Source organism: Paenibacillus sp. VTT E-133291, assembly GCF_002264395.1.
Lineage (GTDB): Bacteria > Bacillota > Bacilli > Paenibacillales > Paenibacillaceae > Paenibacillus_AQ > Paenibacillus_AQ nitricinens.
Genome location: NZ_NFVA01000016.1, coordinates 1 through 57,671 on the forward strand (window position 1 = coordinate 1; position 57,671 = coordinate 57,671).

General features: G+C 43.7%; 56 protein-coding genes, 2 riboswitches and 1 other annotated feature (1 of these 59 running past the window's edge). Of the genes, 46 read left to right on the plus strand and 10 right to left on the minus strand.

Translation table 11 applies throughout. From position 1 onward, the window contains the following. Positions 1–151 precede the first annotated feature (151 nt). The 3 genes from CA598_RS09385 to CA598_RS09395 all read left to right on the plus strand — a co-directional run bounded on the left by CA598_RS09385 (position 152) and on the right by CA598_RS09395 (position 3,843). Positions 152–1,804 carry a spore germination protein gene (locus CA598_RS09385; RefSeq protein ID WP_256989805.1) on the plus strand — a complete coding sequence of 551 codons (1,653 nt, stop codon included), beginning with the start codon at positions 152–154 and terminating at the stop codon, positions 1,802–1,804. A 127-nt stretch (positions 1,805–1,931) separates the two neighbouring features. After that, complete coding sequence (gene lysA / locus CA598_RS09390; protein WP_094870107.1) at positions 1,932–3,266, plus strand: diaminopimelate decarboxylase; 1,335 nt, start codon at positions 1,932–1,934, stop codon at positions 3,264–3,266. Positions 3,267–3,411: 145 nt separating this feature from the next. Continuing rightward, on the plus strand, positions 3,412–3,843 hold the full coding sequence (locus tag CA598_RS09395; RefSeq protein WP_042190291.1) for a peptidylprolyl isomerase: 432 nt from the start codon (positions 3,412–3,414) through the stop codon (positions 3,841–3,843). A 58-nt stretch (positions 3,844–3,901) separates the two neighbouring features. Here the strand turns inward: CA598_RS09395 and CA598_RS09400 are convergent, their stop codons facing one another. Continuing rightward, positions 3,902–4,660, minus strand: coding sequence for a YwaF family protein (locus tag CA598_RS09400; RefSeq protein ID WP_094870106.1), 759 nt, complete (start codon positions 4,658–4,660; stop codon positions 3,902–3,904). Positions 4,661–4,938: 278 nt separating this feature from the next. Here CA598_RS09400 and CA598_RS09405 point away from each other — a divergent pair, with 278 nt between their 5' ends. Continuing rightward, positions 4,939–8,391, plus strand: coding sequence for a collagen binding domain-containing protein (locus tag CA598_RS09405; protein WP_179283630.1), 3,453 nt, complete (start codon positions 4,939–4,941; stop codon positions 8,389–8,391). Between the two features lie 109 nt (positions 8,392–8,500). Here CA598_RS09405 and CA598_RS09410 read toward each other — a convergent pair whose 3' ends face one another. Continuing rightward, entirely contained in the window at positions 8,501–9,604 is a 1,104-nt protein-coding gene (locus CA598_RS09410) for a sensor histidine kinase (protein WP_094876361.1), read from the minus strand. Continuing rightward, positions 9,601–10,311, minus strand: coding sequence for a response regulator transcription factor (locus CA598_RS09415; protein WP_094876362.1), 711 nt, complete (start codon positions 10,309–10,311; stop codon positions 9,601–9,603). The genes CA598_RS09410 and CA598_RS09415 overlap by 4 nt, the downstream gene beginning before the upstream one ends. A 531-nt stretch (positions 10,312–10,842) precedes the next feature. Here CA598_RS09415 and mscL point away from each other — a divergent pair. The 21 genes from mscL to CA598_RS32235 all read left to right on the plus strand — a co-directional run bounded on the left by mscL (position 10,843) and on the right by CA598_RS32235 (position 30,032). After that, a complete protein-coding gene (gene mscL / locus CA598_RS09420) occupies positions 10,843–11,247 on the plus strand; it encodes a large-conductance mechanosensitive channel protein MscL (protein ID WP_076284542.1) in 405 nt (134 codons plus the stop codon). Positions 11,248–11,566: 319 nt separating this feature from the next. Further along, positions 11,567–11,742: riboswitch (FMN riboswitch) on the plus strand. A gap of 216 nt (positions 11,743–11,958) precedes the next feature. Next, positions 11,959–13,059, plus strand: a complete 1,101-nt coding sequence (gene ribD / locus CA598_RS09425) for a bifunctional diaminohydroxyphosphoribosylaminopyrimidine deaminase/5-amino-6-(5-phosphoribosylamino)uracil reductase RibD (protein ID WP_094876363.1) — start codon at positions 11,959–11,961, stop codon at positions 13,057–13,059. 101 nt (positions 13,060–13,160) lie between these two features. Next, complete coding sequence (ribE, locus tag CA598_RS09430) at positions 13,161–13,829, plus strand: riboflavin synthase (RefSeq protein WP_094876364.1); 669 nt, start codon at positions 13,161–13,163, stop codon at positions 13,827–13,829. A gap of 62 nt (positions 13,830–13,891) precedes the next feature. Then, positions 13,892–15,145, plus strand: coding sequence for a bifunctional 3,4-dihydroxy-2-butanone-4-phosphate synthase/GTP cyclohydrolase II (locus tag CA598_RS09435; protein ID WP_094870100.1), 1,254 nt, complete (start codon positions 13,892–13,894; stop codon positions 15,143–15,145). A gap of 36 nt (positions 15,146–15,181) precedes the next feature. Beyond that, on the plus strand, positions 15,182–15,649 hold the full coding sequence (gene ribH / locus CA598_RS09440; RefSeq protein WP_036676377.1) for a 6,7-dimethyl-8-ribityllumazine synthase: 468 nt from the start codon (positions 15,182–15,184) through the stop codon (positions 15,647–15,649). A gap of 136 nt (positions 15,650–15,785) precedes the next feature. Continuing rightward, positions 15,786–16,577 (plus strand): segregation and condensation protein A, encoded by a 792-nt coding sequence (locus CA598_RS09445; RefSeq protein ID WP_094876365.1) that lies wholly within the window; start codon positions 15,786–15,788, stop codon positions 16,575–16,577. Then, a complete protein-coding gene (gene scpB / locus CA598_RS09450; protein ID WP_094870098.1) occupies positions 16,546–17,148 on the plus strand; it encodes an SMC-Scp complex subunit ScpB in 603 nt (200 codons plus the stop codon). Before CA598_RS09445 ends, scpB begins: the two co-directional genes overlap by 32 nt. Before the next feature lie 185 nt (positions 17,149–17,333). Continuing rightward, complete coding sequence (locus tag CA598_RS09455; RefSeq protein WP_094870097.1) at positions 17,334–18,047, plus strand: DUF2953 domain-containing protein; 714 nt, start codon at positions 17,334–17,336, stop codon at positions 18,045–18,047. An 84-nt stretch (positions 18,048–18,131) separates the two neighbouring features. Further along, complete coding sequence (gene ytfJ / locus CA598_RS09460; protein WP_094876366.1) at positions 18,132–18,641, plus strand: GerW family sporulation protein; 510 nt, start codon at positions 18,132–18,134, stop codon at positions 18,639–18,641. Positions 18,642–18,807: 166 nt separating this feature from the next. Continuing rightward, complete coding sequence (locus tag CA598_RS09465; protein ID WP_094876367.1) at positions 18,808–20,007, plus strand: D-alanyl-D-alanine carboxypeptidase family protein; 1,200 nt, start codon at positions 18,808–18,810, stop codon at positions 20,005–20,007. Between the two features lie 35 nt (positions 20,008–20,042). Further along, positions 20,043–20,708 (plus strand): nucleoside recognition domain-containing protein, encoded by a 666-nt coding sequence (locus CA598_RS09470; protein WP_094876368.1) that lies wholly within the window; start codon positions 20,043–20,045, stop codon positions 20,706–20,708. A gap of 52 nt (positions 20,709–20,760) precedes the next feature. Then, positions 20,761–21,249 (plus strand): spore maturation protein, encoded by a 489-nt coding sequence (locus CA598_RS09475; RefSeq protein ID WP_042190265.1) that lies wholly within the window; start codon positions 20,761–20,763, stop codon positions 21,247–21,249. A gap of 66 nt (positions 21,250–21,315) precedes the next feature. Next, entirely contained in the window at positions 21,316–21,660 is a 345-nt protein-coding gene (locus CA598_RS09480; RefSeq protein WP_094876369.1) for a peptidoglycan recognition protein family protein, read from the plus strand. A 20-nt stretch (positions 21,661–21,680) separates the two neighbouring features. Next, on the plus strand, positions 21,681–22,439 hold the full coding sequence (locus CA598_RS09485; protein ID WP_094870091.1) for a pseudouridine synthase: 759 nt from the start codon (positions 21,681–21,683) through the stop codon (positions 22,437–22,439). A gap of 120 nt (positions 22,440–22,559) precedes the next feature. Beyond that, a complete protein-coding gene (locus CA598_RS09490) occupies positions 22,560–23,081 on the plus strand; it encodes a redoxin domain-containing protein (protein ID WP_094870090.1) in 522 nt (173 codons plus the stop codon). Then, positions 23,081–24,766, plus strand: a complete 1,686-nt coding sequence (gene resB, locus CA598_RS09495) for a cytochrome c biogenesis protein ResB (RefSeq protein ID WP_094876370.1) — start codon at positions 23,081–23,083, stop codon at positions 24,764–24,766. Before CA598_RS09490 ends, resB begins: the two co-directional genes overlap by 1 nt. Then, a complete protein-coding gene (gene ccsA, locus CA598_RS09500; protein WP_094870088.1) occupies positions 24,763–26,025 on the plus strand; it encodes a cytochrome c biogenesis protein CcsA in 1,263 nt (420 codons plus the stop codon). Before resB ends, ccsA begins: the two co-directional genes overlap by 4 nt. Positions 26,026–26,102: 77 nt before the next feature. Further along, positions 26,103–26,819, plus strand: coding sequence for a response regulator transcription factor (locus CA598_RS09505; protein ID WP_036676174.1), 717 nt, complete (start codon positions 26,103–26,105; stop codon positions 26,817–26,819). Beyond that, a complete protein-coding gene (locus CA598_RS09510; protein ID WP_094876371.1) occupies positions 26,820–28,256 on the plus strand; it encodes an ATP-binding protein in 1,437 nt (478 codons plus the stop codon). It abuts the gene before it with no gap. A gap of 118 nt (positions 28,257–28,374) precedes the next feature. Next, positions 28,375–29,868 (plus strand): glycerol kinase GlpK, encoded by a 1,494-nt coding sequence (glpK, locus tag CA598_RS09515; RefSeq protein WP_218832591.1) that lies wholly within the window; start codon positions 28,375–28,377, stop codon positions 29,866–29,868. Positions 29,869–29,882: 14 nt separating this feature from the next. After that, on the plus strand, positions 29,883–30,032 hold the full coding sequence (locus tag CA598_RS32235) for a helix-hairpin-helix domain-containing protein (protein WP_179283631.1): 150 nt from the start codon (positions 29,883–29,885) through the stop codon (positions 30,030–30,032). A 222-nt stretch (positions 30,033–30,254) separates the two neighbouring features. Here the strand turns inward: CA598_RS32235 and CA598_RS09520 are convergent, their stop codons facing one another. The 4 genes from CA598_RS09520 to CA598_RS09535 form a co-directional block, all read right to left on the minus strand. Continuing rightward, a complete protein-coding gene (locus tag CA598_RS09520; RefSeq protein WP_094870084.1) occupies positions 30,255–30,623 on the minus strand; it encodes a carboxymuconolactone decarboxylase family protein in 369 nt (122 codons plus the stop codon). A 10-nt stretch (positions 30,624–30,633) separates the two neighbouring features. Continuing rightward, positions 30,634–32,274, minus strand: a complete 1,641-nt coding sequence (locus CA598_RS09525; protein ID WP_094870083.1) for a thiamine pyrophosphate-binding protein — start codon at positions 32,272–32,274, stop codon at positions 30,634–30,636. Positions 32,275–32,431: 157 nt separating this feature from the next. Next, positions 32,432–32,527, minus strand: a riboswitch (cyclic di-GMP riboswitch). A gap of 190 nt (positions 32,528–32,717) precedes the next feature. Next, entirely contained in the window at positions 32,718–33,968 is a 1,251-nt protein-coding gene (locus tag CA598_RS09530) for a methyl-accepting chemotaxis protein (RefSeq protein WP_094870082.1), read from the minus strand. 122 nt (positions 33,969–34,090) lie between these two features. Further along, on the minus strand, positions 34,091–35,047 hold the full coding sequence (locus tag CA598_RS09535) for a helix-turn-helix transcriptional regulator (RefSeq protein ID WP_094876373.1): 957 nt from the start codon (positions 35,045–35,047) through the stop codon (positions 34,091–34,093). Between the two features lie 173 nt (positions 35,048–35,220). Here CA598_RS09535 and CA598_RS09540 point away from each other — a divergent pair, with 173 nt between their 5' ends. Then, a complete protein-coding gene (locus tag CA598_RS09540; RefSeq protein ID WP_094876374.1) occupies positions 35,221–36,054 on the plus strand; it encodes an SDR family NAD(P)-dependent oxidoreductase in 834 nt (277 codons plus the stop codon). Positions 36,055–36,126: 72 nt separating this feature from the next. On the opposite strand, the gene serA is transcribed toward CA598_RS09540, so the two are convergent. Both serA and CA598_RS09550 read right to left on the minus strand, forming a co-directional pair. Next, entirely contained in the window at positions 36,127–37,719 is a 1,593-nt protein-coding gene (serA, locus tag CA598_RS09545) for a phosphoglycerate dehydrogenase (RefSeq protein WP_042190237.1), read from the minus strand. 246 nt (positions 37,720–37,965) lie between these two features. Continuing rightward, positions 37,966–38,196: a binding site (T-box leader), on the minus strand. 110 nt (positions 38,197–38,306) lie between these two features. Further along, a complete protein-coding gene (locus tag CA598_RS09550; RefSeq protein WP_094876375.1) occupies positions 38,307–39,218 on the minus strand; it encodes a hypothetical protein in 912 nt (303 codons plus the stop codon). Between the two features lie 115 nt (positions 39,219–39,333). On the opposite strand from CA598_RS09550, the gene CA598_RS09555 reads away from it, so the two are divergent. The 3 genes from CA598_RS09555 to CA598_RS09565 are packed head-to-tail and all read left to right on the plus strand — an operon-like array spanning position 39,334 to position 41,131. Beyond that, positions 39,334–39,927, plus strand: coding sequence for a CPBP family intramembrane glutamic endopeptidase (locus CA598_RS09555; RefSeq protein ID WP_094876376.1), 594 nt, complete (start codon positions 39,334–39,336; stop codon positions 39,925–39,927). Next, a complete protein-coding gene (locus CA598_RS09560; protein ID WP_094870078.1) occupies positions 39,924–40,292 on the plus strand; it encodes a hypothetical protein in 369 nt (122 codons plus the stop codon). Before CA598_RS09555 ends, CA598_RS09560 begins: the two co-directional genes overlap by 4 nt. Next, entirely contained in the window at positions 40,286–41,131 is an 846-nt protein-coding gene (locus CA598_RS09565; RefSeq protein ID WP_218832592.1) for a metallophosphoesterase, read from the plus strand. Before CA598_RS09560 ends, CA598_RS09565 begins: the two co-directional genes overlap by 7 nt. Positions 41,132–41,227: 96 nt before the next feature. Here CA598_RS09565 and CA598_RS09570 read toward each other — a convergent pair whose 3' ends face one another. Further along, a complete protein-coding gene (locus tag CA598_RS09570) occupies positions 41,228–42,136 on the minus strand; it encodes a polysaccharide deacetylase family protein (protein ID WP_373455816.1) in 909 nt (302 codons plus the stop codon). Positions 42,137–42,221: 85 nt separating this feature from the next. On the opposite strand from CA598_RS09570, the gene CA598_RS09575 reads away from it, so the two are divergent. From CA598_RS09575 to spoIVA, 17 genes are all read left to right on the plus strand, one after another. Continuing rightward, positions 42,222–42,617 carry a hypothetical protein gene (locus CA598_RS09575; RefSeq protein ID WP_094870076.1) on the plus strand — a complete coding sequence of 132 codons (396 nt, stop codon included), beginning with the start codon at positions 42,222–42,224 and terminating at the stop codon, positions 42,615–42,617. A gap of 263 nt (positions 42,618–42,880) precedes the next feature. Next, positions 42,881–43,495, plus strand: a complete 615-nt coding sequence (locus CA598_RS09580) for a genetic competence negative regulator (RefSeq protein WP_042190227.1) — start codon at positions 42,881–42,883, stop codon at positions 43,493–43,495. A gap of 148 nt (positions 43,496–43,643) precedes the next feature. Beyond that, positions 43,644–44,339, plus strand: a complete 696-nt coding sequence (gene prsW / locus CA598_RS09585) for a glutamic-type intramembrane protease PrsW (protein ID WP_094876377.1) — start codon at positions 43,644–43,646, stop codon at positions 44,337–44,339. Between the two features lie 360 nt (positions 44,340–44,699). Further along, the gene (ypeB, locus tag CA598_RS09595; RefSeq protein ID WP_094876378.1) at positions 44,700–46,058 is read left to right on the plus strand and encodes a germination protein YpeB; all 1,359 of its coding nucleotides are present in this window, start codon (positions 44,700–44,702) and stop codon (positions 46,056–46,058) included. Between the two features lie 130 nt (positions 46,059–46,188). Beyond that, positions 46,189–46,842, plus strand: a complete 654-nt coding sequence (locus tag CA598_RS09600) for a flagellar brake protein (RefSeq protein WP_094870074.1) — start codon at positions 46,189–46,191, stop codon at positions 46,840–46,842. Between the two features lie 207 nt (positions 46,843–47,049). Beyond that, on the plus strand, positions 47,050–47,760 hold the full coding sequence (cmk, locus tag CA598_RS09605; RefSeq protein WP_280786601.1) for a (d)CMP kinase: 711 nt from the start codon (positions 47,050–47,052) through the stop codon (positions 47,758–47,760). Continuing rightward, the gene (locus CA598_RS09610) at positions 47,757–48,344 is read left to right on the plus strand and encodes a lysophospholipid acyltransferase family protein (protein ID WP_094870073.1); all 588 of its coding nucleotides are present in this window, start codon (positions 47,757–47,759) and stop codon (positions 48,342–48,344) included. The genes cmk and CA598_RS09610 overlap by 4 nt, the downstream gene beginning before the upstream one ends. 175 nt (positions 48,345–48,519) lie before the next feature. After that, complete coding sequence (gene rpsA, locus CA598_RS09615) at positions 48,520–49,842, plus strand: 30S ribosomal protein S1 (RefSeq protein WP_170880310.1); 1,323 nt, start codon at positions 48,520–48,522, stop codon at positions 49,840–49,842. Between the two features lie 169 nt (positions 49,843–50,011). Beyond that, positions 50,012–51,337, plus strand: a complete 1,326-nt coding sequence (gene der / locus CA598_RS09620; protein WP_042190218.1) for a ribosome biogenesis GTPase Der — start codon at positions 50,012–50,014, stop codon at positions 51,335–51,337. A gap of 12 nt (positions 51,338–51,349) precedes the next feature. Further along, on the plus strand, positions 51,350–51,967 hold the full coding sequence (gene plsY / locus CA598_RS09625) for a glycerol-3-phosphate 1-O-acyltransferase PlsY (protein ID WP_094876379.1): 618 nt from the start codon (positions 51,350–51,352) through the stop codon (positions 51,965–51,967). Next, positions 51,960–53,000: an NAD(P)H-dependent glycerol-3-phosphate dehydrogenase gene (locus tag CA598_RS09630; RefSeq protein ID WP_094876380.1), complete on the plus strand. Its 1,041-nt coding sequence runs from the start codon at positions 51,960–51,962 to the stop codon at positions 52,998–53,000. The genes plsY and CA598_RS09630 overlap by 8 nt, the downstream gene beginning before the upstream one ends. A gap of 66 nt (positions 53,001–53,066) precedes the next feature. Next, positions 53,067–53,342 carry a stage VI sporulation protein F gene (locus tag CA598_RS09635; RefSeq protein ID WP_076284557.1) on the plus strand — a complete coding sequence of 92 codons (276 nt, stop codon included), beginning with the start codon at positions 53,067–53,069 and terminating at the stop codon, positions 53,340–53,342. Positions 53,343–53,537: 195 nt separating this feature from the next. Next, on the plus strand, positions 53,538–53,717 hold the full coding sequence (locus CA598_RS09640) for a DUF2768 family protein (protein WP_094870070.1): 180 nt from the start codon (positions 53,538–53,540) through the stop codon (positions 53,715–53,717). A gap of 34 nt (positions 53,718–53,751) precedes the next feature. Further along, positions 53,752–54,120 carry a 2Fe-2S iron-sulfur cluster-binding protein gene (locus CA598_RS09645; protein WP_094870069.1) on the plus strand — a complete coding sequence of 123 codons (369 nt, stop codon included), beginning with the start codon at positions 53,752–53,754 and terminating at the stop codon, positions 54,118–54,120. Between the two features lie 30 nt (positions 54,121–54,150). Then, positions 54,151–54,897 carry a hypothetical protein gene (locus CA598_RS09650; protein ID WP_256990438.1) on the plus strand — a complete coding sequence of 249 codons (747 nt, stop codon included), beginning with the start codon at positions 54,151–54,153 and terminating at the stop codon, positions 54,895–54,897. A gap of 233 nt (positions 54,898–55,130) precedes the next feature. Next, positions 55,131–57,185 carry a serine hydrolase domain-containing protein gene (locus tag CA598_RS09655; protein ID WP_094876381.1) on the plus strand — a complete coding sequence of 685 codons (2,055 nt, stop codon included), beginning with the start codon at positions 55,131–55,133 and terminating at the stop codon, positions 57,183–57,185. A gap of 410 nt (positions 57,186–57,595) precedes the next feature. Then, on the plus strand, positions 57,596–57,671 hold the 5' portion of the coding sequence (gene spoIVA / locus CA598_RS09660) for a stage IV sporulation protein A (protein ID WP_094870067.1). The gene runs 1,403 nt beyond the window's last position; 76 of the gene's 1,479 nt are visible here — the first part of the coding sequence; it begins with the start codon at positions 57,596–57,598; its stop codon lies beyond the right edge, outside the window.

Here is a 57,671-nt window from a genome sequence, read left to right on the forward strand (position 1 = left end):
CCAGCAGGATGCAGAGGCCTCAGATGAGCTTGGGAATCAGGATCAGAATGAGCCTAGTAAAGGATTTTTTGCCAGATTATTCGGCTTAGATTCAGACTCTGAATCCGAAGATGAGGCGCAAGATCAGAATACCCAACAAGCAGGCGGGTCATTGTCTGCAACAGAGTCAGGGGAAGAATCGCAAGCCAAAGTGACGCCAAAGTCCAAACTATCTAAGAAGCAAGCACAACAAGAATCACAAGACAGTAATCTAAAGGGAAGCGGCGGGCTACAGAAGAAACGAGACCGCGAGCACTCCAACTCGTTAAAAGAATCCGTCATTTACTGGCAAGGTAATGATGAAATCCCTATGTCCCTGCAAGATACGAAACAAACACTTACTGAGGTAATGGGACTTGGCACAAGCTTTGATGTGACGTTTAGACAGATGTCCTTTGGCGGACATAAGACAGCTCTACTCTGTTTAAGTGGATTTACTAATACAGATGTGACCGATGATATTCTGAAACGTCTGACCTATCTCACATCTGAGAATCTGTCAACGGGTGTGCTGTCTAGCTTTATGAATGAATATGTCCCTCACATTCAGGTGGAAGAGGGAAATTCTTTAAGTGAAAGTATCGAGAAAGTACTAGAAGGCTTGAGCGTGCTATTCGTCGAAGGTGAGAACAAAGTTATCATCATGGATACTCGTTCTTATCCTAGTCGCAGTCCAGCCGAGCCTTCGATTGATCGGGTGGTGCGCGGTGCGCGCGACGGTTTTACAGAGACTTTACTGAGCAATATCTCGCTTGTAAGAAGACGGGTTCGTGATCCAGGGCTGAAATATGAGCTATTTCGGGTTGGACGACGGACACAGACAGATGTCTGCGTGGCTTACATTGATGATATTGTTGATAAAACACAAGTTAAGTCTGTTATCGACAAAATCAAAAGCATTGATATTGATGGTATTCCTCTGGCAGATAAACAATTAGAGGAGGCAATTATCGGCGGTGGATGGAATCCATATCCTATGGTGCGTTATTCTGAACGCCCTGACGTCGTAGCTTCCAATTTATTAGAGGGACGGGTAATACTGTTTGTAGATACCTCACCTATTGTTATTGTTCTTCCAACTACTTTTTTTGATCTTTGTCAGCATGCAGAGGAGAATCGTCAGACTCCTTTTATGGGAACGTACTTGCGGTGGGTCCGTTTCATCGGTATATTTGCGTCCATGTTTCTGCTGCCGCTATGGATGTTGCTTGTCATTCATCCTGAACTAAAGCCGGCTGTGCTGGATTTCATTGGACCTCAAAAGACCGCCAGAATTCCAATACTCGCCCAGTTTCTAATTGTGGAGCTTGGGGTTGATTTACTGCGGATGGCCGCAGTACACACACCAACGCCTTTAGGATCAGCGATGGGTCTGATTGCTGCCATACTGATTGGTGATATAGCGGTACAGAGTGGTTTGTTTGTAAATGAGGTAGTTCTGTATATGGCTGTTGCCTCCATCGGTATGTTTGCAACCCCGAGTTATGAGCTGGGTCTTGCGAATCGAATAGTCAGGCTTGTGTTATTAGTAGCCGTTGCGGCATTCCAGGTGCCAGGATTTATGATTGGCACGACGTTACTGACTATTTTCCTAACTACCCATCGGTCCTATAACTCCTCTTATATGTGGCCGTTTATACCTTTTAATGCAAAGGCAATGAGTGAAATTCTAGTGCGCAAGCCAGTCTTAAGCTCGAAGAATAGGCCGTCTTTCAATAAAACTAGAGACAATACAAGAGTGCCGCCTACTCAAAAGAATGATTAACAATCGTAGGAAAATACAAAACTACTGCAAATTAGTCCATTCAATGGAGTTCCCACTGTCTGTTATACTGAATACACTAAAGACAGGGTGGAACCTTGATATTCCACAGAAATTGGAGGACTAAAGAATGTTTCTACACGGTACTAGCCGAATTAACGATGCTGGGCATTTGGAGATCGGCGGATGTGATGTAACTGAATTGAAGGCGGAATATGGAACCCCGCTATATATATTGGACGAGCAATTGGTGAGACAACGTTGCCGGGAATATATGGATGCTTTTAAATCCTCTGGACTTGGGTTCCAAGTAGCTTACGCAAGTAAGGCGTTCTCAGTAATGGCTATGGTTCGTTTGGCTGATGAAGAAGGCTTGTCGCTTGATGTTGTATCGGATGGCGAACTTTATACTGCTTTGCAAGCTGGCTTTCCTGCAGAACGTATTCATTTTCATGGCAACAATAAGACGTCAGAAGAGATTGAAATGGCGATTGATGCCGGGATCGGCTGCTTTGTAGTCGATAATCTGGTAGAACTTAATCTTTTGCAGTCGATTGCATCACGTAAAGAAGTTAAGGTTAACATCTTATTACGTGTGACACCAGGTGTCGAAGCACATACGCATGAGTATATTACAACAGGCCAGACCGATTCCAAATTCGGATTTGATATCGGTAATGGAGCAGCTTATGAAGCAGTTAAAGCAGCAGTCAGCAAAAAGAATTTAGTGCTGCTTGGCGTACACTCCCATATTGGTTCTCAAATTTTTGAAACGGATGGATTCCAGCTTGCTGTTGAACGTGTAGCGAGTTTTGCTCGTAGTGTTAAAGAAGGTTTGGATGTGGACTTCCGTGTAGTAAACCTAGGTGGAGGTTTCGGTATTCGTTATGTTGAGGGTGATACCCCGTTACATGTTTCTGAATATGTAGGTGCAATTACGGATGCCGTGAAGACTCATTTTGCTGGAATTTATAATGCTTTGCCTGAAATTTGGGTGGAGCCGGGCCGCAGTATTGTTGGAGATGCAGGGACTACACTTTATACAGTAGGTACGAACAAGGATATTCCAGGCGTGCGTAAGTATGTTGCTGTTGACGGTGGGATGACTGATAATCCACGTCCTGCATTGTACCAATCTAAATACGAGGCATTACTTGCTAATCGTGCGAATGAAGAGGCTACAGAAACTGTATCCATCGCTGGTAAATGCTGCGAGAGCGGAGATATGCTGATATGGGATGTTGAACTGCCTGAGGCTGAAAGCGGTGATCTGTTGGCTGTAGCCTGCACAGGCGCTTACAATTACTCGATGGCGAGCAACTATAACCGGATTCGTCGTCCGGCCTTAGTGTTCGTTCAGAACGGACACAGCGATCTTGTAGTGCGCCGCGAAAGCTATAATGATCTTATTGCCAACGATATTGTTCCTGAGCGTATCGCTAAACAAGCTGCTGTAGCTAAGTAACAGCCGTTAATGTTAGGTAGGGAAAACTGGTAAGGCATAGAGAGCAAGCAGGAATTACTCCTGCTTGCTTTGCTTTGTGCGTGGTTTCATAGTAATATAATTGAGGTATTCTAAATTTGTTAATTTTGAAAGGGGTCATTTACATATGGCAAAGCAAGCGAAAATTACTCTTGAAAATGGCGGCGTAGTGCTGATCGACTTGTTCGATCAAGATGCACCAAACACTGTAGCTAACTTTGAAAAGCTAGCAAAAGATGGTTTCTACAATGGATTGACATTCCACCGTGTTATCCCTGGTTTTGTAGCTCAAGGCGGATGTCCTAACGGAACTGGATCTGGTGGTCCAGGATACACAATCAACTGCGAAATCAACCCAAACAAACACGAGCGCGGAACACTTGCTATGGCACATGCGGGTAAGAACACAGGCGGAAGCCAGTTCTACATCTGCTATGCACCGCAACCACACTTAGATGGAGTTCACACAGTATTCGGTAAAGTAGTTGAAGGTATGGATCTTGTTGATACTTTCAAAGGACGCGACAAAATGACTTCGGTAGAAATCATCGAAGCTTAAGAATTCTTAATTTAAAAAGGCTAGTCTCCAGATTATCGGAGGCTGGCCTTTTTCTTATTTAATAAGGAATCCGGCTTATTCTTTTACGTCTCGATTTACGCTGCTCTGGCACCCAGAAGAATACCAAATACATGAGCAGAAACACAAAGAAGGCAAACAACTCTTCAACAAGCAGGTAATAAGGATAAGGTCCGAAATAATCCAATACAGAATAAGTGCTGGGCTTATGAGATAGGAACATGTAGTTAGACCCTAGGATGTAATTGGCGATCCACACACAGGCGGCCACAATGTTTAGTCCAAACAGGGTGAACAGGAGAGATTTCCAAGTGGGCTTATAGCCCTCAATCCAGGTCATATAAAGAGAAGCGAGAACAATACCACCATGTGCTATAAAGAACAGTAGAAATCGGAAATGAGGGAACGGATAGACCAGATTCGGTGTGAGTAAAGCAATGAATGCTCCACCTATCCCAGCAAAATATAGAAAGGAGTAAAGTGTTCGGCTGCGAGTTATCAGCATGATAACAGATAATAGTAAAGTAATTCCGCATAGTTCGAATGGGAGTGAGCTGCTGGATTGCCATACGCCTTGAGAGAGGTACCATATTTGAAGTCCTGTTTCTGAGAATAAAAGTATAATGATCAGCAGCAAACGCACACTTTGCCGAAGTCTCACATCAGTCCGAATCTCGAATCTTAAACTGTAAAACAGTATACAGACCAATGTAATGATAGACAGAGCAATCCAATGTGAAGGGGAGAACATAATGAAATCCTCCGTACGCTGTCGATCAAAATAAGATGAAAGATGCATGAACCAACCTCCTTCGTACCTGAAAAGTACTTCAAAAAACAAATTTATAAACATTGATATTTTCTGTTTCTGAACATCCATAAAATGGTTAAATATGTATGGATTCTGTCAACTGCCCACAAAAGGATGTCTTTTCATTATTTTAACATAAGATGGGGCGATGGGCGCGGTATTACATAAGAAGCAATCGAGCATGCGGAATGGCAGAGATTACGCTTCAAGTGGGGATACAAACACAGAAAAATCAAATTGGAAAAGGAATTGGAGGCTATAGGATAATGTTAAAGAAAAGAATAAGTGTGATGATCGTTATTCTGTTGCTTGTAGCGCAATATGCTTATGGCATCGGGTTCACTCCACAAGTACAAGCAGCGGCAATCGATCAAGAGCGGAATATCATCACCAGTGTCTCAATGGCTGTATATGGTGCAGACGGGCAGACGGTTACGGATAGCGTCTATGAACAAGATGCTAATGTAACATTAGATTATGCGTGGTCTCTTCCTAAAGCTCATCAATACAAGCAGGGAGATACCTTTACCTTTCAGCTTCCAGAGCAGTTTCGGCTTTTTAATGATATTAACGGTGTGTTAGTCTCAGAGGATGGAGATGTAGGAACTTTTACAGTTGAGCAGTTATCACATCAAGTAACTATGATCTTTAATGACTACATAGAAACGCATGATGACGTGCAAGGAACGCTTCGGATCAATACTAAGTTTGATAAACAAAAGATCTCAGGAAGTACTATTCAGCAGATTTTATTTCCGGTAAGCGGTGGTGTTCAGACGGTTACTGTGAATTTTAAACCAAATGTAGGATCGACCATTGAGAAGAGGGGGATTCCTCAGGGTTTTAATGCAGACCATATTCTATGGTCGGTTGACGTAAATAAATCATTAAAAACTGTTGGAAATGCAGTTGTAACGGACCCTATACCATCAGGTTTGTCACTTAGCACTCCGGTTACTGTGAGTGTGTATCAACTGAGTATCCAGTTGGACGGTTCGGTAACGCAAGGAGCACTACTCGATACCAGTAAATATTCTACAGCGTTCACTGGAGGAACGTTAAATGTTCATTTCACTGATCCTGCGATATCGAGTGCATACCGTATTGAATACTCCACAGCTATTACTGATGAGCATCGGCTAAGCTTCACGAATACAGCGACTTTTTCAGGAGAGGGGCAAGTTCCTGTAAGTTCCTCTGCTACTGTTCAAGTAGAACGAGGAGGAAGTTTGAACAAGTATTCTAGCGGATATGACTGGAGCAATCAAATCATTTCCTGGGCAATCGAATATAATTTTAATGAACAAAAGATCTTGCAGGGAGATGCAAAACTAGCGGATTTATTTGATGATTCTCAAGCGTTAGTAGCGGATTCGTTAAAAGTGTATAAGGTGCAGTTGGATTCAACGGGTGCACCAACGTTAGGAAATCTTTTGAAAAAGGATCTTGATTACACTGTAGTTGCAGCTTCAGACGTGAGTAAGACGGGGTTCTCCTTGCAATTTAATCAGGATGTATCCTCCCCCTTTCGAATTGAATATAAGACTAAAGCAGTAAACCGTGTGTTTGCAGATACTACAATCACGAATACAGTTACGGATAGTACCTACACTGAACAGGCTACTCGTTTAATACGTTCAGCCATTCTGTATAAGAATTTATCAGACGTAAATTATCAGAATAAAACGGTTGGATGGAAAGTCACATTAAACAGTGATAACTATCCAATGGACCGGGTTGAAATTACAGAAACGTTCCCGTTTGGTGGATTGAAATTCATCCCAGAATCGCTTGTCATTAGAGATTCTAAAGGGTCCGTATTGAATCCTTCCAAATATAGTTTGGTTTACAATGCTCCTGTTCAGTTCAATAAAGGATTCAAGGTGGTCTTTAATTCGCAGATTACTGGTCTTTATACGGTTAGCTATACAACGGAATTTAATAAGGATTGGATTTGGTCTAATACTGAAAATTTCAATAACAAGGTTAGGATGGAATGGTTAGACACGTCCGAAATTCCTCGCAGAACAGAAGCAGAAGGTTTATTTATCCCAAGAGATGAAGCGAAAAGTAATGGCTTGAAATTTGGTTCCTATAATGCTTCGACTAAAGATTTAGCTTGGACATTAGGGGTCAACTATAATAGCAAAACGGTTGCAGAGCCAGTGGTCGTGGATATTTTGAAATCGGGTCAAACCCTGGTTCCTGGATCGCTGAAAGTGTACACCATGAATGTTGCTAAGAATGGAGATCCAACGAAAGGTGTCGAGGTAAACAGTAGCAAATACACTTATAGTGTCAGTGCTACTAACGAGTTGAAGGTCTCTTTTAAAGACAGCATTTATTCCGCTTATTATATCGACTTTCATACAAGTCTTGAAGGCCAAGTCATTGGCACTTCTATTGAGAATAAGGCCAATCTTTATGATGGAATAAAGAAGGCTTCCAAGGATTTAAATGCTTCTGTAACGATCCCTCATGGGGATGAATATCTCTTAAAGGATGGTGCTCAGAAAGGTGATAAAATAGATTGGAGTATTCAAATCAATAGCGGTCAGTCTACGGTGAAGAATGCTGTAATCAAAGATACGCCTAGTGCTAATCAGATTTTACTGCAGGACTCCTTCCACTTGTATCCAACAAGCGTAGCAGAGAACGGGGACATAACCAAAAGATACCCTGAATTGATTCAGGGTATCGATTACAGCCTAGAAATAAAAACGGATGTAGACGGCAAGCAGTCGTTTGATTTAAGCTTCGCCAAGGAGATTAGTAAACCTTATATTCTCGACTATCAATCCCTGATTATGGCGAATACAGGAGATAAAGTTACTAATACTGTTCGTTTCAGTGGTCATAATGTTAATGAAATTAGTAAAGATTCTTCTAAAGAAATTATCGTCGGTGTGTCGAGTGGATCAGGATCAGGTAGCGGGGTTAGAGGCTCCTTGATGATCAAGAAGCTGGATGCAGAGGACAACTTGAAGACGCTGGGAGATGCAACTTTTGCACTCTATCGTCTAAACGGCTCAGACCGGGTATTTATGAATAGCTTAACCACAGATTCCACAGGTACAGCAACATTCAATAAATTATGGTTGGGTAACTACGTATTGATTGAGACGATAGCTCCTATTGGCTATGTACTTGATCCTACAGAGCATCCAGTGTCCGTTCAGTCTTCATCAACGAATCAACTCGTAATTACAAATCAAAAAGCAATTGAGCCTACGCCTACTGCAACACCAGAGTCAACTATAGCTCCAACAGCAACACCGACACCGACCTCATCAGCTTCGTCGGAACCAATGGTTACTCCGTCAACAGATCCGACTGTAGCACCAACTTCAACACCGATATCAGGAATCCCAGGAGGCCCGGTGACACCAACATCCACGAGTTCGCTGGTGCCGGGAGTAATCATCAATGATCCGGCAGTACCTGCTGGCCCTGGGAATACGACCAATCTGGAATCCACGACATCAGAAGAAGTGGGAACTCCGGATTTAGTTATTACAGATGAAGATGTTCCGTTAAGAGAAGTCGACATTGTTGATGAGGAAGTACCGAAGGGGCTGGTGAACAACAGCACTTCAAGTGCTCCTCAGCTTCCTAAGACGGGAGAAAGTAGCTCTGCACCGCTTTATATGATTGGTATTGGATTAATAGCCATTGGCTTTATTCTAAACCGTGTGTTTAAACGGAGGGGAAACAGGTAGCAAGTCTTTGTTTAGAGTATGAACTGCGATTGAAATAAAAAAGCATTCGGCAAAAAATTGTCGGGTGCTTTTTTACGTTTGCCCAAAACTCAAAACATCCCCACAAACATCAATCGATCGCTGGGAAGGAAGTCTCAAATTCAGTTTGTTTGGGTGTGCTTTTGGCAGAAATAGCCCCACCGTGGAGCTCTGTGATGCTCTTAGCAATCGCGAGTCCTAATCCGCTTCCACCAGTCTCTCGGGAACGTGATTTATCGACGCGATAAAATCGCTTAAATAAGTGGGGGAGATCCGTGGCAGGGATCGGGTTGCCGTAATTCTTGCATGTAGCAATCACTCTATCGTCTGTTCTATAAACTGTAATATCTAGAATCTTACCTTCTTTACCGTATCTAACCGCATTGGTAAATAGATTCTCATATAATCGAACTAACTCATCCGCATCACCAAGGATAATCAAAGGGCCCTTATCCGTATGAATACGATAGGTCATATCCGCTTGCTCAAGTACGGGAGCGAATTCCTCGACAAGCTGTTCAAGCAGCTTTCCGAGATCAACAGGCTCAATATTAAGGGGGAGCCCGCTGCTGCTAACTCGTGTATATTCGAATAAATCGTCGATTAGCTTTTTAAGAGTCAGAGATTTCTCATAGGCAATATTCACATAATAACGAAGTTCGACCTCGGTCTTATAACGATCCTTTTCTACATACTCCAGAAATCCGAGTACAGAAGTTAGAGGGGTTCGGAGATCATGTGATACACCTGTAATTAGGTCGTTTTTGGCTTTCGCAGCTGCTCGTTCTTCCTCTATAGCAGATTTTAGCTTGCCAGCCATGAGGTTCATATTTTCGGCGAGTTTACCAAGTTCATCCGTACCTGATACCGGTACCTGGAAAGATAAATTGCCGTCTGCAATAGCTTGAACCCCGCTCGTAATGTTTTGAAGATTACTGGTTGTATTTCTGGATAGTTTAAGGATGAAAAAAATAAAGAAAGGAATTCCAATAAGAATCACTACAGGAATAGACCCGATGTTATTGATTACCCAGTGGATGAGTCTAACCCCCCAGAAAGAACGAGAAGGGTTTAGCCATAGCAATAGGGATATACCATAATAGCCGACCAATACGATTGCTGCTGTAAGTGCTAGACTCGTTAGGCTGAAGCCAACGATTTTCCAGGATAGGGTATCGAATCGTTTAAAGTTCAACTAGAAGGACCTCCTTTCTCCAATTTGTAGCCAACGCCCCATACCGTCTTCAAATATTGTGGTTTTCTCGGATTAGCTTCAATTTTTTCTCTAATTTTTCGAATGTGAACCATGAGCGTATTATTGCTTTCGAGAAATTGTTCTTTCCATACTTTAGCGTAAATTTGCTCCATGCTTAGTACTTGTCCCCTGTGACGGGCGAGCAGCTCCAGAATTGCAAATTCTCTCGGAGTAAGTTTTACTGGCTGATCATCCACGCTAACTTCATGCGTAACCGAGTTAATAACCAAGCCATCAATGATGATTTCATCCTGTTTGGCACTTAGATCTAACATGTAATTCCGGGTTCTACGCAGCTGAGATTTAATGCGGGCGACAAGCTCCAACGGACTAAAAGGCTTCGTAACAAAATCATCCGCACCTACACTGAGTCCCGTGATTTTGTCTAGTTCCTGACCCTTAGCAGATAACATAATAATTGGAAATTTATGTGTTTCGCGAATTTTAATACAAGCCTCGATACCATCCATGTTGGGCATCATGATATCTAGAACCATTAGGTCTATAGTTTCATTGTTGATAATTTCAAGTGCTTCCAGCCCGTCACGAGCAGTGAACAGACGGTATCCCTCGTTCTCCAGATAGATCTGCATGAGTTTAATAATCTCTGCTTCGTCGTCAACCAAAAGTACTGTTGCGTTGTGCATTACTCAGCGTCCTTTCTTGTAAAGCATCCTAAAATCCTAACTACAAGAAGTATACATTTCCGTAAAACATCCAGGCAAATGGCAGATCACCCGCTGAAAGACTAACAACGATCCAAGAGAAACTTAAAGCTAGAATATAGCCGCCTGCATAACAGAAATGCAGAAGCAAAAAAGTACTGATAGCTTGGGAAAGCTGTCGGTACAGGCCCAATTGCCCAAATTACTCGCAGGACCATTCTAGGTTGTTATTTCCTTTAGCTTGCTCCCATCGAAGAGCCTCAATCCATGTTTTAATCTGTGCAGAAAGAACGAGCTGGGGCTTGGAATGCTTTTTTTTGAAAGTTGAAAAAGTTTCCATGTTAGGAATCTTCCTTTTTGTAGTTCGTAATCCTTATTTAACATGAGATTTCTTAACAACGGTGGCAGGCAAAAGTAAAGGTAAACTTAATAGTTTCTTAACAAGTCTTAAGATTTGGGAAGCGGCTATGCTATAATAATTTCAAATTCAATAGGTTGGAGGAGAATTGAAAGATGTGGAAAGAGTTTAAAGCTTTTGCCCTGAAAGGAAATGTACTAGATTTAGCCATTGCTGTCGTTATCGGAGCAGCTTTTGGTAAGATTGTGACTTCATTAGTATCTGACATCATTACGCCAATTGTTGGCTTGATAACAGGTGGTATAGATCTGAAGGATCGGGCTCTAAGTGTTATGGTTATGCATAATGAACTGATTATTCCTTATGGGCAATTTTTGCAGGCGGTCGTTGATTTCTTTATTATTTCCTTCTCAATCTTTATGGTGATTAAACTGGCTAATAAATTCCAGCGCAAAGAAGCCGTTAAAGTTGAAGTGGTGGAGACGCCAGCACCCGCAGAAGATATCGTGTTGCTAACGGAAATTCGTGATCTATTGAAACAACAAGAACGTGGTTTGTAATTGAAAAGGAAAAGAAGCGCCTGGAGATAAAGTCCTGGCGCTTCTTTGTTTTCTTCTTTTTATGAAATTATGGAATGGATTATAACTGTACCTCCGTTGGCTTTCTATAGCCCAATAAAAATGGATGGATGTGTAAGAGAGAGACGAATTCTTATAAAAGTTTGTTAATATAAAACCATATCGTTTCTTCTTGTAATCACCATACCTCTCAGAATCAAGTTACAAATTTTAAGTAAATATATAAAACGCACTTGCATTTCGAAGGTGTAAGTGATAATTTTGTTAGTAAGGAAAACTTGAACCTCAATTAAATAAAGGATCAATCCTTCAGGGCAGGGTGTAATTCCCTACCGGCGGTGATGTTGTTGTAGAGTGCTTATTTCTTAAGTTTATCTACCACACTTAGTCCGCTACCCGGCTCGCGTTGTTGACGCGAACGGTGGACCCGGTGAAATTCCGGGACCGACAGTATAGTCTGGATGGAAGAAGGAGAGGTTAACCGCTTGTCTGTTTTAGACAGGTGGACTGCAGTGTTTTCATTTATTATGTGCGATATTTCACAATTACCGTCGTTTGACGGTTATTTACGCACACTTTTATTTGGACTGCCGCTAAACTCTCGCATAACCCATCTTTACTCCTCCTGGAGAATGAGATGGGTTTTTCTGTTTTTATGCATCAGATAGACAGTAAGTGGATAGGAGGAACGAGATGGACAACATGAATGACGAGTTTTATATGTCGCTAGCGCTGGATATGGCAGAACGGGCCCAAGGACAGACCGGAATTAACCCAGTTGTTGGCTGCGTGGTTGTAAAAAATGGAGCGATGATTGGGCTTGGAACTCATTTGCAGCGCGGAACGGGTCATGCTGAGGTGCATGCCTTGAACATGGCGGCTGGTCAAGCTCAAGGCAGCACTGCCTATGTAACACTCGAACCGTGTAGCCACTATGGTAAGACCCCGCCCTGCAGCCAAAGGCTGATCGACGAGGGAGTAGCCAGAGTGGTAGTCGCTTGTGAAGACCCTAACCCTCAGGTGGCGGGTCGTGGGGTTCAAATGCTGCGTGAAGCTGGTATTGAAGTAGAGGTAGGGTTGCTGCGTGATCGTGCGTTGCGGCTGAATGAGCGGTTTATCAAATATATTTTGACAAAACAGCCGTTTGTTACACTCAAGAGTGCCAGTACGCTGGATGGTAACCTAGCTACCAAATCTGGTGACAGTAAATGGATTTCGAATGGAGAAGCGCGGGAGATCGTACATACACTGCGGCATCGGCATCAGGGAATTATGGTCGGTGTGAACACAGTCATTGCAGATAATCCTTCACTGACCACAAGAACGGAAGTGCCGGGCATTAGCCCGATACGGATTGTAATTGATTCTGGACTACGTATTCCATTGGATTCAGCAGTTGTAAGTGACGGTCTAGCGCCTACTATCATCGTGACAACTGAAGCTGCAGATGCTGAAAAGAAAGCAGCGCTTCTTCAAGCAGGTGTGCAAATCATTGTTAGCGGAGCAGGACCACGCGTGGATTTGAAGGCTGCTATGGTAACGCTCGGTGAAATGGAAATCGGATCGATTTTACTTGAAGGCGGAGGTACGTTAAATGGAGCGATGCTGGAGAGTGGGCTAGTTGATCGAGTGATTCTCTTTTTCGCTCCAAAGATTGTTGGCGGTGGTGCTGAAGCGAAAGGGACGTTTGTATTTCCAGGTGCAGAGTTAATGAAGGATGCGATTTCTCTGGAGGGATTGGAAGTAAAAGTGCTCGGAGATAATGTATGTATCAGCGGTACTCCGGAACGCTAAAGTGAATGGTTACAAAACTTAATCGTGTGCTTCCAGAGCAATTTTTGTTCGGAGAGATAGCGGAGAAGTGTTACTCACATAAAACTCCTAGGAGGGAAAGCATGTTCACTGGATTAGTCGAAGAAGTTGGCACTCTGAGAAGTGTCTCCGCCGGTGGAGAAATGATGGTGCTGAACATTGCCGCTTCCGTCATCATGGATGATTTGAAGATTGGTGATAGCGTATCGGTTAATGGCGTCTGTCTTACAGCGACAACTTTAGGCGAGAACTATTTTACTGTGGATGTCATGCCTCAGACCTATCGAAACAGTAATCTGAAGGAGCTACGTCCTGGCAGTAGGATGAATCTGGAGCGAGCAATGGCTGCCGGTGGTCGGTTTGGAGGTCATATTGTTCAGGGACATGTAGATGGCACTGCTGTCATCAAAAGCGTAAAGCGTGATCAGAATGCAGTAGTCTATGAGATTGCGCCGGATCGAAAATCGCTGTTTAAATATATCATCCCTAAAGGGTCGATCACGATTGATGGCATTAGCTTAACAGTAGTAAAGACGACAGCTTCATCGTTTACTGTATCCATTATTCCGCATACGCTAGGGGAAACTGTGCTAACTTATAAGCGGGCAGGGGATAGTGTAAATATTGAGTGTGATGTCCTGGGCAAATATGTAGATCATCTTCTGCATTATGGCTCTGCTGCACAGGATGAAGAAAATGATAGCAGCTCCGGGATTAGTCGTGATTTCTTGGCGGCAAACGGATTTGTATAAATAATGAGTAAGCTTACGAAGATGGAAATAACCCTTCGTAAAGCTATTAGGAGGATAGGATCATGAGCGAACAATCGAAGAAGGATAGTGTCTTGGATCCGATTGAAGAAGCGATATATGATTTAATGCGCGGCAAAGTCATCATCGTCGTGGATGATGAAGATCGTGAGAATGAAGGGGATTTTATAGCTCTTGCTGAACGGGCGACACCAGAAGTCATCAATTTTATGATCACTGAGGGACGTGGTTTGGTCTGTATGCCAATTACCGCTGAACGTGCGGAAGAGCTTGAACTACAGGCTATGGTCAGTCACAATACAGATAATCACGGCACAGCCTTTACTGTATCCGTTGACCATATAGATACAACTACTGGTATATCAGCGGGGGAAAGATCCTTGACTGTAAAGGCCATGATTGACCCTAAAGCGAAGCCGTCTGATTTCCGTAGACCTGGCCATATGTTCCCGCTGATTGCGAAAAAAGGCGGCGTACTGCGCCGTTCCGGACATACAGAGGCTGCTGTTGATTTAGCCCGTATGTGTGGTGCATATCCGGCCAGTGTGATTTGTGAAATCATCAAGGAAGATGGCACGATGGCCCGGTTGCCTGATCTGGTTGAAATTGCGAAGAAGCATGATCTGAAGTTGATCAGTATCAAGGATCTCATTCACTATCGTAATGAAAAGGAACAGCTCGTGAATCGTGAGGTATCCGTGCGTCTGCCTACCGATTTCGGTGAGTTTCAGACCATTGCGTATACGAATGAAGTGGATGATAAAGAACATGTAGCTTTGGTGAAGGGCGATATTTCTGGTGATGAGCCCGTGTTAGTACGAGTACATTCCGAATGCTTGACGGGTGACGTATTCCACTCCCATCGCTGCGATTGTGGTCCCCAGTTTGAAGCAGCGCTTCGACAGATCGAAGCTGCTGGTAGAGGCGTATTGCTCTATATGCGCCAAGAAGGCAGAGGCATCGGTCTTATTAATAAGCTTAAAGCTTATAAGCTTCAAGAAGAAGGACTCGATACTGTAGATGCCAATCTAAAGCTTGGTTTTCCAGCAGATTTACGTGATTACGGGATCGGTGCACAGATTCTGAAGGATTTAGGGATAAGCCAAATTCGTCTCTTAACCAACAACCCGCGTAAGATCAAAGGGCTGGAGGGCTATGGACTGGAAGTTGTTGAGCGTGTGCCAATACAAATGCCGGAAAATAAAGATAACACCAATTATCTCCATACAAAGCAGGCGAAGCTTGGACATTTGCTGTCTTTTGACGACATTGAACAAAATGAGGATTCCAAAGTATAATCACACACAATAAAAAACGAAGGGTAGATGAATGATATGCCGAAATATTTAGAAGGACATTTAGTTTCCGAAGGCTTAAAATACGGAGTTGTAGTAGGACGTTTTAATGAATTTATTACCAGTAAGCTATTATCCGGTGCACTAGATGCCTTTAAGCGCCATGGTGTTGGTGATGATGAGGTGGATGTAGCTTGGGTTCCAGGTGTGTTTGAAATTCCGTTGATCGCTCAAAAAATGGCGGAAAGCGGTAAATACGACGCTGTAATCACTTTAGGAACCGTTATTCGTGGGTCTACAACGCATTATGATTATGTATGTAATGAAGTCGCTAAAGGGGTAGCGGCTATTAATCTTAAAACCGGCGTACCGACAATTTTTGGCGTAGTTACTACTGAAAATATTGAACAGGCCATTGAGCGTTCAGGAACCAAAGCAGGAAATAAAGGCTGGGATGCTGCGACTGCTGCGATTGAAATGGCGAATCTTAACAAACTGTTTAAGTAAGACAGCTATTGACGAATCAGTCGAATTCGTGCTTATTTATAGTATAAGAAGAAAGCATGGATTATAGAGCCCTTTCTACTTGTGTAGCGTCCATTTGGGCGCTGCACTTTACTTTTTTTTGGCGGGAGGATGCTTCGTGACTGTATTGTACAAGCTGGAAACGTTTGAAGGTCCGCTGGATCTGCTATTGCATTTAATTGATAAGGCGGAAATCGACATCCAGGACATTCCGGTCGCCGAGATCACCGAACAGTATATGGAGTACCTGCGAAGTATGCAGGAGCTTGAACTGGATATTACGAGTGAATTTCTCGTGATGGCCGCAACCCTATTATCTATAAAGAGCAAGCTATTGCTGCCCAAACCACCGGTCATTGAGATCGATGATTTTGAATATTACGAAGAAGATGAATTTGATCCACGAACTGAACTCGTTCAGCGACTGATTGAGTATCGTAAATTCAAGAGTATTGCTGTTCATTTAATGGATATGGAGAGCGAGCGGAGCTTGATTTTTACGAAGGAGCCGGAGGATCTGGGGCCATTTGTGCCAGAAGAGATTGACCATACGCTAAAAGGATTACATACATCCGACCTTATAGCTGCTTTCCGTAAAGCATTAAGTAAGGCGGCAAGAAGGTCATCTTACCAGCGGATCACCCGGGACGAAATATCGGTAAAAGATCGTATACGTGATGTATCGGATGCGCTGCAGCGCAGAGGAAAGGGCGGAAGGCTCCACTTCTCAGCACTGCTGCACGATGAAATGGCGCGACACGAGATCGTAGTTACTTTTCTTGCGATTCTGGAACTGATGAAAATGAAGGCGATATTGTGCTACCAAGAGAAATTGTTTGATGACATCGTAATGGAGTGGAGAGGAGGAGAACACTTCAATGGATTACAAAACGCTGAAATCGATTATTGAGGGCCTGTTGTTTCTATCAGGTGATGAAGGGATCTCTGTGCGGCAAGTTGCCGAAATTACGGAGCAGCGTCCAGAGCTAGCGGCTGGAGCATTAGAAGAACTCAAAGAGGATTATGTAACACAGGAACGGGGGCTGCAGGTAGTCCAAATTGCTGGGAATTATCGGCTGGCAACCTTGCCTGAGCACGCCCATTATTTTGAGCGTTTGGCTTATTCCCCTTCCAGATCAACGCTGTCTCAGGCTGCATTAGAGACATTGGCGATCGTGGCCTATCGTCAGCCGATTACACGGGTGGAGATCGAAGAGATTCGAGGCGTGAAATCGGAACGTGCCATTCATACGCTGAATAATAAGGATTTGATTCATGAGGTAGGTCGTGCGGAAGCCATAGGGCGCCCAATCTTGTATGGGACGACGAAATCATTCTTGGAGAGCTTTGGTCTCGCAAGTCTGAATGAGCTGCCTGAACCATCAAACTTCGAATCCACTGATAATTTGGAAGAGGAGACACAGCTATTGTTCAATAAGCTGGATACCCAAATGTCGTTTGAGGATATTGAGCAATCATAGCTTTTTTTGTTATTCCGCAATGATTTGTATTGCTGGGACAGCCCATAAACCATTGATATGGTTTATGGGCTGTCCCTATTTTTATGAAGGGCCACATTTTTTAATCAAACCCCGAATTTTTTCCAGCATAAATTGCCATACTAAACCAAAGGTTCCCATAATTAAGGTTTCTTGGAGGTAAATACGTGACATTATGGCTTGGAATTCCCCTCGGATTGCTGGTAGTGGCAATGATTCTGCTTTTGTCTTCATCTATTGATTTCCGCATCCGGTGCTATAAACATGACAAAAATGATCTGCTCGAGTTAGATGTTAAAACTCTTTTTGGTCTGATCAAACTCCACTATGAGCTGCCCCGATTGGTCTTTAAGGGATTGGAGCAAGGCGTGATTGGGAAGTTTAAAGAAACGGGTACGGCAACAACAGGTGTCGATACTGTAAAGGAAGAGCATTTCGATAAAGAGAGAGTAGAACACTGGCGGGAAAATATACAGCTAGCAGTGAGATCTACACGTGGATTGAAGAAGTGGTTTAAGGAAACCGTATCTCATGTCAAAATATCAAAGCTTGACTGGTCCACGGACTTCTCACTAGGTGATGCAGCAGACACAGCCATAGCATCAGGAGCCGCCTGGGGATTGAAATGGAGCATCGTAGGGTTTATTTCGCAGAGGGTTAAATTGAAACATAATCCACGAGTGTTTGTGAAGCCTGTTTTTCAGGATGAGCCAAGTTTTTCAATGGAGTTGGTATGTGAGGGGAAAATGTCCGTTTCCTATACCTTATACGCATTATTGCGGCTACTTCTACGTGTCTTGCGAGTGTCGGGGGGAATCGGTAAGTGGAGAAAGTTACTAAAACGGATGCGAAGGGAACCTCACGGGCAAAGTTTAGAATGAAAGTTACATACAAATGTGTGGAAGTGGGGATGATAAGCGCTGTAGAAGCAAGAGTAATCGTACTCAATCAAAGGAGGAAACAATATGAGCGACCATCCTATTCAGGGCCTAATGCAAACAGCGATGGAAAATATTAAGGGTATGGTAGATGTTAATACGATTGTTGGAGATCCAGTACAAACACCTGATGGTAGTATTATTCTGCCGATCAGTAAGGTGGCTTTTGGGTTTGCTGCAGGGGGTAGTGATTATCGAGTGGAGGATTCTATAAGTGGATCCAGCTCCCAAGGCGGCGTCAAAATGCTTCCTTTTGGTGGCGGTAGCGGGGGTGGGGTTTCCATCAGACCGATCGCTTTTCTAGTGGTTGGTAAGGATGGGGTGAACATTGTGCCACTCGACAATCAAACACATTTGTTCGAGAAAATCATCGATGCTACACCAGGGCTCATCGACAAAATCCAGACGATGTTCCAAAGCAGCAGTTCCTCAAGCCAAGCTGGGACACCCGCTGCTCAAGCTTCACAACCACCAGCTCAAGCCTCACAAGCACCTGCTAAACCCGATCCAAGTACATCTCAATCTTCAACACATTAGATACACATAATTGTTCAAATAGCCTCGGGGATATCGCCATACATCAGGCGGTGTCCCTTTTTGTGTGGAGAGGACATACCCTAAGGCTGGTCCGCATACACTTGTACAACATAGGCATGAAATGAATCACTCTACTTAAGAACCGATAAGAATCCGGAGGATAAATATGAAGACAATAACCCGTAAATTTCCAATCGCCTTATTACTGAGCATTTTGCTGCTGTTTCTGACACCGCTAACGTTGATTCATGCGGAGAACAGCTCCATATCTACGCATGCAAGGGCAGCGGCGCTGATTGATGTGGAATCCGGGCGTATTTTGTATAGCAGTCGAGGAGATGAGCCTATGCTTATTGCCAGCCTGACTAAAATAATGACCGCCCTCGTTGCTATTGAGAATGGTGATTTAGCCTCAAAAGTCAAAGTTGGCAAAAATGCTTTCGCCAAAGAAGGCTCCTCTATTTATTTACAGCAAGGTGAAGAGATGACGCTGGAAAATATGCTGTATGGTTTAATGCTGCGCTCAGGGAATGATGCGGCAACAGCGATCGCTGAACATATCGGCGGTTCTGAAGAAGGGTTTGTATACCTGATGAACAATAAAGCTGAAGAGCTCGGATTAAAAAATACTCATTTTGCTAATCCGCATGGTCTAGATGCTGAAGGCCATTATTCGAGTGCTAATGACTTAGCTGTACTGACGGCGTATGCTCTTCACAATCCTGTATTTAAGCAAATCGTGAAGACGCAGGAGAAAACTGCTGACAATCCAAATGAGAAATGGGATTACAAGTGGAGAAACAAGAATAAAATGCTGTACTTATATGAGGGTGCTGACGGTGTGAAGACAGGGTATACCAAAAAAGCGCTACGATGCCTTGTCAGCTCTGCGACCAGAAACGGACAGCAGCTTGTCGCAGTCACCATAAATGATGGAGATGACTGGAATGATCATGCCTCACTGCTGAACTTTGGGTTTAATCACTACCCACTAAAAACAATGATCGAACGCGGGGACCCCGTGAGCGGTTATAACTTCGTGACAGCTAAAAAATTTGCCTATCCGCTCGGACCAGGCGAGCAGGATAGAGTGACCACCAAACTTGTCTTAAATCAAAAGATTACCGAACCCGCTCAAGCGGCAAGATCGAACTTTGGATTGCAAGGGGTTCTGGTTCTAGATCTCGGTGGCAAGGAGATAGGCCGGGTTCCAGTGTATACACGAGAGTCCTTACCTCCTGAGGAATCTGCTTATACTAAAAAATATAGTACAACGCAAGCGTTAACTTATCCTGCCGATAATTGGTTTCAGGCTATAGGGAGTGCACTGAAGGCGTTATTTAAATTGGGCGAAAGTTCCAAGTAAGCAGCTAGCTGATTAATGAAGAGGGAGGCGTATCCATGATTAACGGGATCTGGCTAGGAATGATCATCATCGGTTTTCTGTTCGCCGCCGTTAACGGCAGAATGGATGAATTTACAGCCGCCGTATTCGACGGAGCCAAGAGTGGGGTTACAGTAAGTTTCGGCTTAATAAGTGTACTTGTATTCTGGCTAGGAATCATGCGGATCGCAGAGGATGCTGGTTTGCTTAAAAAAATAGCCAAGATTCTTGGGCCAATCGTAGCCTTCCTCTTTCCAGATGTGCCAAAGGGTCATCCTGCAATCGGATATATTCTCTCCAACATGAGCGCTAATTTGCTTGGACTTGGCAATGCGGCTACACCTATGGGGATCAAGGCGATGCAGGAGCTGCAGAAGCTCAATCCGGATAAAGAAACGGCCACACCAGCCATGTGTACCTTGCTAGCGCTTAACACAGCAAGTATTACGCTGATTCCCGCGACCCTAATTGCGATCCGATTGAATTATAATTCGACAGATCCTGCGGGGATAGTCGGCACAACCCTTGCTGCAACAGCAGTGGCGACTCTTGCAGCGATTGCGGCGGACCGTTTTTTCCGAAGGATGACATTGTTGCGCAAACCTCCAAAGCCGCCGTCAGCCAAGTCTGGTTCTGTTCCAATAGCGAAGACTTCGCTGCCTAATTCTTCATTGAAAGGGTGAACATGACTTGTACCAGTTAATCAGTCTCATATCGGCATGGGCGATTCCGGTCATGATTACGTTCATCCCGCTCTATGCTTTTACGCGTAAAGTCCCAGTGTATGAGTCATTTGTTGAAGGGGCAAAAGATGGATTTGGTACGGCAATCGCGATTATTCCTCATCTTGTAGGTATGCTTGTAGCGATCAGCGTCTTTCGCGCATCGGGCGCACTCGACTTCCTAATGGGATTCATATCTCCTGCGCTAAGGGGGCTTGGTGTACCTCCAGAAGTGCTGCCACTAGGCCTTCTGCGGCCTCTCACAGGGACAGGCTCTCTTGCTTATACCACGGATCTGATTCGCGTTCATGGACCAGACTCTCTAATCGGCATGATTGCCTCTACCATACAGGGCAGCACGGACACAACACTTTATGTATTAACGGTTTATTTTGGAGCTGTAGGTGTGCGTAACGGCCGTTATGCGCTTAAGGTAGGTCTCTTCTCCGATGTCGTTGGCTTCGTCGCCGCGATCGCGGTCTGCCTCCTGCTTTTTGGGTAGTCTGCGTCACCCTCAAACCTCCCTCGACATATGCTATTGCAGCAATGTGGAGGGAGGCAATCCGCTATGAACTATAAAGGTTTTATCCTGCATCAGTCTCGCTGTACTTCCATAAATGGCAAAGGTTTTGATTTTTGGGTTGGTGTTGAAGGAGCCATTTATGCAGCACCGCTGCTGACCGATCCGGAGTATATTCACATTTGCTTGGAAGGTGATTTCAGCCGGGAGGACGGCACCCCTCCATTATCTGGAAAGAAAGAGCAGCTATTTGCCACAGATAAACTCATTTTAGAACTGGTAGAGCGCTACCAAATCTCCCCTTTAATCATCGAACCCCACAATAATTACTGCCCAGGAGCATTTTTTCCATGGAATGAACTTGTGATTTATCCCTCTGATGGTTATCATTAATCTGAGGTGACTAGTCGAAAATGGAAAGATTACAGAAAATTTTGGCGCAGGCCGGTGTGGCGTCCAGACGTAAGTGTGAAGAAATGATTTTGGCCGGTAAAGTGGAAGTCAACGGGGAACTCGTAACTACGCTTGGCACGAAGGTGGACCCCGCAACAGATATTATTAAAGTCTCCGGTAGACTGATCCGGGGCGAGAACAAAATCTATATTATGTTCAACAAACCTAAAGGCGTTATTACAAGTGCTTCCGATCCAAAGGGTCGCAAGGTTGTAACAGACTACCTTAAAGGAATTACAGAACGGGTTTACCCTGTAGGCCGTCTGGATTACGATACGGAAGGACTGCTGCTGTTAACGAATGATGGAGATTTCGCTAACTTGCTTACCCATCCTAAGCATCATGTACCTAAGACGTATCATGCAACGGTCAAGGGTATTCCGCATGGCACCGCATTGGACAAGCTAAAAGCCGGCATCAAGCTGGAGGATGGCATGACAGCGCCTGCTGAGGTGGAGTACAAGGATATTGACGAAGCGAATAAAGAAGCAGTAATCAGCATAACGATTCACGAGGGACGTAACCGTCAGGTACGACGCATGTTTGATGCGATTTCACACCCCGTTATCCGTCTGAAGCGGATTTCTTTCGGGGATATTATGCTGCAAAATCTTAAACGTGGCTCCTACCGTCATTTGACCAAAGATGAAATTAACCATCTGCAGCAAATTGCCAAAGCAGGATTACTCAAAGAAAGAACTCCACGTAAAGAGTCATAAAGACACACAATATTCACAATTAAACCCCCTAATGCTGTGACGAAATTCGCTATAATGTTCATAGGATGTTCACACCTTACAACATAAGTATGAGTTGCGTCACAGAAGGGGGCTTTACATGTGGGTAAAGCGAGAAAACCAATTCAAATCGTAATTCTGTTTCTAATCGTTCTAGTGGGTGGTTATGCAATTGGTTCCTCTGTATTTGGTGGAAGCGGAAAACCAGAGGAAGGTAGTAAAGCGCCTGCCATTGATTTGCTGGGTCTTGATGGACTGGGGCATACATTAGACGAGTATAAGGGTAAGACTATTGTGCTGAATTTCTGGGGCTCATGGTGCACGCCTTGTGTAAAAGAAATGCCGGCTCTCCAAGCACAATGGGAAAAATGGAAGGACAAAGATGTAGTCGTTATTGGAATCAACGTAGGTGAAGATCAGATGACTGTTGAAAATTTTGTGAAGCAAGTCGATATTGATTTTCCGATTTTGATGGACACGGGACGAGACGCTGTACGAAGTTATGGTATTTCTCCACTCCCTACTACTTTTTTCATTAATGCAAAGGGTAAAATTGACAGCATTCATATTGGCCAGCTTGATTTAGATTCACTAGATGATCAAATTGGGAAGCTGGTGGATTGATGAGTGAACGCGAGGCTTTTATAACCAATACCAAATGTGAATGTGGCCACCAGAACCCTGTAGGCACTGTTCTATGTGAAGCATGTGGAAAGCCGCTTGGCAAAGAATCGGACTGGGGCGAGAATCTGGAAATGCGTTATGATGGTGTAGCCCGTCGTTCGCAGCGTGTTAATCCAAGCATTATTGATCGAGTTTGGAACTTTTTTTCATCTGTAAAAATAGCCATTTATCTTATCGTTTTGACACTGTTAGGCTCTATGCTGGGAACCGTTTTCCCACAGGAGAGTACTTTTCTTAATATTGATGCATCGACTTATTATAAGCAGGAGTACGGAACAGCTGGGGACATCTACTATAAACTTGGACTTTCACATACATACGAATCCTGGTGGTTTGTGACTCTACTCGTAATGATTGGCGCTTCATTAGTCATTTGTAGTTTGGACAGAGTACTTCCGCTGTATAAGGCATTAACTAGGCAGAAGATTCGGAAACATCGTCAGTTCTTAATCCGGCAAAAGGCTGTGCTAGTTACTGAAGTGCATGAAGAACCAGAAGCTTGGGTTGCTCGGGTGGTTCAGCCTATGCGTAAAAAGGGCTACCGAGTCAAGACGGATGGAGGAGCGCTGCTGGCAGAGAAACACCGCTTCAGCCGCTGGGGACCTTACGTAATACATATTGGTTTGATTATTTTTTTACTTGCTGTACTGGCAAGAGGATTGCCGGGTCTCAACATGGATCAGCATCTTGCTTTCCCGCAAGGGGAGATTACACAGATTCCGGATACCACCTACTATTTGAAAAACGAGAAATTCACCGTAGAGTTCTACACAGATGAAGAGATGCCTGAGGAGTTTCGGGGCAAAAAAATCCTTCCCAAATTATTCCAAACTAAAGCAGTGCTATATAAATGTACCGCGGATTGCGCAGATCCTACTAAGGAACCGCAGCTTACCGAGGTGACAACACATGATATCCAAGTAAACTCACCTTTGGATTATAAAGGATTGAAAGCGTATCAGTTTGATTATGATCTAACACCTGTACTGCGTTCTGTACAGCCAGTGCTTAAGAACTCCACCACTGGGGGGTCGTACGGTAAATTTAAACTGGACATGAAGAATCCGCAGCGTACAATTACAGCGGGACCCTATACGATGACTTTAAAAGAGAAGTATATGGATTTTGGACTCAATGAGGATGGTCAGCCGATATCTAAGTCACCTTATCCGAATGCACCAGCATTCTTATTCTTGATTCAAGGACCGGATTTGCCAGCAGAAGGGCAGCAGTACTTCTATTTTCCTAAGCAGGTGGATAAGTCTCAGTTTCAGCAGGTGGCTATTAACGATAAGCTTGGTGGCAGCAATAGATTTCTTGAGCTTGAAGTGGACAACATGAGCGATGTTGATTTTTCGGAATCGACTACATACTTGAATATACGTATTGATCGTGCAATGCCTTTTGTATGGTTAGGTGCAGCAATCGTGATGCTGGGTTTAGTCCTTGGATTCTACTGGCAGCATAGACGCATCTGGCTTACCGTTGTAAACGGAGAGCTAATCCTCGGAGGACATACGAACAAGAATTGGTTCGGTTTCCGTCGTGAGATCGTTTCTATTTTAGAAAAAGTAGATATGGTAGTCGATGAAAAATCAATAGATAATGGAGGAGGCCTAACATGAGCTTGCTCGATATCAGCAGCGCTGTCTTTATTGCCGCATTCTTATTATACAGCGGGTCGTTTATGTTATTCACTATCGCTATCATGGGTCGCAAGTGGTCGGGCCGCAAGCCAGAGGAACATACTGCTCGATGGGGTAAAATAGCTTTTATTGTTTCTTCTATAGGTCTTATCTTTCATCTTATTTATTTCTTTACACGTTGGTTTGGTGCAGGACATATTCCAGTCAGCAATATGTATGAGTTCATGACTTTCTTATCCATGATGGTTATGGTAGCCTTTACAGTGATATACGCGATCTATCGCAAAGTTATTCTCGGTCTGTTTGCAGTTCCAATTAGCATTATTGTGATGGCGTACGCAGCTGTATTTCCACAGGAGGTTCAGCCGTTAATTCCATCCCTGCAATCGAACTATCTCAAGATCCACGTAACACTGGCAGCACTGGGTGAATCCTTTTTCGCGGTAGGATTTGCGGCAGGGCTGATGTATCTGCTGCGGACTGTTAATTTTGCAAGTAAAGAGAAGGCAGATCGTAAGCAACAGAGACTGATTGAATTTACTCTCTTTTCAATCATTGTTATAATTGGGTTTCTGGGTTCAGTTTTTGCTTTCCGCGGAGCAGGTTATGAGACTGTTTTTGTTCGTCACAACGTTACGATTGACAGCGCAGGGCAGGAAAATAGTACAATAGAGAAAGTGAGTTATCGAATGCCGCCGATTGTGGCTCCTCACAATAGCGAAATTGAAAGCTTCCAGTCGTTTCTTGGCATGAAAGAACCTCTCTTTGAAGCTCCTTCATGGATGAATGGTGTGAATGCTGGCCGGAAGTTTAATACTGTAATCTGGTCGATTCTTTCCGGATTACTCCTTTACGGAATTCTTCGCTTGATCGTACGCAAGCCGCTAGGCGCAGCGATTCACCCGGTTATGGAGGGGATTGATGAAGGCGATCTAGATGAGATAACGTATAGGGCGATAGCCATTGGCTTTCCTATTTTTACATTAGGCGCTTTGATTTTTGCAATGATATGGGCGCAAATAGCCTGGGGAAGATTCTGGGGATGGGACCCCAAAGAAGTCTGGGCACTCGTTACTTGGCTCTTCTATAGTGCTTATCTTCATTTACGATTGGCTCGTGGATGGCAAGGGCGAAAATCTGCCTGGCTTGCCGTTCTAGGTTTTTTGGTCGTAATGTTTACCTTAGTTGGCGTTAATCTAGTCATCGCCGGACTTCATTCTTATGCGGGGACGGACTGAGCATAGTTTACCTGCTAACACAGCACAATGGATTTAAGGTTACGTTCTACTGTATTTGATGAAGGGGTTGTTGTGAAATGGCAGATCATTTAAACAGAATTCTGGTAGTGGATGATGAGGAACGCATTCGCCGCCTGCTAAAGATGTATCTTGAAAAAGAAGGTTATGAAATCGACGAAGCTGAAGATGGCGAAATTGCTCTTCGTAAAGCAACAGCAAATGACTACGGTCTAATTTTGCTGGATGTTATGCTGCCTGGCATTGATGGAATGGAAGTGCTGACCCGACTCAGAGGGGTCAAGTCGACACCTGTCTTAATGCTTACAGCTAAAGGTGAAGAGATTAATCGTGTACAGGGCTTTGAAATGGGCGCGGATGATTATGTCGTGAAGCCATTTAGCCCTCGCGAAGTGATTTATCGCGTGAAGGCTATTATGCGCCGTTCTTCGGCAACCGCATTTTTGTCCAAAGAGAGCAACTCCAGTAATAACATTGTATTCACTCATCTTATTATTGAGCATGACGCACACCGGGTTACTGCTGGTGGTGAAGAAGTGAGTCTGACACCGAAAGAATACGAACTGCTGCATTATTTGGCGATTTCACCGGATAAAGTGTTCTCTCGTGAAGAACTGCTTAAAGATGTTTGGAATTATGAGTTTTTCGGAGATTTGCGTACAGTCGATACCCATGTTAAGCGTCTTCGTGAAAAACTGAATAAGGTTTCACCGGAATCCGCGGCGATGATTACAACTGTATGGGGTGTAGGTTATAAACTTGAGGTACCTAAATAAGTGAACTTCTGGAGAAGTCTTGTCGGCAAGCTGTGGGTCACGATCATCTGCCTGGTCGCTGTCGTGCTGATTACACTCGGGTTGTTTCTACTTCCCTATATCGACAGCAACTTTGCTAATTCCGGCGATATCAAACGTTTATTTATGTATACGTGCATGATCGGATTTTCCTTGACGACATTCTTCGCATTGTTCTTGTTCACCAAGATCACTCAACCGATGCAACGTGTCATCGAGGCTGCAAACAACATTCGACGTGGTGAATACGGAACAAGGCTGACGCTTGTCACAAGCGATGAAATTGGCCAATTGGCAACTTCCTTTAACCATATGGCTGAGGAGTTGGAAGAGAATATTCGCAGTCTGCACCATGAAAAGGGTCATCTATCCAGTGTATTGCGTAGCATGAGTGATGCTGTAATCACCTTTGATACCCTAGGCCAGATTATTCTGACCAATCCGCATGGTCAATCGCTACTTGAGAGCTGGAGCGATTTAGAGTGGGAACAAGAGAGCGACATTGAACCTCATACGGAAACGGCTGAGAGTAATGTTCCACCTCCCCTGCGTCCTTTATTTTTGAGCACGTTGAAGCAAGGCGGCGATGAGCGCTCGAATGTACATGTCCGGCAGGGCGTGTGGTCAGTGCATATGGCACCTTTATACTCTGAAGGAAGCATTCGTGGGGTGGTTGCTGTTCTGCGTGATGTGACTGAAGAGGTACGGCTCGAGAAAATGCGCCGTGACTTCGTGGCAAATGTTTCTCATGAGATTCGGACTCCGTTATCGATGATGCAAGGTTATAGTGAGGCTTTACTTGACGGTATGGCTTCTTCACCAGAGGAAAGCAGTGAACTGATTCAGGTCATTCATGATGAATCACTCCGTATGGGACGTCTTGTAAAGGATCTGCTCGACCTTGCGCGAATGGAAGCTGGACATACGGATATGTTGAAGGCAGAAGTAGATGTGAACGAACTGCTGGAACGAGTGTATCGCAAATTTTCCGTACGTGCGAAAGAGCGTGATATTCATCTGCAGCTAAATAAAGACAGCGATGTTCTTGTTCTTAAAGCGGCGGATGAAGATAAGCTTGAGCAGGTCTTAACCAATTTGCTCGATAATGCTTTTCGTCATACGCAGGGTGGCAAGAAGATCACAGTTCATACAGGAACTTGTGTCTTAGAAGGGCGTTGCTATTTTGAAATTAAAATTCAGGATGAAGGCGTCGGCATTCCGCAGGAAGATCTGCCGTATATATTTGATCGTTTCTACAAAGCCGATAAGGCACGTGTACGGGGAGAATCAGGTGGAACGGGACTTGGGCTTGCGATTGTTAAAAATATTGTTGAGTCGCATCACGGAACCATTTCAGCTTCCAGTAAGTTGGGCGAAAGTACAACCTTTACCCTAAGACTTCCTGTCGAAAAACAGTAATTCCAAACACAATGTGTGATAGCGCCTCTGACAGCAGAGGTGCTTTTTGTTGAAACAAACACATTAATCTTGTTCATCGTGGAACATATCTCATTGTTTATGCTTGGGAGGCCAGCAAATGATTTTATCTTTAGACCAAGGGACTACTAGTTCACGAGCCATAGTGTTCGATAAGGACGCTAGAATCGTCTCACAAGGGCAATACGAGGTTAAACAATCTTTCCCACACCCTGGCTGGGTGGAACATGACCCAGAGCAAATTTGGGCGTCACAGCTTGCAGCTGCAAGAGATGCGATTACTCGGGGCGGGATAACACCTCAGGAAATATCTTCTATTGGAATTACAAATCAGAGGGAAACGGCCCTAATCTGGGATAGAGCAACGGGTAAGCCGATTTATCCTGCGATTGTGTGGCAGGACAGACGTACTGCAGAGCTGTGTGAAGAGATCAAGAATAGGGGATTAGAGGGACTCATTGCTAGCAAGACTGGACTCGTTGTGGATGCTTATTTTTCTGCAACTAAATTCTCCTGGATTCTTGATCATGTGGACGGCGCACGAGAGCGGGGGAATAATGGCGAGCTACTAGCTGGGACCGTAGACAGCTGGCTTATCTGGAAGCTTACTGGTGGAGCTGTACATGCTACTGATGTAACTAATGCTTCGCGTACAATGCTATATAATCTACATAAGCGCTGCTGGGACGAAGAGCTGATGGAAGAGCTTGGTGTACCCCGCTCCATCCTGCCGGAAGTGAGAATGTCCGGTAGTGAATTTGGAGCAGCAGATGCGCAGTGGTTCGGGGCAGAAATACCTATTCACTCTGTATTGGGAGATCAGCAGGCTGCTTTGTTTGGACATACTTGTCTTGAACCCGGAAGTGCCAAAAACACATATGGAACTGGATGCTTTATTCTAATGAATACAGGTACAGAAGCTGTAGTCTCCAGTCATGGATTGTTGACCACTGTAGCTTGGGGAATGGGGGATGAACTCTACTATGCACTCGAGGGCAGTGTGTTTGTAGCCGGAGCGGCTGTACAATGGCTTCAGGAGGGGCTAGGCCTCATAGCGGAGCCAGCAGGCTCAGAAGACAAAGCGCGGGAAGTGGAGGACAGCGAAGGGGTTGTGGTCGTTCCTGCTTTTACTGGACTAGGTGCACCTTATTGGGATATGTACGCACGTGGAGCAGTCTTCGGTCTGACAAGAGGGACGACCTCGGCACATTTGGTACGAGCAACGTTAGAGTCGCTAGCATTTCAGTCTAGAGATGTAATTGGGGCGATGGAAAAAGACGCAGGCATGCCATTGACCGGACTTCGTGTAGATGGGGGAGCTGTTCGTAATGATTTGCTGATGCAGTTCCAGTCTGATATCCTCGGGAGTGAAGTGACTCGAACTACATATGCGGAGACGACTGCGCTGGGGGCAGCACTTCTGGCTGGATTAACCTCAGGAGTCTGGACAAGAGAACAACTAGAAAGCTTTAACAAAGCTGAGAGGGTTTTTTCACCTGAAATGGGTATAGATGAGCGTGAACGACGTTACAACGCCTGGAAAGACGCTGTAGCGCGTACCATGGGTTGGGAAAAACATGAAAGATATCAGTAATCAGGGAGATGTATATGTCCATGGTTAACGGAACAGAATCTGATCTACCGAGTGGACTTTCAAAGCCTGTACTTCGGGCACTCCATGGGATGGGACCAAAAGGGCTTGATGAAATACGGCGTGCGCTAACTGAAAAGGGGTTATCCTTTGCTGGCGAGTCCTAAAGACCAGATCAACATAAAAAGCGGCAAGCTAAGGTTAATCCTTGGCCTGCCGCTTTTTATGTTGTAACGCTTGATATTCAATAACAAATGTTACATTTTTCCATCCAGCGCCCACTGTCCAGGACAGAACTTTATCTCCACGTTCGATCTTTCCTATAGTAATCTATCTTCTTAAATCACAATAATAAAGACGAAATGTGTATATTTATGTCGAATTATTATTTATTGGATCTCTTCTATGGTTTCAAGAAGAATATTAAAGGCTGTGATGATTCTAGGTGCCCCTATAGCGGGTACTAAGTGTAGTAGAATGCCTTTGAGCTGTTCTACAGTAACTCCTACACGAAGAGCCATAACATAATGAACTCCTAATTGATCGAACTGGCCCATTGCAATTAGAGCAGAAATAACAGAGACTTCCTTCCAGTCAGCTTCAATGGTATTGCGTTGAAAAATATCTCCATACGCATTACCCATGATGAATTCTGCCAAGTCAGGGAAATGTTCCTTAATCGGAGCTAGTGCTTTAGCGCCATAGTCTCCTGAGAGATTCGTGAAGTGGTTCAGACCACTGTTAACATTATCTTTCATAGTGAGCCTCCTAATTTAGGTTCAAAGTACGGTGTGCAGTCGGAGGGACTTCATCACGGTCTGTTAATAATTCAATAACTGCAACACGGTTAAGAGCAACGGCGTCCTTAATTGCAGTCGAGAATTGTTCCGCAGTCTCACACTTATAGCCTGTCGCTCCTAGAGACTCGGCAAATTTCACAACGTCCATTGGGACTTCGTATATCGTTCCATCAATACGGCCAGTAGTTTTTTCCATCCCTTTAAGCGCCATATCGAGTTGCTTATTATTTACTACGATAAAGATGACAGGGATATCTTTGCAGACGGCGGTGTTTATTTCTGTACCTAGCATCATAAAACAGCCATCACCTGTAATACAGAAGACAGTTTCTTCAGGAGCTGCAACCTTTGCACCAATAGCCATACCGATAGAATTACCCATGCAAGCAAAATAAGCATCAAATACAAAACTGCCTGGTTTCTTAACCTTGTACCATTTAGCAGCATTGAATCCATGACTGCCGTCATCAACAAATACTGTATTATTGTCAGGAATCAGATCACTCATCGTGCTCATAATAGACGCAAGGGAAAGATTCTTCAGACTGGGAAGCTCTTCTGAATAATCTACATAAGGGATAGCTTCACGTTTAGTAATATGATTAGGATCAATATGATTTAGGTAGCACACTAGGTTATCACGTAGATCACCAGTGACTGGTATCGTTTTGGAGAACAAGATTTTTCCAACAAAGGTCGGATCAATATCAAATTGAATTAATGTTGTCGGGTGATTCTCCCGTTTTAGGTTACAGACGGTCATATCACTTAATCGTGATCCTAGAACTATAAATAGATCACTTTTATTCAACAGGTCATCCCCGTGGGTGCAACCTCCAACACCAATAGGACCATGATAGAGTGGGTGATCCCAAACCATAGCCCCTTTACCACCAGGTGATGTTACTACTGGTATATTAAAAGTTTCAGCGAGCTGAATAAGCTGGCTATGCGCCCCAGATCGATTGACCCCTTTACCCGCAATAATCAAAGGATTCTTTGAGGCATTGATAGCATCAACTACTCTGTCGATATTCGCTAGACTTACTAGAGATTCGCGTTCGGGAATTACAATATTGCACTCTTCCAATCCTTCTGTCTGTACATCAAACGGCACACAAAGATGAACAGGCCCACGTTGGTTAAGAGCAATTGAAATCGCATGATTAAAAATAGTACTAAAGTGATCACCGCGTTCAATAAGTTTACTGAACAAGGTGGCAGGTCTGAACATCTCCGCTAAATCAGCTAAGTAAGAGGAAGAGTCCTGACATTGGGGGATTCCAAGCTCTTTAATAGATTGGTGGCCCGTAATAAACAGCACTGGCAAGTTGTTGGCTTTCGCATGTGCTGCTGCTGTAAGCAGGTTAGTTCCGCCTGGACCAGAAGTACCAAATGCTACGCCTAGATTACCAGTTTTCAGCGCGTATCCAGCTGCTGCGAATCCGGAGCTGGATTCATGTCTCCCTGGAATAAATTCAATACCATAGTCTACCATCTTAAGAACTACGGGACAAATCGATTTACCAATGATCCCAAAAGAATGGGTCACTCCGAGGTTACGTAGTGCTTCCGCCATATAATCTGCGACTGTCTTCAAAAGATACACCTCACAAGTTGATTAATATTTATTATGTTATTGATCTTTCGAAGTGATCTGATTGATCAATAAACTCAAAAATAGAAAACCTGTGCTCCGAAAAAGGGCACAGGTTGGTGGCGTAAATCGCCGTAAAGACTGAACAATAGTTCAGCCGTCCCGGGTCCTTAGCAACCTGGCAATCATGGCCTCAGAGTAAAAATGAGGCTGTAGATCCATGGTTTTGCGTCATCCTCTTTCGAAGATTTTGCCTATATTAATTTAAAATTTATAAGAAGAATTTTCCTTTACAATATATTCCTTGGGATCATCCTTTGTCAATATATTATCGCAAATTAACTCGAATTTTGACGAAAGTCTTGTCAAACCTATGAAATAATAGAAAATAAACCGTCCCCTAAGACAAACTTAGAGGACGGTTTATGGCTTGGTTTATTCGTTATGCAAGTTGTTTAAAACTTGAAGATATGGATCGTTTTCTGTAGATTAAATACGGCTTGTGTCATTTTCTCAGTTTCTTCTGCGACGGACTGCAGGGCATTAATTTGTTCATTCATTGCAGCCGATACTTCTTCGGTGCCAGCAGCAGTTTCCTGAGTGATTGCAGATATATTTTCTATTGCACCTGAGATTTTCAAGGCACTTTCCAGCATAAGATCACTTTCAGAAGAGAAGGAAGAGATCTGCTCGGTAATATACTGCACACTTTGTACAATTTGAGCAAAGATATGAGCAGATTGAGTGATCATCTCATTCTGTACCTGTACGACTTCTTCGTTGATAGCGATATTGTCAATCGCTTGTTTAATATCAGTTTCAATGCTCCGAACTAAACCAAAGACTTCCTTTGTTGAAGCCGTTGATTCTTCGGCAAGCTTACGGACCTCCTGTGCGACTACTGCAAATCCTCGACCATGTTCTCCGGCACGTGCTGCTTCGATGGAGGCATTCAGCGATAACAGGTTAGTCTGTTCAGCGATCTCAGTGATGGTCTTTGTGATCATCGTTATTCCGCGAGCATTATGAGACAAGGCCTCGATAGTATCCGCTACTTTTTGAGTAGCCTGGATGTTTTTGCGCATGCCTTCAGCTTGAGTATCTACGGATTGGCGCCCTTGTTCAACTAGTTCTAATGTATGTATTGAACGTCTGTTCATTTCTTTCGTTGAGTTCGTATAATTGGAGACTTTATTCTCAATATCTTTAATAGATTCTGTCATTTCAGCGATATCCGTAGATATTTCATTTGCCCCAAGAGCTAGCTCATTTGACGAAGAGGCTACCTGTGCCATGACAATTTTCAAGTTCTGATTCTTATCTTCGATTCCACGGCTTGCATCCATAACCTGGCGCGTGATCTGCGATGCTTCTGTCAAAATCTTCTTGAGCTTGTCAATCATAGTATTAAAGGAACGACTTACGTCCCCCATAGACCCGTTCTCGTCAGCTCTACTAGTAAAATCCCCTTTAGAAATACTATGAGATACATTCGCGATGTCATCAAAAGAAGATGTAAGCGTTCTCTCGATAAAGCGGGCCACGGGTAAAGTTAAAGCAGCAAGAACAACGATTAGAACAATACCCAAAATAATGTTGCCTAAGATCATAAAAGTAACTAAAACAGGAATGGCAAATAGTGCGGCAATGAGATAACATCCGGCAACAATTCTTTGTTTTAACGGAAGTTTATGCATCCAGTTCATTGGTATAATGTCCTCCTTATTAATATTATGTATTGGTGTTATTATATGGGATTTAAAGGTGATTGGTCTATAGTAAGAACTGACATAAATCTTCTTTTAGGAGCAGTTCTTTAGATTTCGTGTCAAAAATCCTCATAAATAGCGGAAATTTTTGTGATAGCAGACTTTACCATCTCTAAAAGTTCTTGTGGTGAAAGTACAATAACTGAGGGACTAAAAGAAAGGATTATCCGGCAGGCAGACTCGATCGTATTAAATTCGGCATCTACGTTCACCCACTCTGCATTGCTGGTTGGCTCTATCAATTGGACAGAGACGAATCTTTCTCGCTGTAATTCTTTTAAGACAGATGTTCTAACCCTTAGCTTTACTTGATACTTTGGCAGTGCTGCTTTAAAGGCCATGGTGGACTCTTCCCAGTACTGTTTTAAATCAAAGTCATCAGGTCTTTTAAACCCCTCATGAGTCTCCTCAACGTTAACTAATCTGGACACACGAAAGGTTCTTAGTTCATCCTCGCTTTTGGCTACGACATACCATACACCGCGTTTTGCAACCAACCCAAGAGGATCAATGAAACGGACTGTAGTCTCATTACTCCGGAGATAAGTGATTTTAACTTTACGGTCCTCCCAAAGTGCTCCCTGCAGTACAGAAAGGAACGGATAAGTCTCATCTGAAGGATGCCAACTAGCACCATCAATATGAATACGCTCGCTTAGGTGATGTGCTGGGTTACTAGTTCGGTGTGAGGATGCAGCTTCTAGTTTGAGAATAGCGGAAGAGAAATCGTCTTGTATCCCCAGATCCTTCAATATAGATGCGTCAGTGGACAGAAGCAGTGAACCAATCTCTTGTGGCTTCATTCCCGTTAGGGAGGTTCGGTACCCTTCAGTAAGCATCCAGCCTCCTTCACGGCCACGTTCAGCTAAAATGGGTATCCCTGAAGCACTTAATGCTTCCATATCACGAAACACAGTTCGTTCTGATATCTCGAGTATTTGGGCCAGTTCTCTAGAAGTCATTTTTCCGCGATTTTGTAACAGAAGCAATATAGATAACAAACGGTCGGCTCTCATTAGGCTATTGTGCCTCCTCGAATTAATTATTGGACGATCACCATTAATCTTTTCTAAATCATGATTATATTATATATGTCAGTTGATGTCATATATACGGGCTATACTTATAAAACGTAAGGAATGATCACAGAATATTGAAATCCGAATTTATGTGGAAAGGGTTGAGGGCTATGACATTGAAAGGGAAGGTCGCTTTGGTTACCGGGAGCAGCAGAGGTGCAGGGAGGGGAATCGCTTTAGAATTAGCAAGAAGAGGCGCTTTTGTCTATATTACAGGGAGGACCACAGATATATCCGCCACAGAACATACTAAGGGGAGTATAGATAGTGTACTTAGAGAAATAAAAGAGAGTGGGGGTTCTGGTGCGGTAATACGATGTGACCATACGAAGGATCAGGAAACAGAAGCAGTGATCCGTCAAATCGCTGAAGAGAAGGGGCGACTCGATATCTTAGTTAACAATGTATGGGGAGGCAATGATTTAACTATTGAGCAGAAGCCTTTTTGGGAGTTACCTACAGCTCATTGGGACAATATGTTTAATGCCGGTGTGAGAGCACAAATGATCACAAATTATTACGCAATCCCCTTCATGCGCAAGGCAAAAACTGGTGGTCTAATTATCCATACAACCTTCTGGGATCATTATAAATATTTAGGCAACTTTTATTATGATCTTTCTAAAAATGCACTTTTACGTATGGCTTTCGGATTGTCGAAGGAGTTAAAGGATGACGGTATTGCGGTTATTCCACTTTCACCTGGATGGATGAGAACAGAAGCGGTTCTAGAAACCATGAATACAGATGAGGAACATTGGCAAGAAGTTGAGGAACTGAAAATGAGCGAATCGACGAGATATATTGGTCGAGCAGTGACTGCACTAGCCGCTGATCCAGAGGTTATCTCTATGTCCGGTGAGCCGCAGGTGGTTGGAAAGCTTGCTGAAAAGTATGGCTTTACTGATATTGATGGAAGGATAATCCCTTCGTTCATAATATAGGAAGAAAAAGATTCGTTAAATTAAAGAAAGGCCATTCCAGTACGTTCTGGAATGGCCTTTCTATATTATAGATTAAAGAAGGATGATTTCTTCAGCAGTATTAATTTCTGGTAATCCAGCGAGTTTCACAAGGACATGCTTAGGAACAGCTTTGTCAACGGTCAGCAGCATGATTGCAGCACCTCCAACAATTTTACGTCCTACTTGCATGGATGCGATATTTACATCATTCTCGCCAAGCAATGTACCCACGAGTCCGATAATCCCTACTTTGTCGTTATGGGATACAAAGATTTGATGACCTTCAGGAGCAATATCAACAGGGAACTTATTCACTTGAACAATTCGTTCTCCATAGCCTTGCAGCAGGGTACCGGCAACAAGATACTCTTGGTCACGATCAGCTTTTAGAGTAACAGTAATCAGATTGGTAAAACCTTTTGTTTTAGAAGCTTTAGTTATTACTACGTTCACATCTCGTGTTTTCGCTAAATGCATGGAATTTACAATATTAACGTCCTCTGCAAAGTGGCGGGAGAGCACGCCTTTTACAATGTAGCGGGTTAGTGGTTGGGTATCTACATCCGAAAGATCACCGGCGTATTCCACATGGATCTCACGGATAGCAGCAGCTGCAATTTGGGTAACAAAGCTACCCAGTTTTTCCCCAAGCGTGAAGTAAGGTTGAAGCTTATTCATTACACTTGGAGCCACTGGAGGAATGTTTACCGCGTTAATGAACGGTTCATTACGCAGAATATGCAATACTTGTTCAGAAACATCGATCGCCACATTTTCTTGAGCCTCAATCGTAGAAGCGCCAAGGTGAGGCGTCACGATGATTTTTGGATGAGATAAGAAGGGGTGATCCGCTTGTGGTGGCTCTTTTTCGAATACATCAAACGCGGCGCCAGCAACGATACCGCTATCTATAGCTTCTACTAACGCCATTTCATCAATTACACCACCACGGGCACAGTTGATGATGCGCATGCCCTTTTTCATCACCTCGAATTGTGGGCGAGAAATCATATGGCGTGTTTCCGGAGTAAGTGGAGTGTGCACAGTAATGAAGTCTGCTCCGCGAACAACATCGTCTACGGAAGCCAATTTCACTTCCATCTTTTCAGCACGTTCAGCTGTTAGGAAAGGATCAAAAGCAAGAATTTCCATACCGAATGCTTTAGCACGTTTAGCCACTTCACTACCAATTCTGCCCATTCCGAGTACACCTAAAGTTTTGCCGCGAAGCTCTACACCAACGAATGTTTTTCTATCCCAGGTTCCGCCAATTGTTTTTGCATAAGCTTGTGGAATATGACGGGCTAGAGCCATCATCATTGCGAAAGCATGCTCACAAGTCGTAATTGTATTTCCATCAGGAGCATTGATTACAACAATACCACGTTTTGTTGCAGCATCGAGTTTGATATTATCTACACCAACACCTGCACGGCCAATTACTTTTAGGTTTTTTCCTGCTTCGATGATTTTGTCTGTTACAGTAGTTTGACTGCGGACAAGGAGGCCATCGTATTCACCGATAATTGCAATGAGTTCGTCTTCGCTGAGTCCTGTTTTTTTGTCAACAACTACATCTTCTGCGTCCATCAATTGCTGAATGCCCAAATCACTGATTGGATCCGATACTAATACTTTAAACATGGTTTCTTATCCCCCTTAAAGTTGAAAAGCTTTATATGTCGAGGACGCCTTTTTGGGCAATCCACAATACCTGAAGATTCACGAACTAGTAGAGAAAAAACATGTGATAATAGTAGATCAACGCGGTGTCGCATAAAAGAAGTTGTGTGCAGAAGTGCCGCGGAATCGGTAATTTTGGGCAAAAGGATAGTATAGATTAGGTATTTAGAAATTAAAAAAACTCCCGACCCCCATACTACTGCCGTAGTAAGGGACGAGAGTTATCTTCGTGGTACCACCCTAATTCACTGCAACTTGGAAGAAGCAGCCTCATTGGCCTGCAAAGGCCACACTGGTAACGGAGTTGATCCGATTGCACCTACTTTAAGGTTCGATACAATATCTCAGGAGCGCTAAAGACATCTGTGTGTCACCGGTTTGCACCAACCACCGGCTCTCTGAAGACTTCCAGAATCTTTGTTCCATCATCGTTTTTGATTGATTAATTTTTTCATAATGTAACACGGTAATGTAGATGTGTCAATAGGCTTTGAAAGTAAGCTTTCTTGAAGTGAACTTCATTTTTCGTTATGATTCAATGACTGGTTCTATTCATAAAAAAACGGGAGCTGTGGAATCGTCTCCTTGCTGTAGTACTGCTCTCGCCACTTCATAAAATCCTCTACCTGTATAGCACCTGTGGAAATAAGCAGGGTTACTGAGGACTGAACATCTGTAAGATTCAATGAACTGGCTGTACCAGAATGAATCAAATCGTCTATTTTTGCGGTAATGTCCTGAGGATCATAGGCTGCAAAAATTCCGCGATTTAACATCATATCTGCAATGGATGCGTTCTTTTGAAGAAGAGGCATTTTTTTCCACTGTATAAAGGACATGGTCTTAAGCTCACCAGCATCAGAAGGAATTTTCTGGTTTGTCTTAGAGCCCCACTTTAGCATAGAATCATAAAAGTTCTTTTGAGCGAGCAATCCGAATTTAACCGCACCGGAAGTATAAGGATCATTTTTCAGCAATTTTGCCGTCTCTGCACCAGATGCACTTGCACTTACTTCACCAGAAGCTTTTGAGAATAAGGTTAAGCTTTTGAGTATGTTTAGCTGTGATTGATGTAATAAGGGAGAGTCAGAAAAGATAGAGTCCTGGTTCACTCTTTCATATTGTTTATCTGCTAAAAGGCTAAGATTCTTCATAGCTGCTGCATTTACACGGGCATCTGTACTGCGTGCCAGCTTGTCCACTTGAGTGTTCCAATTCTGCTTGAATTCCCGATAAGGCAAAAATACGTTATGATAGAAAGTAACAAGATCCTTCTGTTGGTAAGAGCCCGTGAATTCTTCTAATCCATATCCATTACTGCTCTTTTGTTGCTCATATTTAGCTTCCGTTTTGTCTGCGCCAACCTTGACGCCTGTGAAAAATGCGGCGAAGGCGCAAATAAGGAAAAACAAAAAAAATAGAGTGTACAACATTTGTGTACGGGAGTTACGTTGGCTCATAATAAGTGCTCCTTTTTCTGGGGGAATTATCCTATGTATTATGTATTGATAGCAACATTATGGACGGTTTCTCTTTCGGAGCTGCCCCAAAAAATTAAAGAACAGGCAGGTCACGATGAAAAAATTCAAATTTGGCGAGATTAAGATAAAAAAAGTAGAGCCAGGTCAGTTAACAGACCGTCTTCTGCTCCTCAATCTCTACATAACTCAGGGGCTTACATTAATTATCGGTTTGATATGGATATTATTTCAGAAAAGAAATCCTTTTAAGCTATTAATTTTTCCAGAAAACGTACATTTTGTGGCATGGGGTCTTGGACTTGCCGCTGTAATGCTGGTAGTTGATTATTTATTGACTCATATTGTACCTGAAGAAAGTATGGATGACGGGGGAATAAACGACCTATTATTTCGAAATAGGCCCGTATGGCACATTGTTGTAATTGCAGCTATGGTATCAATCTGTGAAGAGCTTCTGTTCAGAGGAGCCATACAGTATTCCATTGGTCCTTATTGGACGAGTATTTTGTTTGCTCTTATTCATGTTCGCTATTTGCGCCACTTTGTACCTACCGGATGGGTTTTCTTAAGCAGCTATGGTCTTGGGTATATATACATTCAATCAGGAAGCCTATGGGCACCTATACTATGTCATTTCTTCATCGACCTTTTCTCTGGTCTGGTGATCCGCTACAGGAGGGAATCATGAGTGAGGAATTGAGCCGGTTGAAGTCTCGTCAGAAAAAGCGCAGTGGCGAAGGCAAAACTTCTGGCAAAAGTAAAAAAACGAATCCGCGATCGGAGGGGGCTCCTAGAAAGAGCAATCCTTCCCAGACAACAACGGCAACTTTATCAAGGAAAGCGCGCCGTCCGGCAGCTTCTGCGAAAGGATCTAACGCTGGAAACAATGAGCAGGAAGAATCTGTTCCATCACGTTCGAATACGTATTCATCAGAACGTGTTCGGCTTAGTAAAATGTTTGTTAACTCTCTGATTTTCATTTTTGTAATATTGCTGGTAGCGCTCCTATGGTGGGGAATCGAAGGGGCGCCGCCTTTGAGTACTTTATGGTGATTTTTTGGATTTGTGGATTAGTTGTGGTTGTGCTTTTGATTACGCTAATCATTGCAGTGATTATGTTAAGTAACGCCTTTCGAAATAGAATTATTACCGAGGAAATATTTTTGAAGTCACTCCCAGATGAGTTTGATGGATTTCGTCTCTTATTTATAACCGACATCCATCGCCGCCGCCTTCCAACAGCACTGCTGACTCCGTTAAAGGGAAAGGTGGGTGCTGTTTTATTAGGCGGTGATCTGACGGAAAAAAACAGTCCTCTGGATCGACTGACTGATAATATGACTTTAGTTACTTCTATTGCTCCAACCTATGTAGTACATGGCAATCATGATTATCGAGCTGATATTTCACTAGTTGATCAGATTATTCGGAGCAGTGGTGCAAAGCTGTTAATGGATGAGAATGTGCGTATTGAACGTGAGGGGGCTTCTCTTTGGTTAACGGGAGTGGATTTTCCGAAAAAGGGTGGCAACACTTCTTATCGTCCATTACCAGGATTAACGTCACGTGCTTCTTCAATAAATAACACTTGTCGTATCATTCTTGTTCACGATCCGCTCTGGTTGTCCAAACGCCAAAGTGTGCCAGCAGATCTGATATTAGCAGGTCACACGCATGGAGGGCAGGTCATTCTTCCTTTTTTGGGACAAAGGCATGTGGAAAATTTTTATCATAAATATGATGCAGGAATGTTTCATTGGCCAAGAAGAGATGGGACAGGAAGGGATGCGAAGCTGCTGATTAGCAGAGGGTTTGGAACCTCTCACTTGCCAATCCGCTGGGGAAGTCCTGCTGAGATGCACATTCTAACGCTCCGTAAAGAGAAACATTAGAAAGCTGTCCTTCTACATTTGAATGGGTGGACAAAAAAACAGGTAATCTCCTTTGCTTCAAGGGGATTACCTGTTTTTATTTATCCTAAATAGGAATTAGCGCATCTTAAGCTCAATGCTGCGAGGGTCTACAAAGCTATAGCCCTTGCCTTCAAGAGTAGTAAGCAGTTTATCCAACGCTTCAACTGTCCAAGGTAGTTCATGCATCAGAATATTACTGCCAGAATGCAATTGATCCGTCACATTTTTGATTAACTTATCTGTTTTTCCGGTTTCTTTCTCTTTCATTTCCCAGTCCAGTGATCCATTGGACCAGGTCATATACAACATCCCATTCTCAGCGGAAATCTTCTTGCCTACATCTCCGCCAGCACCATGTGGGGGACGGAAAAACTGAGGGACTTCACCGATAATCTCCTTGACCGCATTTTGAACGTCTTCGATTTGCTTTTTGACCTCAGTGTAAGACTTGTCCTTCAACACAATATGATCCCAGCTATGGTTGCCGATAATTCCTCCGCGGTTATGAATTAACTCTAGAAGCTCGGGATGGGCTTTAACGCGGTATCCATTTACGAAGAAGATCGCTTTGGCCTGATGTTTGTCCAGAACATCCATTAACGGATTGATCATATCCGCATCTTTGGGACCGTCATCAAAAGTGAGCAACACGACTTTTTTATTTGTAGTTTCCTCATTTGGGACAATGTCGTAATTTTTGTTCATATGGTACAGCAGTGGGATTTTAGCGGAGGCTTCATCCTTACTGGCTGTATTATTACTACCTGTAGTTCCTCCATCTGCTGATGCTTCAGGGGTAGGGCTGGCTGTAACCTCAGGCGAAGGCGCTGTAGTTGCTGCGCTCTGTGTAGCTGCCGCCGTAGGCGTATTCTTTGTGGTGTTTGTATCCTCGGCGGTCTTTCCATTTGCACCGCTGTTGCCACAGGCTGTCAGCAGTAAGGTAGCCAGTAGGAGCACTGATGTCATTTTACCCACTTTTTTCAACTCACTTTCTTCTTATTAGGTTGCATGAGCGGCAATCTTTCCGCGAACACTAAACATGATTTTACCATACAAGGAGGCTGGAAATATGAATACTTCGTCATTTTTATGTGGGGTGCTGATGGGCGTTGCAGCCAGTATGATTATGTCCAAAAAGCGGAATTCTCTAATGTCTTCGCTGGGGCAATCGGGCGGTTCCATGAGTGGAGCTGCAGATAAAGCAAAAGAAAAAATAATTGGTATGGCTACGACAGGGTTTGGAAACACTGCTGCTTCAAGCAGCAATGCAAGCAGTAATACAAGCAGCAATGCTCAAAGTAATGGTTCGAACAGCGGAACCTCTGAGCATAAATCGGAATCACCGGTTAAATCAAAAGAATCCAATCTCAAATTACTGAAGGATTTCATTCGTAACAATCCTGAAGTGAAGAGCGAAGTGGAGCAAATTCTTAAAGAAACGCATACTGCCATACCGGGATTGTAACCGTAAAGGACTCCTTCAGAATCATTTTGAGGATGAAATATTCCGCAGAATGATTCTTTTTTATATTCAAGGGCTTGAAAATGGTTTATGAATTAGAATAAGCTCTTCAGTAGTAGCAATGCTTTAAGAGGATTTTATATATTTATTTTCGTGCATTTATCTCTGCAAAATGATAACATACATACATAGTAACCATTTTTGGCTCATTACTCGGGACTCATCATACATTATAATAAATGAGCTTGCAAAAGGAGGATCCTGTCATGAGAATAGAGCGATTAAGTCAAGATAAGATACGGATTTTCCTCACTTTTGACGACCTGAGCGAGCGGGGCATCCAGAAGGAAGACATGTGGCAGGAAGTTCCCAAGGTTCATGACCTGTTTACGGAGATGATGGACCAAGCATATAGTGAACTAGGTTTTGATGCTACTGGTCCGCTTGCCGTAGAAGTTTTCGCATTGCCCGCCCAAGGCATGGTCGTTATAGTGACCCGAGGAAAATATGATCACCATCAGTACGGTGCGTCCGGGGAAGAAGAATTGCCAGAAGAGATTTACGAAATGGAAGTTACTCTTGAACAAAGCGACTCCATTGTATATGCATTCCGCGATTTCGAGGTTCTTGTTGAAGCGGCTCATGTGCTCATTGGTAATATTACTTCCCAGGGGAAACTGTATTCTTATAACAATAAATGGTATCTGTATTTCGATCCTAAGGAATTTGAAGAAACAGCGTTGTCAGGTCTTGTTGGCGTACTAGCTGAGTTTGGAGATTCCTCGCCGGTTACTGAAGCTGTTCTCGATGAATACGGGAAGACAGTAATGCCGGAGAATGCAGTCCAGTTATTGTGCACTCATTTTAAGCGTCAGGATTAAATAACATGATAGGGCTGATATGCATTATTTTAGCTGTTTAGCCCTATTCTTGTTCTTGATGGTATGGCGGTCATTCTTGAATTAAAGCTGTTATCTGCCTTGCTGTAATCAGCAGAATAAGGCGCTAGGGATATAGGGAGGTTATTCGGTGCTCGTGTTATCGGTTATTTCGTCGGCAGTAGCGCCGGGACTTGCTCTGCTGACCTTTTTTTATTTGAAAGATAAGTATGATCAAGAACCGCTTCATATCGTTATTAAGGTGTTCCTGCTAGGCCTTCTGATTGTATTCCCTGTTATGATCATTCAGAGAGGACTAATGCTGGGACTGAATGGCGGTCCTTATGTGGAGTCGTTTCTCATATCTGCTGGCGTGGAAGAATGTTTAAAATGGTTTGTGCTTTACCATATGATTTACAATCACACCGAATTTGACGAGCCATATGATGGGATACTATACGCCGTAGCGATTTCGCTCGGCTTCGCAACAATAGAAAATATAATGTACGCTTGGTATAGCAATGCATCAATCGGTTCCATGTTCCTGAGAGCCTTGCTTCCGGTTTCTGGACACGCTATGTTTGGTGTAATCATGGGCTATCATTTAGGGAGAGCCAAGTTCTCAAAAGGAGTTAAAACAAAAGGGATCCTGTTAATCTCTATCTTGCTTCCATGGTTGTGGCATGGGATTTATGACTTTATTTTGAGTACGACAGCTAACTACTGGATATGGTTTATTGTTCCTCTGATGGCTATTCTATGGTACGGAGGGATGGGGAAAGTGGATAGGGCGAATAGCCGGTCCCCTTTCCGCTTTCTGAAACGAGAAGAAGAGGTTAACCTATAATCGAGATGGACACACTTATATTCAAAGGATTGTTCCTTAGCGGGAGATTCCAGAGAGGAGAGAGGTGTCTTTTTTTGCGTATAAAAGTCCGTATACTTTGCAAACAATGCGGTGAGACCTACATATTAAGAGGGATAAAAGAGCAGGGTGTGATTCAAACCGGCTTTAAGCAATGCCTTTGTAGTAATAGCAGTGGCTTTGAAATTGAAGAGAGAGCATAAGCGCTATGCTATGCAAATTTGGAGTGAAATCCCTCTATCCAAACACTTTGGTCATATTCTGTTACAGGAGGGTGCATAAGACTCCTAGTTTATTGTCAAACTAACGCCAATAAGCTATCGAAAGGAGTCTTGTAGCCCTATGTACAAAAGATTAAGTGCTGTAATGTTCCCGCTGACTGCGCTGCTGTTAATTGGAGCGCTCGTGTGGGGTTATCAGGAGAATCAGGAGAAGAATGCGATCTTAATTAAGGCGGAGAACCAATATCAGCGTGCCTTTCATGATTTGTCTTACCACGTGGAGCGTCTTCATGGAGAGCTGGGAAACACACTAGCTGTTAACTCCGCTTCTAACGGGATGCACCGCAAAGGACTTGTTAATGTGTGGCGGATGACCAGTGAGGCACAAAATGAAATTAATCAGTTGCCACTCACATTACTGCCTTTTAGCAAAACGGAGGAGTTTCTGTCCAAAATCTCAAACTTTTCTTATAAAGCTGGGATTCGTGATTTCACTAAGAAGCCTTTGACAGATGGTGAATTGAGCAATTTAAAAGCATTGTATAAGAGCTCTGGAGAAATCTCAAAAGATTTGCAAGATGTTCAGAATAAAGTGATTGGTAGCCGCTTGCGCTGGATGGATGTTGAAACCGCATTGGCTACAGAGAATAAGGCAGAAGATAATTCGATTATTGACGGCTTCAAGTCGGTGGACAAACGTGTCGAAGGTTACCCTGACCTGGATTGGGGTCCTTCAGTTGCTAGCATTTACGATAAACGCTCTGTAAAAATGCTCGGAGGTACCCCTGTTTCAGTTGAAGATATTAAACGTAAAGCCATTAAGTTTGCTAACGCAGGCTCGAATGCTAAGGTAGACGTTAAAGAAAACGGCAAAAATACGAAGTGGCCTTCTTATACGGCTACAGTCAGTGGTTCGAATAATAAGCAGATGACCAGTATGGATTTCACTAAAAATGGTGGTTTACTGATCTCTTATTACGATAACCGAGAGATAGGACCTGCTAAGGTAACCCTAGAAGAAGCAGTTACCAAGGCGGAGCAGTTTCTTAAGAAAAAAGGATATCCTCATATGACTGCGGTTAATGCTGACCGTTATGATAATATCGGGAATTTAATCTTTGTAACGAGCCAAAATGATGTCTTGATTTATCCTGAGAAAATGACGATCCGTATTGGACTTGATACTGGGACAGCGGTTGGTTTTGAGGCTAGCGAATATGTCAATGAGCATAAGGACAATCGCAAGATTCCAAAGCCAAAGCTGACCCTTGCAGAAGCGAAGAAATTTCTGAATTCGGATTTCAATGAGAATTACCATCGCATGGCTTGGATTAAAAATGATGACTCCGTAGAAGTCTTGACTTACGAATTTGGCGGAAAGGTAAATGGTACTCAGTATCGTATTTATCTTAATGCGGACGATGGCATCGAAGAGTCCGTGGAAGAAATCAGGCCTTCTTCAGGCCTAGAACAAAAATGAGCAAACAGGGCGCATCCATTATTTGGATGCGCCCTGTTTGCTTTTTAAAATTCAAAATAATATTTATCTCATTGGGTGATATTCCCATGCTATAATCATTGTTAACTATACTGATTTGGCGGTGACATCTTTGTATCCTAAAATTAATGAATATCTATACATACAGGTTGCTTCCAGTGACGCTGCTGAAGCAGAAGTTGAATATAGATCGAGAATTGCAGAGACGGAGGACGACGCATTCCTCATTGAAATTCCTATGTTGGAGAGTAACGGTCGTCTGAAACGACTTTTTATGGGGGACGAGCTTTCGGTTTATTTTATTACTGAGGGTGGCATTAAAAATTACTTTAATACTCATGTTCTGGGGTTTAAAGAAGATGTAATTCGTATGGTCCGGATACAAAAACCAGAGGCGGATTCTATTTTCAAAATTCAGAGACGAAGCTTTTTTCGGGTAAATGCAGATCTTGAATTAGCTGTGAAGGATAACTTTGGAAAAAGATTCCTTGTACGTACAGATGATATCGGTGGCGGAGGAACGTCTTTCTTGGTGGATCACCAAGTGAAGCTCGAGGTGGGAGCGAAATTATCCTGCTGGGTTCTAGTACCTTATCGAAATGGTAGTATTGAGCATGTGGACTTTGAAGGTGAAATAGTTCGGATTAAAAAGCTTGAAAACGGGCGCCAATTGGCCATGCTGAAATTTGTGGCTATTACGGATAATGAGCGTCAGAAAATAATACGTTACTGCTTTGAACGGCAGTTTGATTTCCGCAACCGATAGGCATTTTTCTTAGCTCTATTAAGCGTTCTGATTTTGCACTGAAGTATAAACTGTGGTATAATTTTATAAGTCGCAGGCAATGCCTGCTTTTTTCTTGATAATATCATCAAGCATATCCATTTGTATGTGCTCCTTGATATTGCAGGAACGAACTTGACATCGCTAGATGCTTTTCTTATGAAAGAGTGTTTGAGGAGGAATGCCCCGTTGGATAGGCAGGGTACACATACTTACGACAGAATTAACGTCGCCATCGACGGACCTGCCGGGGCAGGCAAGAGTACTGTAGCCCGATTGGTAGCCCAGAAGTTGTCTTATATTTATGTCGATACAGGCGCAATGTACCGGGCAATCACCTGGTATATGATCCGAGAAGGCATAGAACCGGAAGATCAGAATCAAGTGAACCAGAAAGTTCACGATATGGTTATTGAGCTTATTCCGGAAAAAGACATCCAGAAGGTGCTGATTAATGGGGAAGACGTAACGCCGCATATTCGGAGTCTTCAGGTTAGCGGCCTTGTGTCGCAGTATTCGAAGATCGAAGGTGTAAGGTCCAGACTGAGTCATTTGCAGCGTCAGATGGCGCTTCGCAAAGGCGTTGTAATGGATGGCCGCGATATCGGTACGACCGTGCTGCCCGATGCCGAAGTAAAGATTTTTATGACGGCAAGTGTGGAAGAAAGAGCTCTCCGTCGTTATAAGGAATTGAGAGGCGCGGAATCGGTGACGCTTCAGCAGCTTGAACATGATATTGCACAGCGGGATCGTCTGGATGAAGGACGGGAAATTTCACCGCTGCGCCGTGCGGAAGATGCAATTCTTCTGGACACGACCTTTATGGATATCGATCAAGTTGTGGAGGCCATTGTATCCCATTGTAGATCTCATGTTGACGGGGAGAGAAATCATTTATGATTTATGTATTTTGCCGAGGATTGCTTCGCTTGATTTACGCAATTGTTTTCCCGCTTAAGATTGTGGGGGAAGAGAATGTGCCAAAGGAGGGCGGGGTGCTGCTCTGTGCCAACCATATTAGTTTGCTGGATCCGATGACTATCGGGATTAAGTTAGACCGTCAGGTAAAGTATATGGCTAAGGCAGAACTTTTTAAGGTTCCTGTGCTTGGCTGGCTCATTAACAAATTGGGTGCTTTTCCGGTTAAACGTGGTGGCGTAAGCAAAGAATCCATTAAAACGGCCCTTAACACACTTCGTGGTGGTAATGTCATGGGTATCTTCCCGGAGGGTACGCGTAACTCTGATGCCGGAGTTGCCAAGAAAGGTGCTGCAAGCTTTGCACTTCGAAGCGGTGCTGCAGTTGTTCCAGCCGCAATTGTCGGTGAGTACAAACCCTTTCGACGGATGGTTGTAGTCTATGGGGCTCCTATAGATCTCAGTCAATTTGCCGGTGCAGGAAGTGAATCTCTCGAGGCTGTTACCGATGTCATTATGGAACGCATCAATGAGATGAAGAAGTCGGGTATACCAACCGTTGGTTAAGGGATAAACGGAATCACAAATTTCGTCCTGTGCTATGATTAAATAACGGCATAGTCGCTATTTTTTGGAACATACTATCTTCAAGTGTAATTTGTAATACCAAGCAATGCTTGTTTTGAACTCTGCTATACGCAGGTTTAAATAAATGGGGTTTTGAATCGAGGAGGCTAATCACATGTCTGAAGAAATTAAAAATCAGGAAGCTACGGAGAGTAATGAAACCGTAGAAGCGGTGGAATCCGCTGTGACAGAAAATAACGGAGCTGTAGAAGAAGTTGCTGCCGTTAACGAAGAAGAAGTGACTAACCAAGCTGACTTGGAAATCATTTCTTTGAAAAAAGGCGATACCGTGAAAGGAACAATCGTCAAAATCGAAGATAACCAAGCTTATGTAAGCATTGGATATAAATACGACGGTGTGATTCCAATTCGCGAATTGTCCGCAGTACAACTGGACAACGCTGCTGCAGCAGTAGAAGTTGGACAGGAAGTAGAATGTAAAGTTGTTAGCATCAACGACAACAAGGAAAGCCTTGTTCTTTCCAAACGTGCTGTTGACAGCGAAAAATCATGGGAAGATCTTGAGAAGTACTTTGCTTCCCAAGAAGCTTTCGAAGTTACTGTGGCTGACGTTGTTAAAGGCGGTCTAGTAGCTGATGTTGGAGCACGTGGATTTATTCCAGCTTCCATGGTTGAGCGTCACTTCGTTGAAGATTTCAGCGATTACAAAGGCCGTACCCTTCGCGTTAAAGTGAAAGAACTTGACCGTGAGAACAGCAAAGTAATCTTGTCCGCTAAAGAAGTTCTTGAAGAAGAGTTCGAAGCTAACAAGCTTAAAATTATGGCTGAACTGTCTGAAGGTCAAATCATTGAAGGTACTGTACAACGTCTGACCCAATTCGGCGCATTTGTTGATGTTGGCGGAGTTGACGGTCTTGTGCACGTATCCGAAATCGCTTGGAATCACGTAGAGAAGCCTTCTGATGTAGTTTCTGAAGGTGATAAAGTACGTGTTAAAGTACTTAAGGTTGATCCTGAAAAAGGAAAAATCAGCCTGAGCATTAAAGCTGCTGCTCCAGGTCCTTGGGACTCTGCTGCTGGCGAAATCAACATCGGTGATGTTGTAACAGGCGTTGTAAAACGTCTTGTGAACTTCGGAGCATTCGTTGAATTGCTTCCAGGTGTGGAAGGTCTTGTGCACATTTCACAAATCTCCCACAAACACATTGCTACTCCACACGAAGTATTGAAAGAAGGACAAGAAGTACAAGTGAAAGTACTGGACTTCAATCCATCCGAGAAACGTGTTAGCCTGAGCATCAAAGAAACTGAAGAAGCTCCAGCACCTACTGCTAGACCTGAACGCAGCAACAGCAGAGACAGAGCTCCTAAAGAAGTATTGAATAACCCTAACGTTTCTCTAAGTAACGAAGGCCTTAGCTTTACGCTTGCTGAACGTTTTGGAGACAAGTTAGACAAATTCAAAGGTAATAACTAATCCTGCTTTTTGAATATACGGGTAAAGTAATCGGCGAGCCCTCGATACGGGGGTTCGCCGATTCTCTTTTTCCAGCGACAGAAAGATTTATTGGAACTAACATGAGTGTTAGCCAATTTTAATGTTTTTTGCTATGATGAGTATCGTAAGGATGACAGGAGGAATGAATATGGCAAGACCCGTTGTGGCAATCGTTGGGAGGCCTAACGTCGGGAAATCGACGATTTTTAATCGGCTGATTGGCGATAGATTGGCCATTGTAGAAGATAAACCGGGGATTACACGTGACCGGATTTATGGTATTTCAGATTGGAACGGTAAGTCGTTCAGTGTGATTGATACCGGAGGTATTGAAATTGATGGAGATGACACGATTCTGAAATCCATCCGCGTTCAAGCGGAGCTGGCGATTGAAGAAGCAGATGTTATTGTATTTATGTGTGAGGCGAAGAGTGGTGTGACGAATTCAGATGAAGAGGTAGCTCAGATTCTGTTCCGTTCAGGTAAACCGATCGTTCTTGCCATCAATAAAGTGGATAATATGAAGCGTGCAGATGATATTTATGAGTTCTATAGCCTGGGCTTTGGAGATCCAATCGGAATTTCCGGTAGTCATGGTACAGGACTCGGTGACTTATTGGACGCTGTTGTAGAACGTCTGCCGGAGAAAATAGATGATGAGTATGATGACGATGTCATTCGTGTAGCTTTGATTGGCCGTCCGAATGTAGGTAAATCCTCTTTAGTTAACGCAATTCTGGGTGAAGAACGCGTTATTGTTAGTGATATTGCAGGTACTACTCGAGATGCTATTGATACACCTTTTGAACGTGATGGACAACGTTATGTGCTTATCGATACTGCAGGTATGCGCAAAAAAGGCAAGGTATATGAGAACATTGAGAAATACAGTGTTATGCGTGCTATGCGGGCGATTGAACGGGCTGATGTGGTTCTCGTTGTAATTAACGGTGAAGAGGGCATTATCGACCAGGACAAGCATATTGCTGGTTATGCACATGAAGCTGGTAAAGCATCTATTTTTGTTGTGAATAAATGGGATGCCATCGAGAAAGACGACAAGACTATGCAGAACTTCGAGTCTAAGATTCGTGACCATTTCTTGTTTATGAGTTACGCACCGGTTGTCTTCTTGTCGGCTTTAACTAAACAGCGCCTGCAAAAACTGCTTCCAGTGGTTCAGCATGTATCTCAACAACATGCACTACGCATTACTACGCATCTGGTGAACGATGTTGTATCGGATGCCATTGCAATTAACCCTCCTCCAACTGACAAAGGCCGTCGCTTACGTATTAACTACGTAACGCAGGTTGCGGTGAAGCCACCGACGATCGTGGTGTTCGTAAATGACCCATCGCTGATGCACTTCTCCTATGAACGTTACTTGGAGAATAAAATCCGCGCGGCGTTTAATTTCGAGGGAACGCCAATCCGTCTCTTTACACGGCGCAAATCCGAAAACGAAGGTTAGGGGAGAAGAAGTGTGGCGCTTGAACTTCTGGTTATCGTTGTAAGCTATTTGCTTGGTTCTGTCAGCTTTAGTGTGCTGTTCGCCAAGCTACTAAAGGGAATTGATATCCGTCAATATGGGAGCGGCAATGCGGGGGCTACCAATACACTGCGTGTACTGGGAAAAGGCCCTGCGATAGCTGTGCTAGTTCTGGATGTAATGAAGGGTGTTGCCGCAGTTTGGTTAGGAACTTGGGTAGGCGGCTGGGGAACCTGGGTTGCTGCTCTTTGCGGAATCGCTGCCATTGTCGGACATAACTGGCCGCTTTACTTTCGTTTCCGTGGGGGAAAGGGCATCGCTACTACGATCGGTGTTATGGCCACACTGTGTTTATGGCCTGCACTGCTCGCTGGTGTCATCGCCATAGGATCTATCTTTATCACTCGTTACGTATCACTTGGCTCGTTGATTTTTGTCGCGCTGACACCAGTCTTTCTATTGTTGACAGGATTTACACAGCCTGTGCTCTGGACCAGTATTATCATCGCGGTTTTTGCCTTCTGGCGGCACCGGACGAACATTGTTAAGATTGTAGAGGGCCGTGAGAACAAGATAGGCTCAAAAGTAAAAGGAGGGAATCGTGTTGTCTGATAAAGTAACCGTACTAGTAGCGGGGAGCTGGGGAACTGCGCTGGCAAGTGTGCTGGCTGCGAATCACTCGGAAGTTTATCTGTGGACACGTAACTCTGATCAAGCTGCCGAGATCAATGGTTCTCATATCAATAGTAAGTATTTACCTGGGATTTCCCTGCCCGCAAACATCATTGCAACCACCGATATGGAGACCGCAGTTTCCGGTTCTAAAGCGGTTGTTATTGTAGCCCCATCTTCAGGTATGCGACAGGTTGCTCGCAGTCTGAAGCCGTTCTGGAAGGATGAAATGCTATGCGTTCATGCTACGAAGGGCTTTGAGACTGAAAGCAAGAAACGGATGTCGATCGTTATTGCTGAAGAACTCGGCTGTGACGAAGGGCAGATTGTCGTTCTCTCCGGACCGAGTCATGCAGAGGAAGTAGTTCGCCTGTGTCCTACTACAGTTGTTGTGGCTTCACCTGATGATAAGCGTACTGCTGAAGCACAGGAATTGTTCATAAACAATGATTTTCGTGTATATACGAACCGTGATCAGGTAGGAGTAGAGCTTGCCGGCGCACTAAAGAATATTATTGCACTCGGTGCAGGTCTATCCGATGGTCTTGGGTTTGGGGATAACGCTAAGGCGGCGCTTCTGACACGTGGTCTGGCCGAGATTTCCCGGGTAGGAGTCGAGCTTGGAGCGAATCCATTGACCTTTGCAGGGCTTGCAGGAGTTGGCGATCTTGTAGTGACTGCTACGAGCCAGCACAGCCGTAACTGGCGTGCTGGCTTTATGCTCGGGCAAGGAAAACCACTGGATGAGGTGCTGGAGTCGATGGGAATGGTTGTCGAAGGTATTCGTACCACGGAGGCTGCTTATGCCATTTCCATCAAGCTAGGGGTCCAAATGCCTATTACAGATCAAATTTATCATGTTCTTTTTAAAGGTAGAAGTCCACGTAGTGCTGTTGAAGCTCTGATGGGCCGTGATCGTAAACCTGAGCTTGAGGCGATTTCTCAGGAAACTTGGGAGCAGTGGCATTCCTGATCCTGTTCACCTTTTTCCGCAAATTCTCATATGTTGTATTGGGGATTGACGGAGGAGGGATGAAAAGTGAGCAGAGATTTTTCCAAGGATGCATTGAACGCCATTAACAAAAAGGCGGGCAAGAACATTACGGAAAGTGCCGTCAAAAAGCTAGCCAGTACGGTCAAACCAGGAACTACGCAGAATGAAGCCCAGCTCCGCCAGTTAATTAAGCAGGTGTCATCGATGGCGAAAGTGCCGGTCAGTGAAGCTACTGTGCAGGAAATTGTTAATGCCGTCAAAAAAGGCGGCGCAGGTTCCGGCACAATGGAGTCTTTAATGAAAATGATGCTTAAAAAATAGCTTTAGGTTGGGTGAGCAAAAGGTTCAGAATCCATGAGATTCTGTTATCTTTTGCTCTTTTTTTATTTATTGGTAAACTCTCACAGCTAAAATATCTTAATAATAATATATAAAAAATGATGTTTTTTTACAGAATAGGATAAGGTCATGATATAATAATCCCTAATATATTACAGGCGAATGGGGGCTTTGACCTTGGATCCGATGACAAAAATGTGGTTGTCCCTGATTGCAATGCTGATTATGGGACTGTCTGTATTTCTAATAACTTTTGCTCGGAGCAAAACAAAGGGACTGCTTAAAGCACTGCTGTCTATCCTTGCGTTTATCATCATGTTAGTTGGCCTATTGGGCGGAGTTGTTTCGATTATGTAAGCAGTTACATAATGTTAAGGAAGGAAGTAACATCATGAAATCGCAAAATGGCGTCACCGTTATATTTCAACCTGAAGGTCGTAAAGCTGTGGTAAATCGCGGTATCTCGTTACTGGAAGCAGCTCGTAAAGCCGGAGTGACGATAACCACACGCTGTGGAGGAAAAGCAGGCTGTCTGATGTGCAAGGTTAAAATTGCGAATGAAGAGGCCACAGCGCTGAGACCGCCAGGGGATATTGAACGACGTAAGCTTGGAACTACGTTAGAAGAAGGAGTGCGTCTGGCCTGTCAGGCTGCCGTATGGAGCGATGTGACCGTTCAGGTGCCAGAAGATCCACTTAAGGCTGCTGTACGCCGTAAGCTTGAAGCTGCGCGGCGTGGGGAAGAAGATGAGCTGTGGTAGTGTTAGATTGTCACCGTGGGAGGGACTCGGTTGGAGTTTATACGCAGAAAGAAGAAACTAAAGGCAGGAGCAAGACTTTTTCTAGTAGTGGTGTCAATCACTCTTACTCTTTCGGGATGTCTGTATCCCGGAGAAGAAAAGCGTGCTAGCGTTAATTATCGAGAAAGTGTTAAGCGGATACAAGCAGCCGTTGATGATTTTCAACAGGAGGAAGGTGTGCTTCCGATCCTTAATGCGGATGAAGCCACTCCAAGATATGAGAAGTTCCGGATTGACCTAGGCAAGCTGAACAATAAGGGATATTTGGAAGATATTCCGGCTACGGCTTTTGAACAGGGCGGAAGTGCTTATTTTCTTATATTGAATGAGGAAAGCGATCCTGTTGTTAAGGTTATGGATCTTGTCACCGTCCAGAAGGTGAATGATGTGCAGCGTCAGATAAATCGTTATAAATCAGCTCATGACGGCTCTTTGCCCGTACTTGATGAGCTATATCCAGGAGTTTACACCATTGATCATAAGAAGGCAGGTACAAGCTCCATATCATTAACTAGCGTCTATTCCGGTCAGAATCTTGATTTCATTATGGATAAGGCTGGAACGGTCTACGTAGATTATGTCTTTGATATTATAGCTGCCATCGAAAAGAATGGTGGAGAACATGACAAGAAAAAGGACCTGCGACTGGATTTGGAGGAAGCTTCGTATTACGTGCCCGTGAAGTCTTTACCGTATCTATGGATTAACAATCAGCCGGTTCCGCAGCCTCCTAGCTAAAGTTAAAGAACGCCTAATACTTCGGATATTTTCCGAAGTATTAGGCGTTTTTTTGTGTCTTAACAGAAACTTAACGGTCTGTTATAAATCGCAGATGGAATTAAGGCTAAGTTCAATAGCACGTAAGACTCGAATGCTAGAATGAAGGTAAGAAAGGAGATTCAGTTCAGGCTAGAGATCAATCATGAAAAATTCGTAATCATTCAAAATTAGTGAAAAAGGATGTTGATGACATGAAAAAAAGATTCATATGGACGCTTTCAGCGGCATTACTCCTGACCCCGCTTATTCCAATAGGCGCAATGGCTTCCAGCAGCGTAGTTGCGGTTTCTTCTAAACCGCTAGAGAAGCTCGCTTCTGAGAAAGCAGCGCTTCTAACTGAACAATATGGGATAACCAGCGTGCAGTATGCCTTGATCGACAATGGAGTGATCAAAGTATCGGGACAATCAGGAATTAACGACATAGAAGGAAAAATCCCTTTAACGAAGGAAACCATCTATGGCATTGGCTCTACGAGCAAAATGTTTACCGCCTCAGCAGTCATGAAATTAGTGGATGAAGGTAAAATCAATCTCGATACACCCGTTGTACAATATATTACGGATTTCATGATGGAAGATGATCGTTACAAAAAGATTACTCCGCGCATGTTGTTGAATCATTCATCAGGTTTTCAAGGTTCGACTTTAGCTAGTGCATTTCTATTTGATGATCCAGATACGTACGTACACGATACGCTGCTAGAGCACTTGTCTACACAGAAATTAAAGGCAGAACCGGGAGCTTTTTCAGTGTATTGCAATGATGGGTTTACGCTCGCAGAAATTCTTGTAGAAAGAGTCAGTAAAATGACTTTCACGGAATTCATTCATCATAATTTTGCTGTACCTATGGGTATGAACCATACCATGACGCCACAAGACAAGGTAGATTCAAGCAAATTTGCAGGTCTTTACTCTCCTGCCTTCGAGGGCCAGCTCCCGACGGAGACGACCAATGCTATTGGTACAGGCGGAATCTACTCTACTGCTGAGGATTTAGTCCGATTCTCGGAAATCTTTACTGGGAAGCGAGCAGATGTACTCTCAACCAAATCAGTACAGGCCATGGAGCAAGAAGAGTATAGAAAGGGATTTTGGCCCAAAGATGACGGGGATAATTCTGCTGACTACGGACTTGGTTGGGACAGTGTACGATTATTCCCTTTTAACGATTATGGTATAAAAGCTCTTGTTAAAGGAGGAGACACACAGATGTATCATTCCTCCCTCGTCGTGCTTCCAGAACAGAATATGGCTGCAGCAGTCATTTCCTCGGGGGGGAGCTCCGTAATTAATCAGCTGCTGGCAAGTGAACTGCTCCTTCAGGCGATGAAAGAGAAGGGCGCAATTAAAGAAATCAAGCCAGATAAATCATTTGGCAAGCCAGTTAAGGCTGACATGCCAAAAGACCTTGTGAAGTTCGCAGGTTATTACAGTGCGCTTAGCAGCCAATGGAAGGTAACTATTAAAGGCGGGGAACTCTTTTTATCAGGAACGACTGCCCCGGAACAAAAATTTATTTACACCACAGATGGAACTTTTGTTGATGAGGAAGGCAGCACAAAGGTTAATTTTGTTAAGGAAAGTAACGGACGGACTTATTTGTGGATGAGTCAGTATATTTCGGTTCCTGAATTAGGCCAGCTTGCATTTTCTGAATACAAGGCAGAGAAATTGGAAGTTGCAGCATTGAATAAAGAAACCGCAGATGCGTGGGCAAAAAGAGAAGGTAAGTCATACTATCCAGTCAGCGAGAAATTCAGTTCCATCACCTATATGAACATGATTAGGCCAACAATACAGACAAGCGAAGGTTACTTCAGAGATATGAAGATAACAGGTCCAAATACGGCTCAGGGCCAGCACGAAATTCCTGGCATCGCGGGCCGGGATACATTGGATATTCTTTTCTATGCAAAAGAAGGCATAGAGTTCTTTAATGCGGCTGGAACCTTGTATATGAGTGAAGACGGCGTGATGCCGCTGTATAAAGGCAAATCGTCGATAACTACGATACAGGCGGATGGTTATGCTAGATGGTTCAGCGTTCCTGAAACAGCAGCTGGAAAGAAAATGGTAGTCAAGATGCCGGCAAAAGGGGCTTTTATGGTATACGATGAAACGGGAGCCCTTGTAAATAACACGGTCATAAGCAGTAAAAATGAAGTTGTACTGCCTGAGAAGGGCTATATTGTATTTGCCGGGAATGCCGGATCTTCTTTTGGTATTGCCCTAGTGAAATAGTGAGTAGAATGAAAGCATTCTAAGCTTCCAAATATTCTATAATTTTCTTCATGCATATCCACTAAAATAGTTCTATCAATGAATCCTACCTCATATGATGAATGAGTAAGCTTCCGGGCGTCAGACGCCTTGCGGCGCGCACAACTGATTTTTAGAAATTACATTGCAAAATGCGCGATTATGGGTCATAAATTCGTTCCGGATACATATGATGATACTAGTCCAAATGCATGTCCGAGCATTCGGAGTTTAGCGCGGGGCCAGTACGTCCCGGTCGAAAGCAGCTAGGCTTCGGGCGGGCATACGATAAGTCCGGTGGATGTCCTGCAAGGGTCAGATTACCGGCGGAACGCGAAGTCGATGCTCTTCAGGCATTTTTTCTTCGGAGTAATATGAGGAGGGGATCTCTTTTGGAAAAAGTGGATATTTTCAAGGACATTGCCGAGCGTACCGGCGGAGACATTTATCTTGGCGTCGTCGGCGCGG

What these genes read in the sequence shown, in the direction of transcription:
- mscL (WP_076284542.1), top strand. Translation starts at nt 10,843, where the DNA reads ATGTGGAAAGAGTTTAAAGCTTTTGCCCTGAAAGGAAATGTACTAGAT.
- CA598_RS09645 (WP_094870069.1), top strand. Translation starts at nt 53,752, where the DNA reads ATGAAATCGCAAAATGGCGTCACCGTTATATTTCAACCTGAAGGTCGT.
- CA598_RS09575 (WP_094870076.1), top strand. Translation starts at nt 42,222, where the DNA reads ATGAATACTTCGTCATTTTTATGTGGGGTGCTGATGGGCGTTGCAGCC.
- CA598_RS09540 (WP_094876374.1), top strand. Translation starts at nt 35,221, where the DNA reads ATGACATTGAAAGGGAAGGTCGCTTTGGTTACCGGGAGCAGCAGAGGT.
- ccsA (WP_094870088.1), top strand. Translation starts at nt 24,763, where the DNA reads ATGAGCTTGCTCGATATCAGCAGCGCTGTCTTTATTGCCGCATTCTTA.
- ribE (WP_094876364.1), top strand. Translation starts at nt 13,161, where the DNA reads ATGTTCACTGGATTAGTCGAAGAAGTTGGCACTCTGAGAAGTGTCTCC.
- CA598_RS09610 (WP_094870073.1), top strand. Translation starts at nt 47,757, where the DNA reads ATGATTTATGTATTTTGCCGAGGATTGCTTCGCTTGATTTACGCAATT.
- serA (WP_042190237.1), bottom strand. Translation starts at nt 37,719, where the DNA reads ATGTTTAAAGTATTAGTATCGGATCCAATCAGTGATTTGGGCATTCAG.
- glpK (WP_218832591.1), top strand. Translation starts at nt 28,375, where the DNA reads ATGATTTTATCTTTAGACCAAGGGACTACTAGTTCACGAGCCATAGTG.
- CA598_RS09470 (WP_094876368.1), top strand. Translation starts at nt 20,043, where the DNA reads ATGATTAACGGGATCTGGCTAGGAATGATCATCATCGGTTTTCTGTTC.
- der (WP_042190218.1), top strand. Translation starts at nt 50,012, where the DNA reads ATGGCAAGACCCGTTGTGGCAATCGTTGGGAGGCCTAACGTCGGGAAA.
- CA598_RS09555 (WP_094876376.1), top strand. Translation starts at nt 39,334, where the DNA reads ATGAAAAAATTCAAATTTGGCGAGATTAAGATAAAAAAAGTAGAGCCA.
- resB (WP_094876370.1), top strand. Translation starts at nt 23,081, where the DNA reads ATGAGTGAACGCGAGGCTTTTATAACCAATACCAAATGTGAATGTGGC.
- CA598_RS09480 (WP_094876369.1), top strand. Translation starts at nt 21,316, where the DNA reads ATGAACTATAAAGGTTTTATCCTGCATCAGTCTCGCTGTACTTCCATA.
- CA598_RS09485 (WP_094870091.1), top strand. Translation starts at nt 21,681, where the DNA reads ATGGAAAGATTACAGAAAATTTTGGCGCAGGCCGGTGTGGCGTCCAGA.
- CA598_RS09465 (WP_094876367.1), top strand. Translation starts at nt 18,808, where the DNA reads ATGAAGACAATAACCCGTAAATTTCCAATCGCCTTATTACTGAGCATT.
- CA598_RS09580 (WP_042190227.1), top strand. Translation starts at nt 42,881, where the DNA reads ATGAGAATAGAGCGATTAAGTCAAGATAAGATACGGATTTTCCTCACT.
- CA598_RS09395 (WP_042190291.1), top strand. Translation starts at nt 3,412, where the DNA reads ATGGCAAAGCAAGCGAAAATTACTCTTGAAAATGGCGGCGTAGTGCTG.
- CA598_RS09655 (WP_094876381.1), top strand. Translation starts at nt 55,131, where the DNA reads ATGAAAAAAAGATTCATATGGACGCTTTCAGCGGCATTACTCCTGACC.
- CA598_RS09400 (WP_094870106.1), bottom strand. Translation starts at nt 4,660, where the DNA reads ATGCATCTTTCATCTTATTTTGATCGACAGCGTACGGAGGATTTCATT.
- rpsA (WP_170880310.1), top strand. Translation starts at nt 48,520, where the DNA reads ATGTCTGAAGAAATTAAAAATCAGGAAGCTACGGAGAGTAATGAAACC.
- CA598_RS09435 (WP_094870100.1), top strand. Translation starts at nt 13,892, where the DNA reads ATGAGCGAACAATCGAAGAAGGATAGTGTCTTGGATCCGATTGAAGAA.
- lysA (WP_094870107.1), top strand. Translation starts at nt 1,932, where the DNA reads ATGTTTCTACACGGTACTAGCCGAATTAACGATGCTGGGCATTTGGAG.
- ytfJ (WP_094876366.1), top strand. Translation starts at nt 18,132, where the DNA reads ATGAGCGACCATCCTATTCAGGGCCTAATGCAAACAGCGATGGAAAAT.
- ypeB (WP_094876378.1), top strand. Translation starts at nt 44,700, where the DNA reads ATGTACAAAAGATTAAGTGCTGTAATGTTCCCGCTGACTGCGCTGCTG.
- CA598_RS09530 (WP_094870082.1), bottom strand. Translation starts at nt 33,968, where the DNA reads ATGAACTGGATGCATAAACTTCCGTTAAAACAAAGAATTGTTGCCGGA.
- CA598_RS09475 (WP_042190265.1), top strand. Translation starts at nt 20,761, where the DNA reads ATGATTACGTTCATCCCGCTCTATGCTTTTACGCGTAAAGTCCCAGTG.
- ribD (WP_094876363.1), top strand. Translation starts at nt 11,959, where the DNA reads ATGGACAACATGAATGACGAGTTTTATATGTCGCTAGCGCTGGATATG.
- ribH (WP_036676377.1), top strand. Translation starts at nt 15,182, where the DNA reads ATGCCGAAATATTTAGAAGGACATTTAGTTTCCGAAGGCTTAAAATAC.
- scpB (WP_094870098.1), top strand. Translation starts at nt 16,546, where the DNA reads ATGGATTACAAAACGCTGAAATCGATTATTGAGGGCCTGTTGTTTCTA.
- CA598_RS09520 (WP_094870084.1), bottom strand. Translation starts at nt 30,623, where the DNA reads ATGAAAGATAATGTTAACAGTGGTCTGAACCACTTCACGAATCTCTCA.
- CA598_RS09560 (WP_094870078.1), top strand. Translation starts at nt 39,924, where the DNA reads ATGAGTGAGGAATTGAGCCGGTTGAAGTCTCGTCAGAAAAAGCGCAGT.
- CA598_RS09405 (WP_179283630.1), top strand. Translation starts at nt 4,939, where the DNA reads ATGTTAAAGAAAAGAATAAGTGTGATGATCGTTATTCTGTTGCTTGTA.
- CA598_RS09535 (WP_094876373.1), bottom strand. Translation starts at nt 35,047, where the DNA reads ATGAGAGCCGACCGTTTGTTATCTATATTGCTTCTGTTACAAAATCGC.
- CA598_RS09565 (WP_218832592.1), top strand. Translation starts at nt 40,286, where the DNA reads ATGGTGATTTTTTGGATTTGTGGATTAGTTGTGGTTGTGCTTTTGATT.
- CA598_RS32235 (WP_179283631.1), top strand. Translation starts at nt 29,883, where the DNA reads ATGTCCATGGTTAACGGAACAGAATCTGATCTACCGAGTGGACTTTCA.
- CA598_RS09505 (WP_036676174.1), top strand. Translation starts at nt 26,103, where the DNA reads ATGGCAGATCATTTAAACAGAATTCTGGTAGTGGATGATGAGGAACGC.
- CA598_RS09550 (WP_094876375.1), bottom strand. Translation starts at nt 39,218, where the DNA reads ATGAGCCAACGTAACTCCCGTACACAAATGTTGTACACTCTATTTTTT.
- CA598_RS09415 (WP_094876362.1), bottom strand. Translation starts at nt 10,311, where the DNA reads ATGCACAACGCAACAGTACTTTTGGTTGACGACGAAGCAGAGATTATT.